We start from the raw sequence: 57,440 nt of genomic DNA on the forward strand, positions 1-57,440 counted from the left end.
CTTCGCCGGTCTGACCGCCCTGGACGCCGTGAACTTCACCGTGCGCCCCGGCACCGTCCACGCCCTCATCGGCCCCAACGGAGCCGGCAAGTCCACCTGCTTCAACGTGCTGTCCGGCGTCTACCGCGCCACCTCGGGCAGTGTCCGCTTCGGCGAGCACGAACTGACCGGTCTGCCGCCGCACCGCATCGCCGATCTGGGCGTCGCCCGGATCTTCCAGAACCTCGCCCTGCCGCCGCTCGCCACGGTCGAGGACAGCCTCCTGCTGGGCCGCCACCGGCTGACCCGCACCGGCTTCCTCGCCGCGGGACTGAAGCTGCCCGCAGCGGCCCGTGAGGAGCGCCGTCACCGTGAACGCGTCCGGGAGATCGCCGAGTTCGTCGGCATCTCGTCCTGTCTGGGCCGACCGGCGGGCTCCCTGCCGTACGGCCAGCAGAAGCTCGCCGAACTCGCCCGCGCCCTGTGCATGGAGCCCCGGCTGCTGCTCCTGGACGAGCCGGTCGCGGGCATGACCGCGGACGAGCGGATCCGCACCTCCGCCGTGATCGCGGGCGTCCGCGACAGCCTCGGCATCTCGATCGTCCTGGTCGAACACGACATGGGGGTGGTGATGCGGCTCGCCGACGCGGTGACCGTACTCGACTTCGGGCGCCGCATCGCGGACGGCGCCCCCGCCGACGTACAGAACGATCCGGCGGTCGTACGCGCCTATCTGGGGGAGCGCTCCGAGGAACCCGAAGGGGCCGGGCGCTCCGGGAAAGAGGAGACCACGTCGTGAGCACCTTCGCCGAACTCCTCCTCAACGGGCTCTCGATGGGGTCGGTCTACGCCCTCATCGCCCTCGGCTTCGTGGTCATCTTCCGGGCCACCGAGGTCGTCAACTTCGCCCACGCGTCCCTGCTGCTGGCCGGCGGGTACATCACCGCGGTCCTCCACGACGACATCGGCTTCTGGCCCGCGCTGCTGGCCGGGATCGCCGGGGCCGCGCTGGTCGGGGCGGCCGTCGAGTTCCTCGTGATGCGCCGCTACCGGGGCTCCGACCACAGCGTCCTCGCCATCGTCACCATCGGTGTGGACATCCTGCTCACCACGGAACTCACCCGCCGGATCGGCACCGACGTGCTGCCGCTCGGCGACCCGTGGGGCGACGACGTGCTCACCATCGGCTCCATCTCGCTGGCCCACACGCGCATCGCGGCCTTCGTCACGGCGGGCCTGCTCATCACGGCCTTCCTGCTCACCTTCCGGTACACCTCCTGGGGGGTGGCGATGCGGGCCGCCGCCGAGAGCACGGAGACGGCCGCGCTGATGGGCGTACGCCTCGGCAGGGTGTCGCTCGGGGCCTGGGCGGTCGCGGGAGGGCTCGCCGCCGTGGCCGCCCTGTTCCTGACCGTCTTCCCCACCCCGGGCCTGGAGCGGGCCACCTCGCTCGCCGCACTCAAGGCCTTCCCCGCCGCGATCCTCGGCGGCCTCGACTCCACCACCGGAGCACTCGTCGGCGGTCTGATCGTCGGCGTCACGGAATCCCTCGCGACCGGCTACCAGAGCGAACTGTCGTTCCTGGGGCGAGGACTGGGCGATGTCGCCCCCTACCTCGTGATGACCGTGATCCTGCTCATCCGGCCCGCCGGGCTGTTCGGCACGAAGGAGCTGGCCCGTGTCTGAGACACCCGTCTCCGAAGTACCGGTTTCCGAAGCGCCCGCCTCCGGGACCCCCGCCCGCCGGCCCCTGCGGCTCACCACCCGCAAGCGCCCGTACGTGTGGGCCGCCGGCGCCCTCCTGCTGCTCGTCCTGCCCTTGTACCTGGACCGGTTCTGGCTCCAGGCCGGCCTGTTCGCGATGGCCGCGGCGATCGGCGCGATCGGGCTCAACCTGCTCACCGGCTCCACCGGCCAGCTCTCCATGGGCCACGCCTTCTTCCTCGCGGTCGGCGCGTACGGCTACTGCGTGTTCGCCGCGGACGGCGGCGACGGGCTGACCGGCCTCGGCCTGCCGACCTGGCTCGCGGCCGTCCTCGCCGTCCTGGTCGCGGGCCTGGCAGGCGGCCTCTTCAGCCCCATCGCGGGCCGCCTGCGGGGCGCCTACCTGGGTATCGCCACGCTCGCGCTGATCTTCATCGGCCAGCACGTGCTGTTCAACGCCAAGGACCTCACCGGCGGCTTCAACGGCCGTGACGTACCGCCCCTGAGCCTGTTCGGGCTGACCTTCGACGACAGTGAGCTCCTGGTCGCCAACGTCCCGTTCGGCTCCGCGGAGAAGCTCTGGTACGTGGCACTCGTCCTGCTCCTCGGCGGCGCGCTCTTCGCCCGCGGGGTGCTGCGCGGGCGCCCCGGACGCGCCATGAACGCGATCCGCGACCACCGCATCGCGGCCGGTGTCATGGGCGTCCCCGTGGCCCGCTACCGGGCCGCCGTCTTCGTCCTGTCCTCGATGTACGCGGGCCTCGCGGGCGTGCTGCTCGCCCTGGTCTTCCAGCGGACGGTGCCGGACTACTTCGGCATCACGCTGTCGCTCGAATACCTCGCCATGATCGTCATCGGCGGGCTCGGCTCGGTCTCGGGGGCGGTGATCGGCGCGGTGTTCGTCTCCGTGCTGCCACAGCTGCTGACCCGCTACAGCGATGCGCTGCCCCTGGTCTCCGCCCCCGGTACGGGCGGGATCGCACCGGGGGAGGCATCCCGGTACCTCTACGGCGCCGCCATTGTCGTGGTGGTGCTCTTCCTTCCCGGCGGCCTGGTCAGGGTGGCCGCCGGACGACGCTTCAAGACCGATCCAGGGGAGGAACGATGAGCACGATGAACACGACCCGCACGACCAGGGTGGCCGCCGGGGCGGTCGCGGCGCTGCTGCTGCTGTCCGGCTGCAGCTCCAAGGCCAAGGACGACGACAACAAGAGCGACACCGCCGCGGGAGAGGTGAAGACCGACAAGGGCATCTCCGGCAAGACCATCGCGCTGGGCGCCCTCACCGACATGACGGGGGTCTACGCGACCCTCGGCAAGAGCGTCACCCAGGCCCAGCAGCTCTATGTGAAGCAGCTGAACGCCGACGGGGGCGTATGCGGCTACAAGGTCGAGCTGACCGTCCGCGACCACGGCTACGACCCGCAGAAGGCCGTCTCCACGTACACGGAGCTGGCGCCCAAGGTGCTCGGCTTCGCCCAGTTCATCGGCTCGCCGTTCGTCGCCGCCGTCGAGCAGCGCATCGACGGCCAGGACAAGGCCCTCGTCCTGCCGCAGGCCTGGTCGTCCGCGCTGCTCGGCAGCCCCTACATCCGGGTCATCGGGTCCACGTACGACATCGAGACGATCAACGCCGTCGACTTCCTGATGAAGGAGAAGGGCCTCAAGAAGGGCGACAAGCTCGGGCACGTCTACTTCGAGGGCGACTACGGCGAGAGCGCGCTGGCCGGCTCCAAGCACATCGCGAAGGAGGCCGGACTGACCGTCGTCGAGCAGAAGATCAAGCCGACCGACAACGACATGACCGCGCAGGTCGCCGCCCTCAAGAAGGCCGGTGTCAAGGCCGTCGTGCTCAGCGCGGGCCCCCGCCAGGCGGCCTCCCTGGTCGGTGTCGCCGCGGCCGGCGGCTTCGACGTCCCGATCATCGGCAACAACTCGGCCTTCGCCCCGCAGCTCCTGGCCACCCAGGCGGGTCCGGCCCTGGAGAAGAACTACTGGGTGGCCTCGCCCTCGCTCCCGATCGGCGCGGACACCCCGGGCGCCAAGAAGCTGGTCGCCGACTACAAGAAGGCGTACCCGAAGGACTCCCTGGACAACGGTGTGGTGGCCGGCTGGACGGCCGCCTCGGCGTTCGGCGAGGCCCTCAAGAAGGCCTGCGAGTCCAAGGACCTGACCAGGGAGGGCGTGGACAAGGCCCTGCTGACCCTCAACGCCCTGGACACGGGCTTCGGCACCCCGCAGGACTTCACCGACCCCAAGGCGTCCTCCTCCAAGGAGAGCGTCATCCTGCAGCCCGACAAGTCGGTCACAGGAGGCATGAAGGTGGTCCAGGACCCCGCGGCCTCCACGGTGGCGGAGGCATACACACCGACCGCCTGACAGCCCCCTGACGGGGCCCCTCGGGGCCCGTCAGGGGCGCGGGGATGCGGGGCCAACCCCCACGCACCCGCACGGTGAGACGTACGAGAGAGGGCCCCGAACCACATACGGTTCGGGGCCCTCTCTCATGCACACAAGGTGGGACTAGGGCAGCTGAGCCGCCCGGGCCTCCCGCCGGTTACCCCGGAAGTTGTTCACCCGCCGAGCCGTGGCGAAGAGGGGAATGACCGCCCCCATCACCAGCTGCAGCGCACACCCGGTCTGGAGCAGCAACTGCCCACCGGGCGCGTCGAACGCCCACGCGGCGAGCAGCGCCATGCTGAGCACGATCCAGGAGAGCATCGCCCCCGCGAGGCGCCCCCGCGGCTTCGGGTACTCGACCCGGCTCACCATCAGCCACGCCGTACCGATGATCGCCATGAGCGTGGCGACGAACGGCAGCTCGAGGAGCACGATCGAGACGACTGTCAGCGCACCGAACGGCGACGGCATGCCCTGGAAGGTGCCGTCCTTCACGGTGACGCACGAGAATCTCGCCAGCCGCAGCACGACCGCCAGCAGGACCACGATCCCGCCCACCGCCGCCACCCGCTGGTGCGCGTCGTCGGCGACCATGCCGTAGACGAGCACGAAGTACGCGGGCGCCAGACCGAAGCTGATCAGGTCCGAGAGGTTGTCCAGCTCCGCGCCCATCGGGGACGAGCGCAGCTTGCGGGCGACCAGACCGTCGAACAGGTCGAAGACCGCCGCGCACAGCATCAGGATCACGGCCGTGGCGGCACTGTGCCGCGCCATGCCGGTCTCCTGGCTGCCCGTGAGGTGCGGGATCAGGATCCCGGTGGTGGTGAAGTACACCGCCATGAAGCCGCACGTCGCGTTACCGAGCGTGAGCGTGTCCGCTATTGAGAGGCGGAGAGAGAGGGGCATCTCCTCCTCGTCGTCCAGCTCGTCGGCCTCCGGCACCCAGCCGGTCTGCGTCTCGGGATCAATCACGGTCAATGCGAGTCACCCCCGCCACGGTCTTCTGACCGACCTCCACGTCGACCTCCACGCCCTCGGGGAGGTAGATGTCGACGCGTGAGCCGAAGCGGATCAGCCCGATCCGCTCGCCCTGCTCGACCTTCGTGCCCTGCGGCAGGTACGGCACGATGCGCCGCGCGACCGCACCGGCGATCTGGATCATCTCGATGTCGCCGAGCTCGGTGTCGAAGTGCCAGACAACGCGCTCGTTGTTCTCGCTCTCCTTGTTGAACGCCGGAACGAAACCACCGGGGATGTGCTCGACCGAGGTGACGGTGCCGGCGAGAGGCGCGCGGTTGACATGGACGTTCAGCGGGCTCATGAAGATCGCGACGCGGGTGCGCCCGTCCTTCCACGGCATGATGCTCTGCACCACACCGTCGGCGGGCGAGATGACCCGGCCCTGGGTGATCTCGCGCTCGGGGTCGCGGAAGAACCACAGCATGCCCGCCGCGAGAGCGGTGGCGGGTACGGCCACGGCCTTGGCGGCGCCGGACTTGCGCGCGCGTACCAGGCTGAGGGCTGCGGTGGCGACGGTCGGGAGGAGCCACGGCGATGCTCCGCGCGCAAGACGTACGCCGGCCAGGCTGTCGCGTGGTGCAGAGGTTTGGCTGTGGGGCATGGATGACCTTCGTAGCGGATGATGCCGCGCTGTGACTGGGGACGGCGGCTTTCCCGGGATCGTACCGGTCGCGGGCCACAACTGGGTAAGCCAGGAAGCCGAGTCGGTGTCCGAAGAGGGCTGACGGGGTGTGATCTTCTTCTCGATGAAAACACCCCGAATCGGTATATCTAACCCTGGAGTCGATACTCTTCGAGCAGCCTGCGTCCGATGATCATTTTCTGGATCTCGGCGGTACCTTCGCCGATGAGCAGCATCGGGGCCTCGCGGTAGAGGCGCTCGATCTCGTACTCCTTTGAGAAGCCGTAGCCGCCGTGGATCCGGAAGGCATCTTCCACGACCTCCTTGCAGTACTCGGAGGCGAGGTACTTCGCCATCCCTGCTTCGAGGTCGTTTCGCTCCCCGGAGTCCTTTTTGCGCGCCGCATTGACCATCATCGCATGGGCGGCCTCGACCTTGGTAGCCATCTCGGCCAGTTTGAACTGGATCGCCTGATGCTGAGCGATCTGCTTGCCGAAGGTGTGGCGCTGCTGGGCGTAGGAAACGCCCAGCTCAAACGCACGCTGAGCGACACCGCAACCACGTGCGGCCACATTGACACGGCCCACTTCGACGCCGTCCATCATCTGATAAAAACCTCGGCCGGTGGTGCCGCCGAGCACGCGATTGGCCGGAATGCGCAGGCCATCCATGATCAGCTCAGTGGTGTCGACCCCCTTGTAGCCCATCTTGTCGATCTTCCCGGGGATGGTCAGGCCGGGGCGGACCTCACCGAAACCGGGCTCCTTCTCCACGAGGAAGGTCGTCATCGACTTGTGGGGCGCGGTCCCCTCGGGGTGGCCTTCGTCACTCTTCACGAGAACGGCCACGAGAGTCGACGTACCGCCGTTCGTGAGCCACATCTTCTGCCCGTTCAGGACATACTCGTCGCCGTCCTTAACAGCCTTCGAAGTGATGGCCGACACGTCGGAGCCGAGCGCCGGCTCGGACATGGAGAACGCGCCGCGCACCTCGCCCGCCGCCATGCGCGGCAGGAAGTACTCCTTCTGCTCCTGCGTGCCGTGCTGCTTGAGCATGTAGGCCACGATGAAGTGGGTGTTGATGATGCCGGACACCGACATCCAGCCGCGCGCGATCTCCTCCACGCACAGCGCGTAGGTGAGGAGCGACTCACCGAGACCCCCGTACTCCTCGGGGATCATCAGGCCGAAGAGGCCCAACTCCTTGAGCCCGTCGACGATCGCCTGCGGGTACTCGTCGCGGTGCTCCAGCTCGGTCGCGACCGGGATGATCTCCTTGTCGACGAAGTCCCGTACGGTCGACAGGATCTCCCGCTGGATGTCGGTCAGACCGGCGGTCTGGGCGAGTCGCGCCATGGCTACTTCTCCGTCTTCTTGTCGGCGGGAGCCTTCTCCGCGGGAGTCTTCAGCTCCGGGCGGCCGGGCTGTTCGCCGCCGCGCTCCTTGATGTACGTCTCGGTGGGGACCATCACCTTGCGGCGGAACACGCAGACCAGCGTGCCGTCCTGCTTGTAGCCCCTGGTCTCGACGTACACGATCCCGCGGTCGTTCTTGGACCGGGAGGGCGTCTTGTCGAGGACCGTGGTCTCGCCGTAGATCGTGTCGCCGTGGAAGGTCGGCGCGACGTGCTTCAGCGACTCGACCTCCAGGTTGGCGATCGCCTTGCCCGACACGTCGGGGACGGACATGCCGAGCAGCAGGGAGTAGATGTAGTTCCCCACCACGACGTTCTTCTTGAAGTCCGTCGTGTTCTCGGCGTAGTTGGCGTCCATGTGGAGCGGGTGGTGGTTCATCGTGAGCAGACAGAAGAGGTGGTCGTCGTACTCGGTGACGGTCTTCCCGGGCCAGTGCTTGTACACGTCGCCGACGGTGAACTCTTCGTAGGTACGGCCGAACTGCATGGTCTCGCCCTCCGGGCTGGTATGCCCCCAGGCCCCTGCGGGGCCCGGGGATGAGGGTTTTCTCAGTGTGTTCCGAACTGCCTGGCCCGGGTCAGGCGGAGGGCGCTTCGAACTTGGACGTGCGCTGCAGACCCGCGGCCCGGCCCTTGCCGGAGATGACCAGGGCCATCTTGCGGCTGGCCTCGTCGATCATCTCGTCGCCGATCATCGCGGAGCCCTTCTTGCCGCCCGCCTCGGACGTGTAGTAGTCATACGCGTCCAGGATCAGCTCGGCGTGGTCGAAATCTTCCTGGGACGGCGAGAAGATCTCGTTCGACGCCTCGACCTGGCCCGGGTGCAGCACCCACTTGCCGTCGAAGCCGAGGGCCGCGGCGCGTCGGGCGACCTCGCGGTAGCCGTCCACGTTGCGGATCTGCAGGTAGGGGCCGTCGATCGCCTGGAGGTTGTTGGCGCGGGCCGCCATCAGGATCTTCATCAGGATGTAGTGGTAGGCGTCCGCCGGGTAGCCGGGCGGCTGCTCGCCCACGACCAGCGACTTCATGTTGATCGACGCCATGAAGTCGGCCGGGCCGAAGATGATCGTCTCGACGCGCTGGGAGGCCGTCGCGATCTCGTTGACGTTGTTCAGACCCTTGGCGTTCTCGATCTGCGCCTCGATGCCGATCTTGCCGACCTCGAAGCCCATGGTCTTCTCGATCTGCGTCAGCAGCAGGTCGAGCGCGACCACCTGCTGGGCGTCCTGGACCTTCGGCAGCATGATGCAGTCGAGGTTGGGCCCCGCGCCCTCGACGACCGTCACGACATCGCGGTACGTCCACTCGGTCGTCCAGTCGTTCACGCGCACGACCCGCGTCTTGCCCGTCCAGTCGCCCTCGTTGAGGAACTTGACGATGGTGTGCCGCGCCTCCGGCTTGGCGAGCGGCGCGCAGGCGTCCTCCAGGTCGAGGAAGACCTGGTCGGCGGGCAGGCCCTGCGCCTTCTCCAGGAAGCGGGGGTTCGAGCCGGGCACGGCCAGGCAGGAGCGCCGCGGGCGCAAACGGTTGACCTGGGGAACAGGGCTGGTCATGCGGGGACCTCCAGAGGGTCGAGCTTGTTCGCTTTCCGGATCTCGTCGACGATACGGCCGATGATTCCCGTGATGTCGAAGTCCTTCGGGGTGAAGACCGCGGCCACTCCCGCGGCCCTCAGCACCTCGGCGTCGGCGTTCGGGATGATCCCGCCGGCGATCACCGGGATGTCGGCGGCGCCCGCCTCGCGCAGCCGTTCCAGCACGTCGGGCACCAGCTGGGCGTGCGAGCCCGACAGGATGGACAGGCCCACCCCGTGGACGTCCTCGGCGACGGCCGCCGCCACGATCTCCTCGGGGGTCAGCCGGATGCCCTGGTAGACCACCTCGAAGCCGGCGTCACGGGCCCGTACGGCGATCTGCTCGGCGCCGTTCGAGTGCCCGTCCAGGCCCGGCTTGCCCACCAGGAAGCGGAGCTTGCCGACGCCCAGGTCCCGCGCGGTCAGCTCCACCTTGCGGCGGACCACCGCCATCGCGGTGCCCTCCTCGGCGGTCACCGCGACGGGCGCGGACGACACGCCGGTGGGGGCGCGGAACTCACCGAACACCTCGCGCAGGGCACCGGCCCACTCGCCGGTCGTGACCCCGGCGCGGGCGCACTCAAGGGTGGCCTCCATGAGGTTGCCGGTGCCCTTCGCGGCCTCCTTCAGCCGGTCCAGCGCCTTGCACGGGCGCGGGTGGTTGAAGGGGGGCTGGTAGCGGGTGTCCCGCCAGTCCTGGAGGGCGGCACTCACCCGGGCCTCGACCGCCGGGTCGACCGTCATGATCGCGGCGTCCAGGTCGGCCGTGAGCGGGTTCGGCTCGGTGCCCTCGAAGATGTTGACGCCGACGATCTTCTCGTCGCCGGACTCGATACGGGCCCGGCGCTGTGCGTGCGACGCCACGAGCTGCGACTTCAGATAGCCCGACTCGACGGCGGCCATCGCGCCGCCCATCTCCTCGATCCGGTCGATCTCGGCGAACGAGTCCTCGACCAGCTGGGCGACCTTCGCCTCCACGACGTGCGAGCCCTCGAAGATGTCCGCGTACTCCAGCAGGTCGCTCTCGTAGGCGAGCACCTGCTGCATGCGCAGCGACCACTGCTGGTCCCAGGGGCGGGGGAGCCCCAACGCCTCGTTCCAGGCCGGGAGTTGCACGGCACGCGCGCGTGCGTCCTTCGAGAGGGTCACGGCCAGCATCTCCAGCACGATCCGCTGGATGTTGTTCTCCGGCTGGGCCTCGGTCAGGCCGAGGGAGTTGACCTGGACCCCGTACCGGAAGCGGCGGTGCTTGGGGTTCTCGATGCCGTACCGCTCGCGCGTGATCCTGTCCCAGATACGGCCGAACGCCCGCATCTTGCACATCTCCTCGACGAAGCGGACGCCTGCGTTCACGAAGAAGGAGATACGCGCGACCACATCACCCTTCTGGTCCTCGCGGATCTGCCCGGACGCGAACACCGCGTCCAGCACGGCGATCGCGGTGGACATCGCGTACGCGATCTCCTGGACCGGCGTGGCTCCCGCCTCCTGCAAGTGGTAACTGCAGATGTTGATCGGGTTCCACTTGGGGATGTTGTTGACCGTGTAGCAGATCATGTCCGTCGTCAGACGGAGGGAGGGCACCGGCGGGAACACATGCGTGCCCCGCGACAGGTACTCCTTCACGATGTCGTTCTGGGTCGTCCCCTGGAGCTTGGTGATGTCGGCGCCCTGCTCCTCGGCGACGACCTGGTAGAGCGCCAGCAGCCACATGGCGGTGGCGTTGATGGTCATCGAGGTGTTCATCTGCTCCAGGGGGATGTCCTGGAACAGCCGGCGCATGTCACCGAGGTGCGACACCGGCACGCCGACCCGGCCGACCTCGCCGCGGGCGAGGATGTGGTCGGGGTCGTACCCGGTCTGGGTCGGCAGGTCGAACGCGACCGACAGACCCGTCTGCCCCTTGGCGAGGTTGCGCCGGTACAGCTCGTTGGACGCCTCCGCGGTGGAGTGACCGGCGTAGGTCCGCATGAGCCACGGCCGGTCCTTCTCGGGTCGCTCCTGCGGCGTCTGGCGCTCTGTCATCTTCGGACCTCAGATGTTCCGGAAGCGGTTGATGGCGTCGACGTGCTGGGCGCGCTTGTCCTCGTCGCGCACACCGAGGCCCTCGGTGGGCGCCAGCGCCAGGACTCCGACCTTGCCCTGGTGGAGGTTGCGGTGCACGTCGTACGCGGCCTGCCCGGTCTCCTCCAGCGAGTACACCTTGGACAGCGTCGGGTGGATCTTGCCCTTCGCGATGAGCCGGTTGGCCTCCCAGGCCTCGCGGTAGTTGGCGAAGTGCGAGCCGATGATCCGCTTCAGGGACATCCACAGGTAGCGGTTGTCGTACTCGTGGTTGTAGCCCGAGGTGGACGCGCAGGTGACGATCGTGCCGCCCTTGCGGGTGACGTACACGGAGGCGCCGAAGGTCTCGCGGCCCGGGTGCTCGAAGACGATGTCCACGTCCTCGCCGCCGGTCAGCTCGCGGATGCGCTTGCCGAAGCGCTTCCACTCCTTCGGGTCCTGGTTGTGGTCGTCCTTCCAGAACTTGTAGTCCTCGGCGTTGCGGTCGATGATCGCCTCGGCGCCCATCGCCCGGCAGATGTCCGCCTTCTGCGCGCTGCTCACCACGCAGATGGGGTTGGCGCCGCCGGCCAGCGCGAACTGGGTGGCGTACGAGCCGAGGCCGCCGCTCGCGCCCCAGATGAGGACGTTGTCGCCCTGCTTCATGCCGGCGCCGTTGCGGGAGACCAGCTGCCGGTACGCGGTGGAGTTGACCAGCCCGGGTGCGGCGGCCTCCTCCCACGACAGGTGGTCGGGCTTGGGCATCAGCTGGTTGGACTTCACGAGCGCGATCTCGGCGAGGCCGCCGAAGTTGGTCTCGAAGCCCCAGATGCGCTGCTCGGGGTCGAGCATGGTGTCGTTGTGCCCGTCGCTGGACTCCAGCTCGACGGACAGGCAGTGCGCGACGACCTCGTCACCGGGGTGCCAGGCGTTCACGCCCGGGCCGGTACGCAGCACGACGCCCGCGAGGTCCGAACCGATGATGTGGTACGGCAGGTCGTGGCGCTTGGTCAGCTCGCTGAGCCTGCCGTAGCGCTCCAGGAAGCTGAAGGTGGACACCGGCTCGAAGATCGAGGTCCACACGGAGTTGTAGTTGACCGAGGAGGCCATCACGGCCACCAGGGCCTCGCCGGGGCCCAGCTCCGGCACCGGCACGTCGTCCAGGTGGATCGACTTGCGCGGGTCCTTGTCGCGGGTGGTGAGCCCGGCGAACATCTCTGTCTCGTCCTTGTGCACGGTGATCGCGCGGTAGGACTCGGGGAGCGGTAGCGCGGCGAAGTCGGCGGACGTGGCGGTCTGCGACTGGATCGCGTCCAGGATTTCCTTCACGGTGTTGCCTCCGGCGATGAGCGTCCGAGAGCGTCCGAGGGAGAACGCTGAGGGGTACGTCGGGGTGGGTAGCTGCTGGTGAGACGTGCCGTCGGTTCGGCGGAGGGTGGTGCTCGGCAGCGCTTTGTGGCGCGGAAGGTTGCCTGTGACGCAGGCGCCCGGGCTCGCAAACCATGGCTTGCGGGGACAGCCGGCGTACGAAGGATCTCTGCACGCCGGCCGCCCGGACAACTTCAACGTATGACACTGCGTGTCATCTAGCAAGGCACCGAGTGCCAACAATTTCTCTCACTTGTCATCTGCCGGTAACAGATGAGCGATGATCGATCAGAAAAGGGCGCCCCCTCCTGGAAGGGGGCGCCCTTTTCCTGGATCCGCGGTCTCTACGACCGCTCTTTGAGAGCCTGCTCGATGGTCCGCATCACCTGGTGCAGGGGCGCGTCGACGCGGGCGACGGTCACCAGCACCTCGCCCTCCACCGACGCGGTGGACGCGGGCGCCTGGTGCGAGGCGGTGTCCCGCCCGGCGCCTATCCCCGTGCCGAAGGTCTTCCTGACGATCGAGAAGGCGTGGTCCAGCTGGGCCTCGACATCGCCCTGGGCGCCCGCCCGCAGCCATCTGCGCAGCACGTGGTTGTGCGCGGTGACCACGGCCGACGCGGCGACCTCCGCGAGCAGCGGGTCGTCGTTGGCGTCGTCGTCGTGGGCGTGCTCGTCGAAGTGCCCGAGCAGATAGCGGGTGAACAGCCGCTCGTACCGGGCCACGGACGCGATCTCCGCCTCCCGCAGGGTCGGCACCTCGCGTGTGAGCTTGTAGCGCGAGACCGAGATCTCCGGGCGGGCCGCGTACATCTGCATGACTTCCTTGATCCCGCGGCACACCGTGTCCAGCGGATGCTCGTGCGCCGGAGCGGCGTTGAGCACCGCCTCGGCGCGGATCAGGGTGTCGTCGTGGTCCGGGAAGATCGCCTCTTCCTTGGACCGGAAGTGCCGGAAGAAGGTGCGCCGGGCCACCCCGGCCGCGGCCGCGATCTCGTCGACCGTCGTCGCCTCGTACCCCTTCGTCGCGAAGAGCTCCATCGCGGCGGCCGCCAGCTCTCGGCGCATCTTGAGCCGCTGCGCCGCGGCGCGACCGCCCGCGGCGCTCTCCGGCGCGTCGGTCGTGGCTGGTGTACGGGAGGACTTGGCGGGCTGGGACATGCCCCGAACGTACTGCATGTACATACCGGAGCGCTCCCGACCGGGTCTTTCTCCACCCGGGGCCGGCACCGGGGCGGCTCCGGCGACGCCCTCCAGTAGCCCGCCCCATCCGTCCCGCTCCCCGGGCCACCCACGCCCCGGGCCCCCGGCCCCGGCTGCCGCCGGGCCGGGGCCGGGTGTCGTTCCAGGAGGGGGTTCGAGGTCGGGGACGGGCCCGCCTCCGGGCCGGTCCCCGGGTCCGGAGGCGGGCACGCCGGGCCTGTCCCCGGGCCCGTCGTCGCGCGGCGGCTCAGCGCCGCGCATATTCGCGGAAGCCGCGGCCCGTCTTGCGGCCGAGGCAGCCCGCGGCCACCAGGTGCTCCAGGAGCGGCGCCGGGGCCAGCCCCGGGTCGCGGAACTCGCGGTGCAGCACCTTCTCGATGGCCAGCGAGACATCCAGACCGACCACGTCGAGGAGCTCGAACGGGCCCATCGGGTAGCCCCCGCCGAGCTTCATCGCGGCGTCGATGTCGTCGAGCGTCGCGTAGTGCTCCTGAACCATCTTGATCGCGTTGTTCAGGTAGGGGAAAAGGAGCGCGTTGACGATGAAGCCCGCCCGGTCGCCGCAGTCCACCGGGTGCTTGCGGACCTTCGCGCACAGCTCGCGGACCGTGGCGTGCACGTCGTCCGCCGTCAGGACCGTCCGCACGACCTCGACCAGCTTCATCGCGGGCGCGGGGTTGAAGAAGTGCATGCCGATCACGTCCTGCGGCCGCGAGGTGGCCCGGGCACAGGCGACGACCGGCAGCGAGGAGGTCGTCGTGGCCAGGATCGCGCCCGGCTTGCAGACCTTGTCGAACACCGCGAAGAGCTGCTGCTTGATCTCCAGGTCCTCGGCGACGGCCTCCAGCGCCAGGTCGACGTCGGCGAAGGCCTCGTACGAGCCTGCCGGGGTGATGCGTGCCAGGGTCGCGGCGGCGGCGTCGGCCGTCATGCGCCCCTTGTCGACGGAGCGCGAGAGCGACTTGCCGATACGGGCCTTCGCGGTCTCGGCCTTCTCCTCGGTGCGGGCGGCGAGGACGACGTCGTACCCGGCCTTCGCGAAGACCTCGGCGATACCGGACGCCATCGTCCCGGATCCGGCGACGCCCACCGAGCGGACGGTCCGCCCGGCGACCCCGGACCCCGCCTCGGACGGAGTCAGCGCGTCCGGGACGACGGTCGCGCTGCCCGGGGCGTCGTACGTGTAGAAGCCGCGCCCCGACTTGCGGCCGGTCAGACCCGCCTGGCTGAGCTGCTTGAGGATCGGCGCCGGCGCGTGCAGCCGGTCGTGCGACTCCGCGTACATGGCCTCCAGGACCGTACGCGCGGTGTCCACGCCGATCAGGTCGAGCAGGGCGAGCGGGCCCATCGGCAGGCCGCAGCCCAGCCGCATCGCGGCGTCGATGTCCTCGCGGCTGGCGTACTTGGCCTCGTACATCGCGGCGGCCTGGTTGAGGTAGCCGAAGAGCAGGCCGTCGGCGACGAAACCGGGGCGGTCGCCGACCGCGACGGGCTCCTTGCCGAGTTCGAGGGCGAGGTCGGTGACGGCGGCGACGGCGCCCGGCGCGGTCAGCACGGACGAGACGACCTCGACGAGCTTCATCGCGGGCGCCGGGTTGAAGAAGTGCAGGCCCAGGACCCGTTCGGGGTGCGCCGAGTCGGCGGCCAGCCGCGTGACGGACAGGGCGTTCGTGCCGGTCGCCAGGATCGTCCCCGGACGCACGACACCGTCCAGCTCCCGGAAGATCTGGTGCTTGATCTCGTACGACTCCGGGGCCACCTCGATCACCAGGTCGGCGTCGGCCGCGGCCCGCAGATCGGTGAAGGTACGGAAGCGGGCGAGGGTGTCGTCGCGTTCCTGCTCGGTGATGCGCCCGCGCCGCACGGCACGGGCGGTCGAGGACTCCAGCGCGCCGACGGCCTGCGCGGCGGCGGCCTCGCTGATGTCGATGCCGACGACCTCGCGGCCGGCCCGGGCGAGGATCTCGGCGATACCGGTGCCCATCGTGCCGAGGCCGACGACGGCGACGGTCCTGAAAGGTGACACGGAGGACAACGAGGGGTCGGACAGGGGAGTGGCCATCGCGGGACTCCAGGAATGAGTGACGACTGAGGGACGCACGCGGATACGCCGACGGGCGCACGGAGTGCGGAGGGTGCGCGTGATGTCTGCGCGTCATGCCTGCGGGTGATGCCGGGCTGCCAAGCGCACACGCCCGGTACCGGTCGCGGGTGGGGTGCACGAACCCGCGAAACGGTGAGGAGAACCGACAGGCCCTGTCCCGGAGCCGTGCCGTCATGTCGAACTGAGGTACCTGAAGTACCGAACCGACCAGCTCCCTCGCGACCACGGGGGTTCGAGGGTGTTCCCGCGGCGGCTGCGTCACCAGGCCACCACGGGCAGATCCACGAGTGGGTAACTCGCTCGATTGAGCTTAACCGGTGGGTAACGAGCGCGCCAGCCCGCATTCCTGACCGGTCCATGTGACCTATGTCGCCGATAGTCTCTGCATCATGGACGAAGAGTTGCGATCGCTCACCCAGCGCTTACGGCAGGAGGCGGGCACGATGGCGTCCATCACGTACGAACGACTGGCCGCGACCGGTGATCTCGACGAGCTGGCCGCCGTACTCATCGCTCCCGAACAGCCGCTCTGGGCGCGGGAACTGGCCGCCTTCCGGCTCGGGGTCGCCGGGGACCGGCGGGCCTTCGAGGCGCTCGTCCTGCTGCTCAACCACCGGGATCCGCAGCGGTGCGCGTCCGCGGCCTATGCCATGGCGCGGCTGGGTGATCCGCGTACCGCCCGGGCGGCGGCGGCGCTCGCCACCAACGAGCTGCGGGTGGCCTACGCCCTGCATCCGGTGCGGCTGCTGGTCGAGTTGAGGGCGCCCGAGTCCGTGCCCGCGCTGATCACCACGCTGGCCCGTCGGTTCCGGCCGCACGATCCGTACCGGCGGGTCGCGCTCGCGTGTGTGGAGGGGCTGGGGGTGCTGGGGGACGAGCGGGCCCGGCCGGTGCTGAACGAGGCGCTGGTTCATCCTGAGTTGGCCGGGGCGGCGGCCGATGCTTTGCGGCGGCTGCCGGCTCAGCGGGTTCCGCGGGTTCCGCGGGTCCCGCCGGGGCGGAGTTGAGGGCCTTGTGTGTGAGGGGGGTAGGGATGTGCGGGCCGGCTGGGGTTGAGCGCGCGGTTCCCCGCGCCCCTTTGAGGTGCGGCCGGTCGGAGTGGGCCGCGCAGTTCCCCGCGCCCCTGGCGGGGTGTGGGTGGGGGTGAGTGTGTGGTTCGCTGCGTCCCTGATGGGGCGGTGGGGGCGAGGGCGGGTGTGCGTCTGTGGGGGCGGTTGGGGTGGGCCGCGCGGTTCCTCGCGCCCCTTGGGGCGGGGTGGGGCGCCGGGGGTTCGCCCGGCGGGAGACGGGCGGCCGGCAGGCGGACGAACGTCGCGGGATCCGAACTGCCGTCATCTCCGCGCACATGGCCCGGGTCCTGCTCCCCGGCGGCCCCGTCGTACGACCGCCCGGCTGGGTGCGACGTCGGATTCGGGAAGTCGCTCGGCACCGGCTCGGACCGATGTCGGGGGAGGTCGCACATTTCGCACCATAAGTGACGGACGTCCCGCCGGACATCCCCCAGACGGGGCGAACGGCCCCCTCAGATGGGCTGATTCACCGTGCTACGGCATCTCGCGCGGCAGGATCCCCAGCCGCGTGGCTGTCACCACCGCCTCCAGCTGACTGTGCGCACGCAGTTTCGCGAGGACGCTCTTCACATGTCCGCGTACCGTGTGCCGGCTGAGGACGAGCCGGTCCGCGATCGTCTTGAGACCGTGCCCCTGGGCGAGCAGCACCAGCACCTCGTGCTCGCGGCGAGTCAGCCCGCCCCCGCCCCGCTGCCGCGGCGGCAGCCGGGCCGCCAGCGTCGACTCCTCCACGAGGAGCTTGCCGGTGGCCGTCGTCCGGATCGCGGTGAGGATGTCCCCGAACGGGCTGTGCTTGGCGAGGAACGCCGAGGCGCCCGCCGTCACCGCCCGCGCCAGCTGGTCGGGTGTCGCGTCCGCCGTCAGGACCACCACCCGGGCCGAGGGATGGGCCTTCTTCAGCAGCCGGGTGCCCTCGATACCGTCCGTGCCCGGCAGATGGATGTCCATCAGCACCACGGAGGGGGGCCGACGGGCCGCCTCCCGCAACGCCTCGTCGACCGTACCCACCGCTTCGCCGCAGTCCAGATCCGGCTGTGCCCCGATGGCGATGGCCAGGGCGTCGGCCAGCGCGCGCTGGTCCTCGACCACGAGCACGCGGATCATCCCGGATCCTCCCCCTCCGGATGGCCGGCTCTCCCCGGGCCGGTGGTGGCGATGCGCTTCGAGCGTAGTGCTCCGCACCCTCGGCGGGCCCCGGCCGGACCCGGGAATATGCCTCCGGTGTCTGGCCCAACACCCCGTACACGGTACAGAGTTGAAGGGAAACGCCGGGGGTGGCCGATCCTTGGCCGGTCAGCGGCAGGTGGCAGGGGGCGCCGGAGGACAGCCCGTGCGTTCCTCGTACCGCACGGGTCCGGCCCTACGGGGGCGATGCCCGCCGCGTCGGCCGACACGCGCCTGATGTGCTCTGCGTACCGGCTGTCCGACCGTTTGCGGACAGGGGGCGTCGACGCCGTGGGGAAGCCGCGGCGGGCGCCCGGTGCGGGTGCTCCCGCGGACGCACCGCAACGTGCCCGGCGGGAGGAAGCTGGGGGGACATGAGGGGTACCGGTTCGCTGGACGGACCACTGGACGGACCGCTGGGTCGGCGAAGGGGGCGCGGGGACGCACACCATGGCTGACGACGGGCGTCAGGAGCTGTACGCGGCGATGACGCTGGCCGCGCCCGACGGCATCGTCGCGGTCGACGCCGACGGACGCGTGGGGGCGTGCAACCCGGCCGCGGCGGCGCTGCTGGAGCGGCCGGCCGACGAGCTGATCGGCTCCGTTTTCGGCTTTCCGCTCGACGACGGAGAGTCCACCGAGGTCACGCTGGTGCTGCCGAGCGGCCGCAACGAGGTCGTCGGGATGACGGTCGCCCTCGTCCGGTTCCACGGCCGGCGGCTGTACGTGGCCACTCTGCGCGACGGGACCCGCCGGCAGCAGGCCGACCAGGTGCTGCAGGCCGCCCTGGAGCACCAGAGCGTGGTGGTCGCGGTCGCCGCGCACCAGTTGCACAACCCACTCGCGGCCCTGGCCGCCCTGGTGCACGTGCTCAGGGACCCGGCGCCCGGACTGGCCGACGAGCGACGCGCGGAGGTGGTCGAGCGAATCGCCGAACGCACGGCCCGCCTACAGGCCCTGGTCCGCAAACTCCTCACCGCCGCACGAATCGACGGCGCCGCCCAACAGGGCACACCGGAACCGGTACGGGTACGCGATTTCCTACTGGCCCAGTTCACGGGGGGCGGGTCCGAGCCCGGGGCTGAGCCCGAGCCGGAGACCGGGGCTGAGCCCGAGCCCGAGTCCAGGGCCGAGTCCGAGTCCAGGGCTGAGCCCGAGCCCGGGGCCGCTCCCGATCCCGAGTCCGAGGCCAGCTCCAGATCCGAGCCCGGGTCTGGGTCTGGGTCCAGGCCCGAGCCCGAGCCCAGGCCCGAGCCCAGGCCCGAGCCCGAGCCCGGGGCCGATCCCGAGCCCGGGTCTGAGGCCGGATCCGAGTCCGGGGCCGGGTCTGGGACCGGAGCCGGGTCGAGATTGGAGCCCGAGCCCGGGGCCGAGGTCGGGGCCGGATCCGGGGCCTGGCTCGGAAATCGGGCTCTTGGGGACGGGCTGATGATCGCGGTGCCGGGGCATCTGGTGGCCCGTGTCGACCCCGTGGGGTTCGCCGAGATCTTCGGTAACTACCTGGAGAACGCGCTCGCCTACGGCCGGGATCCCGTCGAGATCACCGCGCGCGAAGCCGGCGGACGTATCGAGGTCCGGGTCGCGGACCACGGCTCCGGTGTGCCGGAGTCCTTCGTTCCGCACCTCTTCGAGCGCTACCGCCGCGACCCCGCCACCGCGGCGGCCACCGAGGGCACCGGCCTCGGCCTGTGGATCGCCCGCAATTTGGCCCGGGCCAACGGCGGCGACGCCTGGTACGAACCGGGCCGGCCGAACGGCGCGGTCTTCTGCGTCAGCCTCCCCAAGGGGTGACTCAGCGCTCCAGCGGCCGTGCGTACCGCACCTCCGGCACCTTGACACCCTCGACCTCGTAGGGCTCCTCGGCGCCGTCCGCGGTGAAACCGGCCCGCTCGTAGAAACGGCGCGCGCCCGCGTTCTCCCGAAGGACCCGGAGCAGCATCCTGTCGTGCCCCGCGGCGGCGCACCGCCCGACCGACTCCCGCAACAAGGTGCGGCCCACGCCGCGCCCCGTCCGTCCGGGGTCGACGTAGATCGCGTACAACTCGGCGTCCCCGGCACCCCCATCACGCCCGGCATCCACGGCAGGCGGTTCTTCGCCGCGGTAGGGCCCGTGGCAGGCCCAGCCGACGACTTCGCCGGCCCACTCCGCGACGAGGTTCACCACGCCCGGAGCCGCCTGCTCGAAGTGGGCCCGCCGACGCGGGAGTTCGGCCGACACGTCGAGCCCGTCGAGGTACGACTGCGGCATCAGCCCTCTGTACGCGCTCTGCCAGCCGCGAACCCGGATCTCCGCCACGCGCGGGCAGTCGGCCAGGGTCATCTCGCGGACGCGCAGCGGGACACGGGAGAGCGGCACACGGGCCAGCGGGGTACGGGAATCGCTCATGCGGGCAGTATCGCGAACGCCTCTATCTCCATCAGGAACTCCGGGCGGACGAGCCCCGCGACCTGCACGGCCGAGGCGGCCGGCAGGCGGTCCGAAGGGATGTGTTCGGCCCGGGCCGTGCGGATGGCCGGCATGTGGGCCATGTCCGTGACGAAGTAGGTCAGTTTGACCACGTCGTCGAAGCCGGCGCCGGCCGCGGCGAGGCAGCGGCGCAGGTTCTCGAAGACCTGACGGGCCTGCGCCGCCGGGTCACCCTCACCGACCACCTTGCCGTCCTCGTCCAGCGGCAACTGGCCCGAGACCGCCACGAAGCGGCCCGTGCCCATGACGACGTGCGCGTACGCGGCGGCGGGGGCGACGCCGTCGGGGGCGGTGATGCGGATCGGTCCGGTCATGGATCAATCCTGCATCACGGCACTGACAACGCCCCCCGGTCGGCCCCGCCCAGCGCCGATCAGCCCCGACGCCCTAGCCCCGGAAACCGATCAGGCCGTGCAGGGTCGCGCCCCGCGAGGCCGTGCCGGTGCCCGAGCCCGCTTTCGCCTTTGCCTTCGCGGTCAGCGGCTTGGGGTCGGGCAGCTTCGCGCACACCGCGTCGGCCTCGCCGTTCCCGCGCGGCACCTGGCCGTCGGTCAGATAGGCGGCCAGATGCTTGTCCAGGCAGGTGTTCCCGCTGAGGGTGACGCCGTGGTTGCCGCCGCCCTGCTCGACCACCAGGCTGGAGCCGCCCAGCAGGCGATGGACCATGGCGCCACCCTCGTACGGGGTGGCCGCGTCGTCCGTCGCCTGGAACAGCAGCACCGGCGGCACCGAGTCGTTCGAGACGTCCACGGGCTCGGCCGAGTCGGTGGGCCAGAACGCGCACGGGGCGTTGTACCAGGCGTTGCTCCAGGTCATGAAGGGTGCCTTCTCGTACACCGCCCAGTTGTCCTCGCGCCACTCGTCCCAGTCGCGCGGCCAGTGCGCGTCACGGCACTGCACCGAGGTGTAGACGCTGTAGCCGTTGTCGTCCGCGGTGTCGACGGCCCCGAAGTTCTCGTACGCCTCGACCAGCGGATCGTCGTTCCCGGTCTTCACGAAGGCCGCGAACGCGTCGGCGAGGTAGGGCCAGTAGCCGTTGAAGTAGGCGCCGGGGGAGAAGGTGTCCTCCAGCTCCGAGGCGCCCACCGTGCCGTCCGCCGGCTTCTTCGCCAGCGCCGCCCGCATCGCGTACCAGGCCGCCTCGATCCTCTCCGGATCGGTGCCCAGCCTGTACGTCGTATCGTGCCGGGCGACCCAGGCCATGAAGGCCCGGTGACGGGAGTTGAAGGCGTGGTCCTGCGCGATGTTGTCGTCGTACCAGACACCGGTGGGATCGACGACGGAGTCCAGCACCATGCGCCGTACGCGGTCCGGGTGGAGCTTCGCGTAGACGGCGCCCAGGTAGGTGCCGTACGAGTACCCGAAGTAGTTGATGCTCCTGGCGCCGAGGGCGCTCCGGATGGCGTCCATGTCCTGGACCGCGCTCACCGTGTCGATGTACGGCAGCAGGTCCCCGTGCTTGGCCGCGCAGGCTTGCGCGAAGGCCTGGACGCGGTCGAGGTTGGCCTGTTCGAGAGCGGGGGTCGTCGGCAGCGAGTCGGGGCGCACCGGCTTGAAGTGCCCCGGCCGGCAGTTCAGGGCGGGCCTGCTCGCGCCGACCCCGCGCGGGTCGAAGCCGATGACGTCGTACTGGGCCGCCACGTTCTTCGGCAGCGAGGCCGCGACGAATCCGGCGAGGGTCAGACCGCTGCCGCCGGGGCCGCCCGGGTTCACCAGCAGCGGGCCCTGGTAGGTCTTCTTCGAGGTGTGCGGGACCCGTGACAGCGCGAGCGTGATCTTCCGGCCGTGCGGGTTCGCGTGGTCGAGGGGCACCTTCAGGGACGCGCACTGGAGCGTCGGATAGTTCTTGGTGCCGCACTTCTTCCAGGTGGGCTTCGCCGTGTCGGCGGAGGGGACGGTGTGCCGGGCGGTCGCGGAGGCCGGGCTCGCGTCGGCCGGGACCGCGGTGATCGTTCCGGCAACCACGGCGGCGGCGCCGCACAGGGCGGCTGCGCGTCGGTTCACAATGAATCGCCTCACATCGATGTACCGGACAGGGGGCCGTGCGCCTCACGGCCCTGGCCGTATCGTCCCGGGGCGGGCACCCGGAAGGACCGCTTCTGCCGAGAGTTGACCCCATTGGGCCGCGGTGTGCGGCCGGATGCAGGGCAGTCGGTGCCCACCGGTGTGTGAGGGGTGCCGGTCACAGAAGGGTCAGCTGGGTGGGCTCCGGTGCGACCGGCTCGGGCACCGGGATCCTGCGGGGCATCCCCGCGCGCGTGGGGCCTATCCCGTACTCCTCGGCCAGCTCGTGCACCTGCCGGGTGATCCGGCGCTGGTACCACTTCGGGGCGTACGCGCCCTCCGCGTACAGCCGCTCGTACCGGCGGACCAGATGCGGGTGGTGATGTCCCAGCCAGCTCATGAACCACTCGCGTGCCCCGGGCCGCAGATGCAGCACGAGCGGGGTCACCGAGGTCGCGCCGGACGCGGCGATCGCCCGTACCGTCGCGCGCAGTTGGGAGGGGTCGTCGCCGAGGAAGGGGATCACGGGCGCCATCAGGACCCCGCAGTCGATGCCGTGCGCGCTCAGCGTGCGGACGACGTCGAGGCGGCGCTCCGGGGCGGGCGTGCCCGGCTCCACGGTCCGCCACAGGTCGAGGTCGGTGAAGCCCACGGAGACGGAGATCCCCACCTCGGTGACGGCCGCAGCCTGCTTCAGCAGGTCCAGGTCGCGCAGGATCAGCGTGCCCTTGGTGAGGATGGAGAAGGGGTTCGCGTGGTCGCGCAGGGCCGCGATGATGCCGGGCATCAGCCGGTAGCGGCCCTCGGCGCGCTGGTAGCAGTCCACGTTGGTGCCCATCGCGATGTGGTCACCGAGCCAGCGCCGTGAACCGAGCTGGCGCCGCAGCAGCTCAGGGGCGTTCACCTTCACCACGATCTGGCTGTCGAAGCCGAGGCCGGTGTCGAGGTCCAGATAGCTGTGGGTCTTGCGGGCGAAACAGTAGACGCACGCGTGCGTGCACCCCCGGTAGGGGTTGACCGTCCACTCGAAGGGCATGCGCGAGGCCCCCGGGACGCGGTTGACGATCGACCGGGCCCGGATCTCGTGGAAGGTGATTCCGCGGAACTCGGGCGTGTCGAACGTCCGGGTGGTCACCGTCTCCGCGCCGAACAGAGCGGGGTTTGTGGGGCCGGCCGACGGATTCCCGTCGGACTCCACTGCGAGGTTCTCCCACCGCATGACGCCTCCTCGATAGCACTGACCACAGAATAGAACACATGTTCCCTTGATCGTGCGACCCCATAGTTGTGGACCCCGATTTGGGCGGCTCGGGCGCCTGATGGTTGGCTGAGCGCTGACGCCCGAGATCCCGAGTGCTGGAGGAACGCAATGGCGCAGGTCGAGGCCACCACCGAGCGAGTCGTGACGGGTCAGCCGGACGACGTGTTCGACGCGCTGGCCGACTACAACGGCACGCGTTCGAAGATCCTGAGCGAGCACTTCAGTGAGTACGAGGTCCGGGAGGGCGGTGACGGCGAGGGGACTGTCGTCCACTGGAAGCTCCAGGCCACCAGCAAGCGGATCCGTGACTGCCTGCTCGATGTGAGCGAGCCCACCGACGGCGAGCTGGTCGAGAAGGACCGCAACAGCTCGATGGTGACCACCTGGCGTGTCACCCCGGCCGGCGATGGCAGGTCCCGGGTCGTCGTCACCACCGTCTGGGACGGCGCGGGCGGCATCGGCGGTTTCTTCGAGCGGACCTTCGCGCCCAAGGGCCTCGGCCGCATCTACGACGAGGTGCTGGCGAAGCTCGCCACCGAGGTGCAGAAGTAGCCGTCCGCTCCGACCCGCTCCGCGGGATTCCCGCGCTCACCGTTTCGAGTGGTTCTCAGTACGGCCCAGTTGTACGCCGTAGGGCTCCTACCGGCGGATACGTCTGCTGAGGCCCATCTCAGGGCGACTCGTCGCGCTTGCTCCCAGATGTCGCGTAATGCGAGAAATGGGCCCCGCAGGCGCGACGAGGGGAGCAGCACGTGGGTGGCACGGCTCTGGCGGAGAGCGGACGAGACGTTTCCTCTCCGGCCCCCGACACACCCCAAGCGCCGCCGGAGCTGCCCCAGTTGGAGGCGCTGAGCCCGCGCCGTGTGCGCCTGGTGTTCTTCGCGCTCATGCTCGCGCTGCTGCTCGCGGCCCTGGAGCAGATGATCGTCGCCACCGCGCTCCCGAAGATCGTCGGAGAGCTGCACGGCCTGGACAAGATGTCCTGGGCGATCACCGCGTATCTGCTCACGTCGACCGTAGGGCTGCCCGTCTACGGCAAGTTCGGCGATCTGTACGGCCGCAAGGGCGTCTTCCAGTTCGCGATCGTCGTCTTCGTGATCGGCTCCGCGCTGGCCGGATGGTCGCGCACCATGGACCAGTTGATCGCCTTCCGCGCCCTCCAGGGCGTCGGCGCCGGCGGCCTCATGATCGGCGTACAGGCCATCATCGCGGACGTCGTGCCGGCCCGGGAGCGGGCCCGCTTCATGGGGATGATCGGCGCCGCGTTCGGACTCGCCTCGGTCGCGGGCCCGTTGCTCGGCGGCTACTTCACCGACCATCTCTCCTGGCGCTGGTGCTTCTACGTCAACGTCCCCTTCGGCCTGATCACGCTGGCCGTCGTGGCCGTCGTCCTCGAACTGCCGAAGCCCACCGCCAGGCCGCGTCTGGACGTCCTGGGCGCCCTGCTGCTCGCCGCCGCCTCCACCTGCCTTGTGCTGCTGACCAGTTGGGGCGGCACGGAGTACGCGTGGGACTCGCGCGTCGTCCTCGGACTCGCCGCGGGAGCCGTCGCCTCGACCGCGCTCTTCCTCGTCGCCGAGCACCGCGCGGCCGAACCCCTCATCCCGCTACGGCTGTTCCGCGACGGCGTCTTCAACGTCACCGCCGTCGTGGGGGTGATCGTCGGCGTCGCCCTCTTCGGCGCGGCCAGCTATCTGCCCACGTACCTGCAGATGGTCGACGGCGCCACCGCCACCGAGTCGGGCCTGCTCATGCTCCCCATGATGGGTGGCATCGTCGGCGCCTCGGTCGTCTCGGGCCATCTCATCAGCCGCAACGGCCACTACAAGGTCTATCCGATCCTCGGCAGCGCCCTGTCCGTCCTCGGCATGTGGCTGCTCTCCCGGCTCGAAGCCGATACGCCCCGGCTGCACTACAGCGTCTGGATGGCCCTGCTCGGCGCCGGGATCGGCCTGGTCATGCCGGTGCTGATCCTCGCCGTGCAGAACTCCGTGCACCCGCACGACCTCGGCACCGCGACCAGTGCCAACAACTACTTCCGGCAGATCGGCGGCAGCGTCGGCGCGGCGGTCTTCGGCACGCTCCTCGCCGACCGGCTCGCCGACTCCCTCGCCGACCGGCTGCCCGCCGGGGCCGGTGTGCCCGACCCCGAGTCCATCACCCCGCAGCTCGTCCACGCACTGCCCGCCGCACTGCGGGACGGCTACATCGCGGCGTACACCGACGCGATGCCGCGGATCTTCCTCTACCTCGTGCCGGTGCTCGTCCTGGGCCTGCTCGTCGCCTTCTTCCTCAAGGAGAAACCGCTGGTGTCCCACCACACCCCCACCGCAGTCCCCGAGACCGCCGCCGCACCGCTGAACGCCACCGTTCCGGGGGCCCGTTCGACGTACGCCGCCGGGATCCCCGTCTGCGGCACCGTGCAGCACCCCGACGGCACGGTCGTGCCCCGCGCCGCGCTCACCCTCATCGATGTCGCGGGGCAGCAGATCGGGCGGGGCGCGAGCGGCGAGGACGGACGGTACGCGCTGTCGACGCCCGGCTCGGGGGCGTACGTCCTGATCGCCGCGGCCGGCGGGCACCAGCCGCAGGCGGTCAGCGTCACCGTCGGGGAACGGCCCGTGGAACTGGACGTGGTCCTCGGCGGGGCGGGGCGTCTCGCCGGGAGCGTCGTCACGGCGGACGGGACGCCCGTGCGGGACGCGACCGTCACGCTCACCAACGTGCACGGGGAGGTGGTCGCCTCGACGCGCAGTGGGCGGGAGGGCGGCTATGTCATCACGGAGCTGGTGGCGGGGGAGTACACCCTGGCCGGGAGCGCGCCCGCCTTCCGGCCGGCCGCGCTGCCGGTGAGCGTGCAGGCCGCGCGCGAGACCCGGCAGGACGTCGAGCTCGCGGGCGGGGCGGTGCTGCGGGGGACCGTGCGGGCGAGTGGGGGGCGGCCGGTGGAGGACGCGCGGGTCACGCTGCTCGACGCGGCGGGGAACGTGGTGGACACGCTGACCACCGGGGGTGACGGGGCGTTCCGCTTCATCGACCTCTCGTCGGGCGAGTACACGGTGATCGCGGCGGGATACCCGCCGGTGGCCACGGTTCTGCAGGTGGCGGGAGGCGGCCGAACGGAACGAGACCTCCAACTGGGCCACGAGGACGACTGAGGGTGCTCAGCCTTTTGCCTTTGGGGGCGCGGGGAACGGCGCAGTCTTTCGTCTTTCAGGGGCGCGGGGAACGGCGCAATCCTTTGCATGTAGGGGCGCGGGGAACTGCGCGGCCGGCCCCCACCGGCCCGCAGGTAAGAGACTGCGCCGTTCCCCGCGCCCTTGGGGGTGAGGGCGAGGCAGGTCGTCGGGTGCAGGCCCGTGGGGGCCGAGCGCGCAGTTCCTCGCACCCCTGGCGTGGCTCGGTGTGCGCCGGGGCAATTCGGGGATTGGCACACATGGCCACCGAGCCCGGACGTACCGTGGTTGATGTGGTGGCGCAGATCTTGCGGACCGTGGGAGAGAGGGCCTGAGCCATGGACCGTGGCACCGAGAGGGGCGCACCTTCCCAGCGTGCGGCCGGTGACGGGGCCGCCGCGGCGGGACGCATTCCGCTGGCCGTGGTCGTGGTGGACCGGGACGGACTGGTCTCGCACTGGAGCCGCGGTGCCCGGCGCCTCTTCGGTACCGCGCGGGAAGAAGCCGTCGGCCGTCCCGTCGTCGATCTGCTGCCCGTCTCCGGCGCCCTGCCCGAGGACGACGAGAGCGCGCCCTACGGGGCGTACGCCGCGTACGACGGCCTCGGCCCCGACCTCGAGTCCTCCCTCGACGGGCGGCTGTTCTACCCCGCGGCCGGCCGCGCGCGGCTGACCGCGGCGGACAGCGACCGGATCGACGTCCTGTGGTGGGCGTACCCCCTGGTGGGACCGGGGGCGGAACGCCTGCTGGTACTCGCCGCCGACGCGGGCGCGCTGCGTCCCGAGGACACCGGCGCGGGTGTGGGCGCGGGCGACGGCGCCGCCGTGGAGCGCATCGCGCCCGGCTTCGCGCTGCACACCGACTTCCCCGGCGCCGAGGACCTGGCCCGCAGGCTGCCCGAGATCCTGCCGAGCATGAGCGTCGGCGAGGGCGCCCGCATCGTCGCCCAGGTCCTCGAACTGGGCTATCCCGTCCTGGAGTTCAGCCAGAACGACCGGGTCCCCGTCACCCCCGACTGGGGTGTCCCGCGGCGCGCCGAACGCAAGGCACGCCAGGAACGGGCCGCCGCGGCGGCCCTGTCCGGCGAACCGCTGCCGCAGGACGCCGGGGACGAGGGCGAGGACCTCGAATACGCGGCCGTACGGGAGCGGCTGGAGTTCCTGAACGAGGTCAGCGGACGCATCGGCACCTCGCTCGACCTCTCCCGCACCATCGTCGAGGTCAGCCGGGCCGTCGTCCCGCGCTTCACCGACGTGGCCGGGACCTATCTGCGCGAACAGGTCGTCGCGGGCGAGGGCTTCCCCGACGGCGTGCCCGACACGACCACCATGTGGCACCGGGTCGCGGTGGAGCACACGGACGAACCGGGCCGCTGGGACGACGTCGTACCGGTCGGCGAGGCCATGCCGTTCCCGGCGCACACCCCGTTCTTCCAGTGCATGACCACCGGCGACCCCGTCCTCGTGCCCCGCATCAGCGAGCAGATGGGCCACATGATCGCCGCGCAGTTCGAGAAGCGCGACATCCGGCCCCTCATCACCGGCCGCTCCATGCTGGTCGTGCCCCTCAAGGCCCGCAACGTGGTCCTCGGCTTCATGATCCTGCTGCGCCACCCGGAGCGCGTCGAGTTCAACGACATGGACCGCGTCACCGGCGCCGAACTCGCCGCGCGCGCCGGGCTCGTGCTCGACAACGCCCGCATGTACACGTACCAGGAGAGCGTCGCCGAGACCCTCCAGGACAGCATGCTGCCCCACATCGCCCCGCGGATGTCCGGCTGCGACATCGCGACCCGCTATCTGCCGGGCACGCTGCTCGGGCGGGTCGGCGGCGACTGGTTCGACTCCGTGAAACTGCCCGGCTCACGCACCGCCCTCGTCGTCGGTGACGTCATGGGTCACGGCCTCAACTCGGCAGCGATGATGGGGCAGTTACGGACCGCCGTCCAGACCATGGCGGCCCTCGACCTGCCACCCGCACAACTCCTGCGCAACCTCGACGACCTGGCGCAGCGACTCGGCGAGCACTACCTCGCGACCTGCCTGTACGCGATCTACGACCCCATCGCGAGCGAGCTGGAGATCGCCAACGCGGGCCACATCCCGCCCGTGCTGGTCCGCGCCGAGGACGGCCGCAGCGATCTGCTCGACCTGCCGACCGGCGCGCCCATCGGAGTCGGCGGAGTGCCCTTCGAGTCCGTACGCGTGCGGGTGGCACCCGGCGACCGGCTCGTGATGTGCACCGACGGCCTCGTCGAGGTGCGCGGCGAGGACATCGGCGTCGGCCTCGCCACGCTCTGCGAGTCCGCGGCCCACCCGGCCGCCTCCATGGACGACGCCTGCGACACGATCATCCGGGCCCTCAACACCCGAGGCGGACGCAAGGACGACGTGGCGCTCCTGATGGCCCGGCTCAACGGCATCGAGCCCGAGGACGTCGCCGAGTGGCGGATCGGGCACGACCCCCGGGAGGCCGGCAGGGCGCGCGCGGCGGTCCGTGAACAGCTCCACACGTGGGGCCTCGGCTCCGTCGCCGACACCGCCGAGCTGCTGGTGAGCGAGCTCGTCACCAACGCCGTACGGCACTCCCACAGCCGGCCCATCGCCCTCAGGCTGGTCCGGGGCGAGACCCTGCTGTGCGAGGTGGACGACGACGACCACACCCTGCCCACGCTGCTCAGCGCGGGGCGGCTCGACGAGTTCGGGCGAGGGATGCGGGTCGTGAGCACGCTGGCGCGGGAGTGGGGGACCAGTCGGACGGGGTCCGGCAAGACGGTGTGGTTCGAACTGACCCTGCCGCATCGCTGAGCGCGAAGCGCTGCGCTTCGCCAGCGTGGAGATGACTCTGCGGGCGGTGAGGGCTGGTCGCGCAGTCCCCCGCGCCCCTTTCGGGGCGTAAAGGTGTGCGCCGTGTTCTTGTCGTTGTGAGCCGGGCGCGATAAACCGGACTGCCCGTCACTTTTCCTGGGGAGCCGGCATGAGCGTGACCACTCGGTACAGAGAGGCCTGGGAGGGCTTCTGGCGGGAGGCTCCCGCCGAGCCCGGAGCCGTCTTCTGGGACGCCGAACCGGCGCTCACCGCGGGCATCCATCTCGCCCTGTTCGAACCGCATCTGACCGCCCCCGGACTGCCCTTCGTGGACCTCGGCTGCGGCAACGGCACCCAGACCCGGTTCCTCGCCGACCGCTATCCCCGGGTCATCGGCGCCGATCTGTCGGCCGCGGCCCTCGACCACGCCCGGCTCGCCGACCCGGCGGGCCAGGCCCACTACCGGATGGTCGACGCGGCGGAGAAGATCGAGGCCGAGACGCTGCACGCCGAGATCGGCGACGCCAACGTCTACATGCGCGGCGTTCTGCACCAGTGCGAGCCGGCCGACCGGCAGGCGCTCGTCGACGGTCTGGCCATCCTCGTCGGCGACCGGGGCCGCGCGATTCTCGTCGAACTCGCCGAGGCGGCCGGCGCCGTACTGCGCGGCCTCGCCCGGAGCCCGGAGGGACCGCCGGCGAAACTCGCGCCGGTCTTCCGGCACGGCATCGCGCCCGGTGAGGTGGCCGACGCCGCCGTACCGGAGTATCTGCGGGCGGCCGGGCTCGTGGTGGTCGCGAACGGGGAGCTGCCGCTGGTCACCACGGAGCGCCGCGCCGACGGTTCACGGATCGAGCTGCCCTCCCTGTGGATGGTCGTGGGACGCAGCTGAGACCCGGGGATCCGGGGATGCGCCAAGGAACTCCAGGGTTCCGGGGGTGCGTGGGGCTGGGGGGCGAGGCGGGATCCGTGGGTGTTCGAAGTCCTGGGTGCGTCCGGTCGTAGCCAGCGTTTGACATGGGCACGATCTGAAGGGCGGTCGCCCTTGCCGGACGGTCGCCGCTGCCCTTCCGTGCACGGCTTCTCCAGAGAGGCGATACGTCATGGCGGCACGCCCCCACCCCCTCCTCGGCGGACTCCTGGCCCTGTTCCTGGCCCTCACCGGCCTGATCGCCCTTCCCCCCACCCCCTCCCACGCCGCGACACCGGTCTGCGCCCTGGTGTGCGACACCCACGACCCCTCGAAGGCGCGGCAGGACACGTTCCCGGTGCCGGACAGAACCGTCAACGGCAGAATCCTGCGACTGCACGTCTCCGACCCGGACAACACGGCCTGGGCGAGCATCGACAACGGCGCGGCCGGTGACTCCGTCTGGCTGGACCGCTCCTGGGACCGGGGCGCCACCTGGGAGGGTCTGCTCGGCAAGGCGAGCGTCCCCGGCTCATGGACCGGCACCCGCACCCTCATGTACAACATCACCGACCCCGTCGGGCACCGGCGCGGCTGGATCCGCGCCTGCGGCGACGCCGCCGGAGTGACCTGTACCGACTGGGTGTACCCGAAGGTGTGCGACGGCACGTCCTGCGACGGCGCCGACCCCGCCACGGCGGCCGGTGACGACACCCCGGTCCCCGCCACCACGCTCTTCGGGCGCACCATCAGCCTGCACGTCGACCAGCGCGGCGGTACGGCCTGGGGTGTCATCGCCGGAGGCGGCGCGGGCGACGAGATCTGGCTGGACCGCTCCTGGGACAGCGGCGCGAGCCACCCCGAGGGTTCCTCCCTCGGCCGTACGAGCGTGCCCGCCGGAGCCACCTCCACCCGGACCGCCCTGTACGCCACCCGGGACCCGCGCGGCCTGCTGTACGGCGGGGCGGTGCGCGCCTGCGGCCGTGAGGCCGCGCACCAGGAGGGCAGCTGCACGGCCTGGGCCAGGCCCGCACCGACCCGGGCGCGCGGGGCGGCGGACGCGCTGATGGCCTCGTACCACACCGACGAGGGCTGGTGGCGCAGCAGTTGGTGGAACTCCGCCGTCGCGCTCACCTCGGTCGTCGACTTCGCCGCGCAGAGCGGCCGGCACGACTACGACTGGGTGATCGCCCGCACCTACGAACAGAACCGGGGTGTCTTCCCGGCGGGCGGGCGCGGCTCCGACCCGATCGAGGGCCACTTCATCAGCCGGGCCATAGACGACGCGGCCTGGTGGGCGGTGGCCTGGCTGACGGCGTACGACCACACAGGTGACCGGCGCTATCTGGCGGAAGCGGTGACCATCACCGACTATGTCCACCGGTACTGGGACACCGGTACCTGTGGCGGCGGTGTGTGGTGGGACCGGGAGCGCACCTACAAGAACGCCGTCACCAACGGGCTGTATCTGTGGCTCACCACCGCACTGCACCAGCGGATCGACGGCGACACCGTGTGGGGCGCCCGCGCGACCACGGCGGCGGACTGGTACCTCGCCAGCGGGATGATCAACTCCGCGGGCCTGGTCAACGACGGGATCACCTCGGGCTGCGCCAACAACGGCCAGACCGTGTGGAGTTACAACCAGGGGCTCGCCATCGGCGCCTTCACGCAGCTGTGGCGGTCGACGGGGAGCACCCGGTACCTGGACACGGCGAAGCGGCTGGCCGACACCGCGATCTCCTCACCGGCGCTGACCCGGGGCGGCGTACTGACCGAGTCCTGCGACCTCGGCACCGCTTCCTGCGACGACAACCAGAAACAGTTCAAGGGCATCTTCGTACGGCACCTCGCCGACCTCGCGGATGCCACGGACTCGGCCACGTACACGGCGTACGTCACGAAGCAGGCCGACTCCATCTGGGCGACCGACCGGGACGCGCTCAACCGCCTCGGCCAGCGCTGGTCCGGCGCCGTTCCCAACGTGTCGGACTGGCGCACCCAGGCGAGCGCTCTGGAGGCACTGACGGCTGCCGGACGGCTGACGGGCTGAGTACGTGGGTGCCGGTGTGTGGCGGAGGGGGGTGTGCATCCACAGGGGTATGTGACATATTACTGACGTGAGCAACTCGCTGACCTGCGATGTCGTGGTCGTCGGGGCCGGAATGGTAGGGGCGGCGACCGCCCTGTACGCGGCCCGGGCGGGACTGAGTGCCGTCCTGGTGGACCGCGGCCCGGTGGCGGGCGGCACGACCGGCTCCGGCGAGGGCAACCTCCTCGTCTCCGACAAGGAACCCGGCCCCGAACTCGAACTCGCCCTGCTCTCGGGACGGTTGTGGGCCGACCTCGCCGCCGAACCCGGCGTGGGCGGCTCCGTCGAGTACGAGGCCAAGGGCGGACTCGTCGTCGCCTCCACGCCCGAAGGGCTGGCGGCGCTGGAGGGACTCGCCGCCGCACAGCGCTCGGCCGGGGTCCGGGCCGCTTCCGTCGGCCCGGACCAACTGCACGACCTCGAACCGTACTTGGCGCACGGCCTCGCGGGTGGCGTGCTTTACCCGCAGGACGCCCAGGTGATGCCCACGCTCGCCGCCGCCCGTCTCGTCCGGCTGGCCCGCACGGCGGGTGCCTCGCTGCACACCGGCCGGACGGTCACGGACGTGCTGCGCACGGCGTCGGGGGCGGTGCGCGGTGTCCGTACCCCGCACGGGGACATCCACGCGCCCGCGGTCGTCAACGCGGCCGGGACCTGGGGCGGGGAACTGGCCGCGCTGGCCGGGGTGTCCCTGCCCGTGCTGCCCCGGCGCGGCTTCGTCCTCGTCACCGAACCCCTGCCGCGCCGGGTACGCCACAAGGTGTACGCGGCGGACTACGTGGCCGACGTGGCCAGTGACTCGGCGGCGCTGCAGACCTCCCCGGTGGTCGAGGGAACGGCGGCGGGTCCCGTACTGATCGGGGCCAGCCGGGAACGGGTCGGCTTCGACCGCTCCTTCTCGCTGCCCGTCACGCGGGAGCTCGCGGCCGGTGCGACCCGGCTGTTCCCCTTCCTGGCGGAGGTGCGGGCCATGCGCGCCTACCTCGGCTTCCGTCCGTACATGCCGGACCACCTGCCCGCCGTCGGGCCCGACGCCCGGGTGCCCGGCCTCTTCCACGCGTGCGGGCACGAGGGCGCGGGGATCGGACTCGCCACCGGTACCGGCCACGTGATCGCACAGGTCCTTGCGGGCAAGACGCCCGACCTGGATCTCGCACCGTTCCGCCCCGACCGTTTTCCCCGCGCCGACGCCGGCGCCGATCCCGATTCCGCTCCCGCTCCTGTGGAGGGCCCGTGATGCCCCGTACTCCTCTGAGGCTGGTCCGGGCTCGGCCGGAACCGTCCTTCACGGTCACGTTCGACGACCGGGAACTGGCCGTTCTGCCCGGTCAGACCATCGCGGCCGCCCTGTGGTCCGCGGGTGTCGTGTCCTGGCGCACGACCCGGGGCAGCGGTGAGCCACGCGGAGTCTTCTGCGGTATCGGGGTGTGCTTCGACTGTCTGCTGACCGTCAACGGGCGCCCCAACCAACGGGCTTGCCTGGTACGGGCGGAGCCGGGTGACGTGATCCGCACCCAGGAAGGAACCGGGCACCATGAGTGAACGACCCCGCCTCGCGGTGATCGGCGCCGGACCCGCCGGGCTCGTCGCCGCCCTCGCCGCCGCCGCGCGCGGTGTGTCGGTGACCCTCGTGGACGCCGCCCCGGAGGCCGGCGGCCAGTTCTACCGTCAGCCCGCCGCCGGGCTCGGTGCCCGCCGCCCCAGCGCCCTGCACCACCAGTGGCGTACCTGGGAACGGCTCCGTGACGGACTCGCGGCACATGTCCGGGCGGGGCGGATCACACACCTGACGGAACATCATGTGTGGTGCGTGGAGCGGGAAGCGGCCTCCTTCGCCGTGCACGCGCTGCTCGGGCCCGAGCAGGAGGAGTCCGTCGCGGTCCGCGCCGACGCCGTGCTCCTGGCGACCGGCGGCTACGAGAAGGTGCTGCCGTTCCCCGGCTGGACCCTCCCCGGAGTCGTCACCGCGGGCGGGGCGCAGGCCATGCTGAAGAGCGGACTCGTGCTGCCGGGCCGTACCGCCGTGGTCGCCGGGACCGGGCCGTTGCTGATGCCCGTGGCCGTCGGACTGGCCGCGGCGGGGGCGAAGGTGGCCGCCCTCGTGGAATCCGCCGACCCCCGGGCGTTCGCACGGCATGCGCGGGTCCTCGCCGCCCATCCGGACAAGCTCGCCGAAGGCGCCCGGTACGCCGCCGAGTTGGCGCGGTACGGGGTCCGGGTCCATGTCCGTCACACCGTCGTCGCGGCACACGGGAGCGACCGCCTCGAAGCCGTGACCGTGGCCGCGCTCGACACCGACGGACGGGTCAGGGAGGGCAGCGAGTGGCGCGTTCCCTGCGACAGCCTCGCCGTCGGACACGGCATGCTTCCGCACACCGACCTCGCCGAGACGCTCGGCTGCCGCCTCGACGGGGTGAACGTGGCCGTGGACGACGAACAGCGCACCGACGTCCCGGGCGTCTGGGCCGCCGGTGAGGCCACCGGGATCGGCGGCGCCGCGCTCTCGCTGGCGGAGGGCCGGATCGCGGGCCTGTCCATCGCGGCGCGGCTCGACTCGCGGGTGCCCGAGCGGAGTTCCTACGCGGTGGCCGCGAAGGCGCGTGGTGGGCTGCGGGAGTTCTTCGCCGTCGTCGACAAGGTCTGTACGCCGCCCGACCGTTGGGTGGAGCGGGTCGGCGACGACACCCTCGTGTGCCGTTGCGAGGAGGTGCCCGCCGCCGCGATCCGGGAAGCCGTCGACGAACTCGGCGCCGGGGACGTGCGTACCGTGAAACTGCTGACCCGGGCCGGGATGGGCTGGTGCCAGGGCCGGATGTGCGCTCCCGCGGTGGCGGGGCTCGCGGGGTGCCCGCCGACGGCGTCACGGCGGCCGTTCGCCCGGCCGGTACCTCTTGGTGTGCTCGCGCGAGAGCCCGACGGCCCGGCGAGTCGCCCTGACCTTCTCTGACAGGTCGCGTGCGGTCGCGTGTTGTCGCGCGCCACGTGTCACGGACCGCGTTGTGTATCGCCCTACGGATCGGATGGGAAACCTCATGACCGACAACACCGCCAGCGCCGCCGGCACCGGCAACCGACCCTGGCACGGCGTCCTTGTCGCCACCGCCCTCCCGCTCAGGGACGACCTCTCCGTCGACCACGACGCGTACGCCGACCACTGCGCGTGGCTCGTCGCGAACGGCTGTGACGGTGTCGTACCGAACGGCTCGCTCGGTGAGTACCAGGTGCTGACCCCCGACGAGCGCGCCAAGGTCGTGGAGACGGCCGTGGCGGCGATCGGCGGCTCGCGCGTCATGCCCGGCGTCGCCGCGTACGGCTCCGCCGAGGCCCGGCGCTGGGCCGAGCAGGCACGCGACGCCGGCTGCGCCTCCGTGATGCTGCTGCCCCCGAACGCCTACCGGGCCGACGAGCGCTCGGTGCTCGCCCACTACGCGGCGGTCGCGAAGGCGGGCCTGCCGATCGTGGCGTACAACAACCCCATCGACACCAAGGTCGACCTGGTGCCCGAACTGCTCGCCAAGCTGCACGGCGAGGGGTACATCCACGGTGTCAAGGAGTTCTCCGGCGATGTGCGGCGCGCCTACCGCATCGCCGAACTCGCGCCAGAACTGGACCTGTTGATCGGCGCGGACGACGTCCTGCTGGAGTTGGCCGTCGCCGGCGCCAAGGGCTGGGTCGCCGGTTACCCGAACGCGCTGCCCGCCGCGTCCGTCGAGCTGTACCGGGCCGCCGTCCGGGGCGACCTCGACACCGCGCTGCCTCTCTACCGGCAACTGCATCCGCTGCTGCGGTGGGACTCCCAGGTGGAGTTCGTACAGGCGATCAAGCTGTCGATGGACATCGTCGGCCGGCACGGCGGGCTTGTGCGTCCGCCGCGCGTGCCGTTGCGGGCCGACCAGGAGGCCGCCGTCCGGGCCGCCACGGAGAAGGCCGTCGCGGCCGGGCTCGGCTGAGAGGGAGACAGTCCATGCGGAGCAAACTCGTCCTGCACGCCGTCGACTCGCACACCGAGGGCATGCCGACCCGTGTGATCACCGGCGGTATCGGCACGATTCCCGGCGCGACGATGAACGAGCGGCGGCTGTACTTCCGTGAACACCGCGACGACATCAAGCAGTTGTTGATGAACGAGCCACGTGGTCACTCGGCGATGAGCGGTGCGATCCTGCAGCCGCCCACCCGGCCCGACTGCGACTTCGGCGTCATCTACATCGAGGTGTCGGGCTACCTCCCGATGTGCGGACACGGGACGATCGGGGTCGCGACCGTCCTCGTGGAGACCGGCATGGTCGAGGTCGTCGAACCGGTGACGACCATCCGGCTCGACACACCGGCCGGGCTCGTCGTCGCGGAGGTCGCGGTGCGGGACGGGGCGGCGGGGGCGGTCACGCTCTGGAACGTGCCGTCCTTCTCCGTCGCCCTCGACCGCAAGATCGAGCTCGCCGACGGGCGGACGGTGACGTACGACCTCGCGTACGGCGGGAACTTCTACGCGATTCTGCCGCTCGACCAGTTCGGGCTGCCTTTCGACCGGGCTCGTAAGGACGACATCCTTGCGGCCGGGCTTTCGCTGATGGACGCGATCAACGCGGAAGGGGAGCCGGTTCATCCGGAGGACTCCTCCATCCGGGGCTGCCATCATGTGCACCTTGTCGCGCCCGGGTCCACGGCTCGGCACTCGCGGCATGCGATGGCCATTTATCCGGGGTGGTTCGATCGGTCGCCGTGCGGGACGGGGACCAGTGCGCGGATGGCGCAGTTGTTTGCGCGGGGGGAGTTGGGGCTGGAGATCGAGTTCTTGAACGAGTCGTTCATCGGGACACGGTTTTCAGGGCGGCTTCATGGGACCACGGAGGTGGGTGGGGTGCCGGCTGTTCTGCCCAGTTTTACCGGGCGGGCGTGGGTGACCGGGACCGCGCAGTATCTGCTCGATCCCGGGGATCCGTTCCCGGCGGGGTTTGTTCTGTAGTGCGGCGGGGGGCGGTGCGGTGCGGTTTGAAGATTGCGCCGTTCCCCGCGCCCCTAAAGGCAAAAGATTGCGCCGTTCCCCGCGCCCCGAAAAAAGCGAAGGACTGCGCCGTTCCCCGCGTCCCCCAAAAAGCGTGTCCCTGGAAGGAGATCGTTTCGTGGATGTCCAGCGTGTCGGTGAGAGCGTTCTGCCCTTGTTGGGGGGTAGGAAGCCCAGTTATCGGGAGCGGGTTGGGGATGCTCTGCGGGCCGCGCTCATCGCGGGGGAGTTGCGGCCCGGGGAGGTGCATTCCGCGCCCGCTCTCGCCGCTCGGTTCGGGGTGTCCGCCACCCCGGTGCGTGAGGCCCTGCTCGACCTCGCCAAGGAGGGACTCGTCGACACCGTGCCCAACAAGGGGTTCCGGGTCACCGCCGTGTCCGAGAAGCAGCTGGACGAGTACACGCACATCCGCTCGCTGATCGAGATCCCCACCACCGTGGGTCTCGCCGCGTCCGCCGGGGCCGCCGACCTGGCGGCGCTGCGGCCCGTCGCGCAGGAGATCGTCACGGCCGCCGCGGCCGGTGACCTCATCGCGTACGTCGAGGCCGACATCCGCTTCCACCTCGGTCTGCTCGCCCTCGCGGGCAACGAGCACCTCGTCGAGGTCGTCGGTGACCTCCGTAAGCGCTCCCGGCTGTACGGACTGCACGCGCTCGTCGAGGCGGGTCGTCTGGAGGTCTCCGCCGAGGAGCACCTGGAGATCCTCGACGCGCTGGTCGCCCGCGACGAGGGGGCGGTACGTGCCGTCATGACGCGTCATCTCGGGCATGTACGGGGGTTGTGGGCGGCCGAGTGACCGGGGCGGCGACACGCTGCCCGGCAGCGTGGCCCGTGCGTCCTGCCGTGCTCTCCTGGGGGCGCCCCTGGAGCGCGAGGAGGACGCACGGTGAGCGAGTGGATCCGCGGAGCGGTGGTGGCCGCGGCCTTGGCCGTGGCCGCCCCGGCCCCCGACGCCGCGGCACAGGCATGGGGGCTCCGCCCCCGAACCCCCGTCGCGCAGTTCCCCGCGCCCCTGAAAGAGGGGCGCGGGGAACTGCGCGATCTTCTGGGGGCGCGGGGAACTGCGCGGCCAGCCGCGGCGGACCCGCACCCGGCGACGCGCGTGCGTGAGTGGCCCCGTACGCCAACCCCGGCCGTACGTGGCGAGGACAAGGTCTTCGTGTTGCCCGTGGAGTTCGCTGATTACGTGCACAATCGGATTCCGGAGCCCGATCGGGCCGTCGACAACTCCACCGTGTGGAACGTGGATTACAGCCGTGACTACTACCAGCGGCAGATCTTCGGCACGGCCGGTGGCGGGAGTGGGGACTCCCTGAAGGCGTACCTTGTGCGGCAGTCCAGTGGGGCCTACACCATCAGCGGGGCCGTTCACGACTGGACGCGCGTGGGGCGCCCCCTCGCCCACTACGGCACCGACGCCTGCGAGAAGCAGGGCAAGCCGATCTCGACGTACTACTGCAATCAGCAACTCGTCAGCGACGGGCTCGACCAGTGGTACAAGGATCAGCGTGCCGGCGGGCGGACCGTCGCCTCGCTGCGCAAGTACCTTGCCACGTATGACACTTGGGACCGGCACGATCACGACCGGGACGGGGTCCTCGGCGAACCGGACGGGTATCTCGACCGCGTGATGCTGATGTTCGCGGGGGAGTCACAGGTCAACGGCGGTGGGGTCAACGGCTCCGACGCCATCGGTTCCCACCGCGGGACCGTCAGCCATCTGCAGACCGGCGCCGGGAAGCTGGGCCCGGCCGGCGGGAGCAAGAACGGCGGCAGTGAGATCGGTGACTCCGGGATCTGGGTCGACGACTACACCATGACCAACGAGAACCGCGGACTCGGCACCCTGGCCCACGAGTACGGCCACGACCTCGGCCTGCCCGATCTGTACGACACCTCGGGCGCCGAGAACTCCGCCGGCTTCTGGTCGGTCATGGCGCAGGGGTCCCTGCTCTCGGGGGACGATGAACTGGCCGCGTATCCGGCCGACTTGGGTGCTTGGGCCCGGCTCCGGCTCGGCTGGCTCGACCATGTGACCGTCGAGGCCGGTACCTCCTCCACCGTCACGCTCAACCCGCTGTCCGTGCCCTCCTCGACCGCGGGCCCGGAAGCCCTGCTGGTGAAGCTGCCGGCCGACGCGGACGGCAACGCCCGCTACTACGTCGTCGAGAACAGGCAGTACGTCGGGGACGACCGGTTCCTCAAGACCGGCCCCTTCCAGCTGGGTCGGGCATCGGGGCGGCCCAGGCTCAAGGAGCGGCTGCACTACGAGAGCGGTGTCCTGATCTGGTACTGGAACACCAAGTACCGCGACAACAGGACCAGGGCGAACGGCGGTCACGGCCGCATCCTGCCGGTCGACGCCCATGCCGAACCCGCCCGGGCCGCCTCCGGAGCGGTGATCCGCAATCGCCTCCAGTCGTACGACGCGCCCTTCGGCCTGCGGCCCACCACACCGCTCGTCTTCCACCTGGACGGCGTACGGACGGTGATCCCGGCCCGGCCCGCGGTTCCGGTCTTCGACGACCTCAAGGGGATCCACCACCACGAGGCCGCGCCCTACGGATCCAGCCACGACGCCGACTCCGGCACCACCATCACCGTGGCTGAGGAACACGCCGACGGCCGAGTGAAGGTTTCGGTCGGTTCGACCGGCTGACCGCCCGGCCCTGTGGGGCGCATCGCGACTGCGATACAACTGGTGCATGGTAAAGATCCTCATCAGTGCCGACATGGAGGGCGCCACCGGGGTGACCTGGCCGGCCGACGTGCAGCCCGGCGCACCGGAGTGGGAGCGCTGCCGGTCGATGTTCACCTCCGACGTGAACGCCGCGGTCCTCGGCTTCTTCGACGGCGGCGCCGACGAGGTCCTCATCAACGAGGCCCACTCGACCATGCGCAACCTGCTCCTGGAGCAGCTGGACGACCGGGCGCAGATGCTCACCGGGCGGCACAAATCGCTCTCCATGGTCGAGGGCGTGCAGCACGGTGACGTCGACGGCATCGCCTTCGTCGGCTACCACGGGGGAGCGGGCATGGAGGGCGTCCTCGCCCACACCTACCTCGCCAACTCGATCACCGGCGTGTGGGTCGACGGCGAGCGCGCCAGCGAGGGCCTGCTCAACGCGCGCGTCGTCGCCGAGTACGGAGTCCCCGTCGTGCTGGTCACCGGGGACGACGTGACCTGCGAGGACGCGCTCGGTTACGCGCCCGAGGCACTGAAGGTCGCCGTCAAGGACCATGTCTCCCGGTACGCGGCCGTGTGCCGCACCCCGGCCCGTACGGCGGCGGACATCCGCGCGGCGGCCGAGGAAGCGGCACGGCTCGCGGTGCGGCACGAGCCGCACCGGGCGGGCCCCTTCACCGTGGCCCTGGAGTTCGACGCCGAGCACCTGGCCATGTCGGCGACCGTCGTCCCGGGCGTCGAGCAGACCGGGGAACGCAAGGTGGCGTACACCAGCGCCACCATGTACGAAGGCATCCGGACCTTCAAGGCGGTCACCACGATCGTCTCGGCCGCCGTGGAGGAGAACTATGGCTGACATGAGCGTGCTGGAGCAGGCGGCCGTCGACGGGCAGGCCCTGGACGAGGTCGTCCGGTTCACCTCCGACCTGATCCGCATCGACACCACCAACCGGGGCGGCGGCGACTGCCGGGAGCGGCCGGCCGCCGAGTACGCGGCGGCCCGGCTCGCCGAGGCGGGGCTGGAGCCGACCCTCCTGGAGCGCACCAAGGGGCGTACGAACGTCGTCGTGCGCCTGGAGGGCACCGACCCGTCCGCGGACGCGCTGCTCGTCCACGGTCACCTGGACGTCGTACCCGCGCAGGCGGAGGACTGGAGCGTCCATCCGTTCTCCGGCGAGGTCCGCGACGGGGTCGTCTGGGGGCGCGGCGCGGTCGACATGAAGAACATGGACGCGATGATCCTCGCGGTGGTCCGGCAGTGGGCGCGCGCCGGAGTGCGCCCCCGGCGGGACATAGTGATCGCGTTCACCGCCGACGAGGAGGCGAGCGCCGAGGACGGCTCGGGCTTCCTCGCCGACCGGCACGCGGGGCTCTTCGCCGGGTGCACCGAGGGCATCAGCGAGTCCGGGGCGTTCACCTTCCACGACGGCGGCGGGCGTCAGCTGTACCCCCTCGCCGCCGGTGAGCGCGGCACCGGCTGGCTGAAGCTCACCGCCCGCGGCCGGGCGGGCCACGGCTCCAAGGTGAACCGGTCCAACGCGGTGACCCGGCTGGCCGCCGCCGTCGCGCGGATCGGCGCCCACGAGTGGCCCGTACGGCTCACCCCGACGGTCCGCGCGGCCCTCACCGAACTCGCCGTGCTCTACGGAGTCGAGCCCGATCTCGACGGCCCCGACGGCGTCGACCGGCTGATGGAGAAGCTCGGCCCCGCCGCCTCCCTCGTCGAGGCGACCGTCCGCAACAGCGCCAACCCGACCATGCTGGACGCCGGTTACAAGGTCAACGTGATCCCCGGGGAGGCCGTCGCCCACGTCGACGGACGCTTCCTGGCCGGGACCGAGGACGAGTTCCGGGCAACCCTCGACCAGCTCACCGGGCCGGACGTGGAGTGGGAGTTCCTCCACCGCGAGGTCGCCCTCCAGGCGCCGCTGGACTCGCCGACGTACGCCCGGATGCGGGCCGCCGTCGAGGAGTTCGCGCCCGAGGGGAACGTCGTGCCGTACTGCATGTCGGGTGGCACGGACGCCAAGCAGTTCTCCCGCCTCGGCATCACCGGCTACGGTTTCGCACCGCTGAAGCTCCCGCCGGGCTTCGACTACCAGGCCCTCTTCCACGGGGTCGACGAACGGGTGCCCGTCGAGGCACTGCATTTCGGAGTCCGGGTACTCGACCGCTTCCTGCGCACGGCCTAGAGGAAAAATGGGGGACACAGTGCAGACGTTGGCCTACGGTTCCTGGCCCTCGCCCATCGACGCGGCGCTCGCCGCCGCGCACGACGGGCATCCCGACTACGTCGGCTTCGTCGGCGACGAGGCCTGGTGGACCGAGCCACGGCCCGCCGAGGGCGGTCGCCGCACCCTGGTGCGCCGCCTCGCCGACGGCACGGAGGAGTCGGTGCTGCCCGCCCCGTGGAACGTCCGCAGCCGCGTCATGGAGTACGGCGGACAGCCCTGGGCCGGCACGGTCCGCGAGGACGGCCCGCTGGTCGTGTTCGTGAACTTCGCCGACCAGCGGCTGTACGCGTACGAGCCCGCCGACCCCGGCAGCGCCCCGCGCCCCCTCACCCCCGTGTCCTCCGTCGGCGGCGGACTGCGGTGGGTGGACCCGCAGGTGCGCCTCGAACCGGGCGAGGTCTGGTGCGTACTGGAGGAGTTCACCGGTGACGGGCCCAGCGATGTGCGGCGGCTCGTCGCCGCGGTGCCGCTGGACGGCTCGGCCGCCGAGGACCGGGGCGCGGTGCGCGAACTCACCGACGACCGGCACCGGTTCGTCACCGGGCCGCGGATCTCGCCCGACGGACGGCGCGCTGCCTGGCTGGCCTGGGACCACCCGCGGATGCCGTGGGACGGGACCGAGCTGCTGGTCGCCGAGGTGACCCCCGACGGCACGCTGGGGGAGCCCCGGACGGTCGCGGGCGGCCCCGACGAGGCGATCGCCCAGGCCGACTGGGGCCGCGACGGCTCCCTCCTGTACTCCGGCGACCGCACCGGCTGGTGGAACCTCTACCGGACCTCCGGCGACGACGACGGTGAGCCGCCCTTTCTGCTGTGCACCCGCGAGCAGGAGTTCGGCGGGCCGCTCTGGACGGTCGGCCGCCGCTGGTTCGCGCCGCTGGACAGCGGCCTGATCGCCGTCGTGCACGGCCGGGGCGCCACCGCGCTCGGCATCCTCGACCCGGAGAGCGGCGAGGTCGTCGACGCGGCCGGGCCCTGGAGCGAGTACGAGCCGACCCTCGCCGTCGACGGCAGCCGCGTCGTCACCGTCGCCGCCAGCCCGCGCAGCGCGTACGAGGTCGTCGAACTGGACGCCCGCACCGGACGGGCCCGCGTCGTGGGGGCCCGGCACGACGACCCGGTGGACCCCGCCTACTACCCGGAACCGCAGATCCGTACGTTCACCGGGCCCGCCGGGCGGGAGATCCACGCGCACATCTACCCGCCCCACCACCCGGGCCATGTGGCCCCCGGCGACGTGCTCCCGCCGTACGTGGTCTGGGCGCACGGCGGGCCCACCGGGCGTGCCCCGCTCGTCCTCGACCTGCAGATCGCCTACTTCACCTCGCGCGGCATCGGCGTCGCCGAGGTCAACTACGGCGGCTCCACCGGGTACGGGCGCGAGTACCGCAACCGGCTGCGCGAGCAGTGGGGTGTCGTGGACGTCGAGGACTGCGCGGCCGTCGCCCTCGCCCTCGCCGAGGAGGGCACCGCCGACCGTGACCGGCTGGCCGTCCGGGGCGGCAGCGCGGGCGGCTGGACCGCCGCCGCCTCGCTGGTCGGCACCGACGTGTACGCGTGCGGGACGATCCTCTACCCCGTCCTCGACCTGGTGGGCTGGGGTGTGGGCGAGACCCACGACTTCGAGTCCCAGTACCTGGAGAGCCTGATCGGACCGCGCGCCGATGTCCCCGCACGGTACGCGGAGCGCTCGCCCACCGAGCACGCCGACAAGGTCACCGCGCCCTTCCTGCTCCTCCAGGGCCTCGACGACGTCATCTGCCCGCCGGCCCAGTGCGAGCGGTTCCTGGCCCGCCTGGAGGACCGGGCGCGGCCCGTGCCGCACGCGTACATCACCTTCGAGGGCGAGGGCCACGGCTTCCGCCGCACCGACACGATGGTGCGCGCACTGGAAGCCGAACTCTCCCTGTACGCGCAGGTGTTCGGCCTCAATCCGCCCGGTGTCCCGGCGTTGGAGCTCGTCAAGTGACCGGCCGTTGAAGGAACTTGTCAGGCCGCCGCGGCTTGCCGCCGGAGCCCGGGTCGCCGTCGTCGCGCCGAGCGGGCCCGTGCCCGAGGAACGGCTCCAGGCGGGACTCGACATCCTGCGCGGCTGGGACCTGGACCCCGTCGTGGGGGCCCATGTCCTGGACCGCCACGGGCGGTTCGGCTATCTGGCGGGCACGGACGCCGACCGGGCGGCCGACTTCCAGGCCGCCTGGTGCGATCCGTCGGTGGACGCGGTGTTCTGCGCCCGCGGCGGCTACGGCGTGCAGCGTATGGCCGACCTGCTCGACTGGGACGCGCTGCGGGCCGCGCGGCCCAAGGCGCTGGTCGGGTTCAGTGACATCACGGCACTTCATGAAGCCTTCGCTGCGCGGCTGGGGCTCGTGACCCTGCACGGTCCGATGGCCGCGGGCATCGACTTCGTCAAGAACGCCCGCGCGCAGGACCACCTCCGGGCGACCCTCTTCGAGCCGGAGTCCGTGCGGACCATCAGGTCGGCGGGCGGGCAGGCCTTGGTCCCGGGGCGGGCCGGCGGGGTCCTGCTCGGCGGCTGTCTGTGCCTGCTCGCCTCCGAACTGGGCACGCCGCACGCCCGGCCCTCCGCGGCGGGCGGGCTGCTGTGTCTGGAGGACGTGGGCGAGGAGACGTACCGCCTGGACCGGTACCTCACGCAGCTCCTGCGGGCCGGGTGGTTCGACGGCGTCGCGGGGATCCTGCTCGGGTCCTGGGAGGGGTGCGGGCCGTACGAACGGGTGCGGGACCTGGTCCTCGACCGGCTCGGCGGGCTCGGGGTGCCGATCGCCGAGGAGTTCGGGTTCGGGCACGGGGAGGGGGCGCTGACGGTTCCGTTCGGGGTGCGGGCGGAGTTGGATGCGGGGGCGGGGGTTCTGACGCTGGGTGTGCCGGCGCTGGTCTGAGGCCCTGCGCCGAGCGCGCCCCTGAAGACGAAGGACTGCGCCGTTCCCGGCGCCCCTGGAAGCGACAAGATTGCGCCGTTCCCCGCGCCCCTCAAAGACGACAAGATTGCGCCGTTCCCCGCGCCCCTGGAAGCGACGAGACTGCGCCGTTCCCCGCGCCCCTAAATGGCTGCGCCGTTCGCCGCGGGCGGGTGTGGTGCAGGCGTACCGTGGCGGGATGTCTGGGCGTACCGTGTACCTTGCCGAAGGGCCCCACGTGGGGATACGTCCCTTCACCCTTGAGGACGGGTCCGAGTTCACCGCGCGTGTGCGGGAGAGCAAGGACCTGCATCAGCCGTGGCTCTTCCCGCCCGGCACCCCCGCCGCCTACACCTCGTACGCGCGGCGGCTCATCGACGATCCGACCAAGGCCGGGTTCTTCGTCTGTGAGAAGGACGGCGGCGGGATCGCCGGGTTCATCAACATCAACAACATCGTCGAGGGCGCCTTCCTCTGCGGCGCGCTCGGCTACGGCGCCTTCGCGCACGCGGCCGGGCGCGGGCTGATGAGCGAGGGGCTCGACCTGGTCGTGCGGTACGCGTTCGACACGCTCGGACTGCACCGGCTGGAGATCAACGTCCAGCCCGGCAACGCCGCTTCGATCGCCCTGGCCCGCCGCTGCGGATTCCGTCTTGAGGGCTTCTCACCGGACTTCCTCTTCATCGACGGGGCCTGGCGGGACCACGAACGATGGGCCATCACCGCGGATATGATTCGAACATGAGTGCCTTGAGGAATCTCGTCGTTCTGGACGCACCCTCCAATCTCGGGCTCCGCCCACCCGCCCCCGGCACGGTGCCCGGCTGCTACAAGCTCGCCGGGGCCCTGCGCGAGCAGCGGATCGTGCAGCGGCTGAACGCCCTGGAGGGCGGCGTGGTCGTACCGCCGCGTTACGACCTGGGCGACTGGCAGGAGGGCGACGGCGTCTTCAACGCCACCGCCCTCGCCGCCTACACGCGGACTCTCGCCGACCGCGTGGAGCGGCACGTACGGGCCGGGGAACTGCCCGTCGTCCTCGGCGGCGACTGCTCCATCCAGCTCGGCGCCTCCCTCGCGCTGCGCCGCATCGGCCGCTACGGCCTCGCGGCGGTGGACGCCTCGCACGACTTCCGCCACCCGGGCAACTCCGACCGGATCGGCGCGGCGGGCGGCGAGGAGGTCGCCCTGGCCACCGGGCGCGGCCAGGACGACCTGACGGATCTGGAGGGGCTGAAGCCCTATCTGCGCGACGAGGACATCCGGTTCTTCGGGATCCGGGACGCCTTCGAGGAGGACCGGGCCGAGCTGGCCGCGCTGAAGATCCCCACGGTGACCGTCGGCGACATCCGGGAGTGGGGCGCCGACGCCCTCGCACGAGCCACCGCCGAGGCCTTCGACGTGCCGGACCTGGACGGCTTCTGGGTGCACCTCGACGCCGATGTGCTCGACCCGTCCGTGATGCCGGCCGTCGACAGCCCCGACCCCGGCGGACTGCTGCCCGACGAACTGACCGCGCTGCTGCGGCCGTTGGTCACCTCCTCGCACTGCGCCGGTTTCAACGTCACCATCTACGACCCCGACCTGGACCCCGACGGAACCGCCGGCGCCCTCCTGGCCGACGTCGTCGTCGCGGCCTTCGCGCCGTCCTGACCGGATCCTGACCGGGAGAGCCTCTGGCCGGTACGTCGTCCACCCTGTTCCATGGTCACGTGACGACCATCCGACGTGACGTACTGACGCTTCCGGTCGCCGAACCCGGCCCCGCCAACCCCCTGCCCCCACTGCGCCCGCTCGCCGGGACGCACCACGTGGACGAGCGGGAACGCGCCGGTCTGCCCCGCGACATGGCCCGGCAGATCGCGTACGAGCCGCTGCGCAGCCTCCTGCCCGAGCGCGTCCGGGACGGGTACGGCAGAAGCCGTACACCCCGCGAGGTCGCGACGATCGTCCTGGAGAACGACCGGCTGCGCGCCACCGTGCTGCCCGGCTTCGGCGGCCGGGTCGTCTCCCTCTTCCACAAGCCGTCCGACCGCGAACTCCTCTACCGCAACCCGGTGTTGCAGCCCGCGGACTTCGCGCTCAACGGCGCCTGGTTCTCCGGCGGCATCGAGTGGAACATCGGCGCCACCGGCCACTCCACCCTCGCCTGCGCACCCCTGCACGCGGCCCGTGTCACCGCCCCCGACGGCACACCGATGCTGCGCCTGTGGGAGTGGGAGCGGCTGCGCGACCTGCCCTTCCAGGTCGACCTGTGGCTGCCGGAGGGCTCCGACTTCCTGCACGTCGGCGTTCGCGTCCGCAATCCGCACGAGAAGGCCGCGCCGCTTTACTGGTGGTCCAACACCGCCGTCCCGGAGGCGCGCAGGGTGCTCGCGCCGGCGGAGGAGGCCTGGCACTTCGGGTACGAGCGACGGCTGCGCCGGGTGCCTGTCCCGGTGCACGAGGGCGTCGACCGGACGTATCCGCGGCGCGGCGAGTATCCGGCCGACTTCTTCTACGAGGTGCCCGACGGGCAGCGGCGCTGGATCGCCGCCCTGGACGAGGCCGGGCGCGGGCTGGTGCAGACATCCACCGACATCCTGCGCGGACGCAAACTCTTCGTGTGGGGCACCGGCGCCGGCGGGCGCCGCTGGCAGGAATGGCTCACCGAACCCGGCACCGAGGGCTACTGCGAGATCCAGGCGGGGCTCGCCCGCACCCAGTTGGAGCACGTACGCCTCGACGCGGAGAGCGAGGTGAGCTGGCTGGAGGCGTACGGGCCGCTGAACGCCGAGCCGGGCCCCGTGCACGGCGGCGACTGGGCCGCCGCCCGCTCCGAGGTCGAGGCCGGGCTCGAACAAGCCCTGCCGCGCGGGGAGTTCGAGACGGCGTACGAGCACTGGCTGACGTCCGCCGACACCGAACCCGGCGAGGTGCTCGCCGTCGGCTCCGGCTGGGGCGCCCTCGAAGTCCTGCGCGCCGCCCACAAGTTGCCCGGCACGCCCTTCGACGAGTCCACGCTCGGCAACGCCCAGCGGCCCTGGGCGGAGCTGCTCGGCTCCGGTTCCTTCCCGGAGCCCCGCCGGGTCGGACCGCCCGGCGAGACACTGGTCGCCCCGCACTGGCGGGACATGCTGGAGACGGCCCCCGCCGAACCGCTCGCCGAGTACCACCTGGGGATCGCCCAGTGGCACGCGGGCGACCGGGCCCAGGCCGTGCGCAGCTGGGAACGCGGCCTCGAACTCGCCCCGTCCGTCTGGCCGTTGCTGCGCTGCCTCGCCGTCGCCGACCAGGAGGCCGGCAACCGGGAACGGGCCGCCGACCGGTACGCGGACGCCTTCGACGACCTGTGCCAGGAGCGGCGCGACGACGGCGAGACCTGGACCACGGCCACCGCCGCGCTCGGCCGCGAGGCGATCGGCGCGCTGCTCGCGGCAGGGCGTGCCGCGGACGCGCGGTCCGTGTGGGAACGGCTGCTCCCGGCGACCCGCGAACGCGGCCGGTTCCGGCTGATCGAGGCCCAGTTGCTGCTCGCCGAGGGCCACAGGGACGCGGCGCGTGCCGTCTTCGACGCCGGGTTCGAGGTGGCCGACCTGCGCGAGGGGGCCGAGGCGATCGGGGAGTTGTGGTCCCGGATCACCGACGAACCCCTGCCGGAGCGCTACGACTTCCGGATGCGCCCGCCCGGCACCGACAGCACCGAAGACACCGGCAGCACCGACAGCACCGGCTGACCTACGGTGCCGTGCGGCGGTCCGCGTACTCGTACACGTAACCGTCCGGGTGCATCGCGATCAGGTTGCGTCCCGCGGGTGTCGCCACCGGGCCCGCGACGACGTGTGCGCCCGACTCGCTGAGCACCCGGTGGGCCTCGTCGACGTCCTTGACCGCGATGGTCGCCGAGACCTTGCGGAGCACTTCCAGCTCCGACTCCGGCCCGCTCATCAACAGGAAGCAGCCGACGGCGGCGACGGAGACCCCGCCGCGCTCGAAGCGTTGCGCCGGTCCGCCGGCCAGTCTCTCGTAGAAGGGGACCGCAGCCTCCAGGTCATCGACGCAGATGCGCAGCGTGGCTCCCAGAATGTCCATGCGAACGAGCCTAGTTGGGGTCGGCCGGGAAGGAGATCGTTTCGTACGGATCCCGTGTCCCGGCGCGTCCGGTCCGGTCCGGCGGGCGTTACGCACCGGGGGCCGCGGGTACCCGGAGCGCATGGACCGCATCGATCACATGGAACATCTGGACAAGCATCTGGCCGACGAGCTGGCGCAGGTGGCCCGCGACGCGATACGCGAGGAGCTGCGGGAACAGACCCGCAAGCAGCGCCGCACGGCCGCGCTGTACGCCGCGTCCGGCGCCGTGGCCCTGTACGCGGGCGCGGCCCTCGCGCTCACGGTCGGTCTCGCCCTCGCGATCGGCCTGCCCGACTGGGCCGCCGCGCTGATCACCGCCGCCGTGCTCGGCGCGCTGGCGTACGTCCTGCGCAACGCGGCGCGGCCGTCGGCGTCCCGGCCCGCGACGGGCGGCGCCGCCCAGGCGCCCGGCGACGGCGTCACCACCGGTACGGTTCCGGGCGCGCCGGCCGACGGGCCCGCCGTGCCCCCGATGCCGCCGGTCGCCCCCAGCAACGCGGCACCGCACACCCGGGCCCGGTGACCCGCGGCGCGGCCCGCACCCCCGAGCCGACCGGGGCCACAACGACGTGGCCCCGGTCTTCGCTGCCCGCCTCCGTGCCCGCCCCGTACGGCGCGAAGTCCTCTTCCGGGGCTGCGGAGGAAGCCGTCCTGCGGTAGAAGTCGAGGGAGCCGCGCTCGTCCTCCAAGGCCGTCGGAACCCCGGGAGTCCGACGTTTGGGCACCCCGGCCAGGGGGACGCGGAAAGCCCCGTTCGAGTGATTCCGCCGGAGGCGACCCATGAGCCGACCGATGCGCCGAGGCACGAACCGCCCCCGCGTCGTGATCGTCGGGGCGGGTTTCGCCGGGTACCGGGCGGCGCAGGCCCTGTCCCGGTCGGCCCGGGGCAAGGCCGGCCCGCTGGACATCGTGCTGCTGAACCCGACGGACTACTTCCTCTATCTGCCCCTGCTGCCCCAGGTGGCCGCGGGTGTCCTGGAACCGCGCCGCGTCACCGTCTCGCTGACCGGCACCCTGCCCCGGGTGCGCCTGGTGCTCGGCGAGGCGGACGGCATCGACCTCGACGCGCGCACCGTCCGCTACACCGGCCCCGAGGGCGACGAGGGCACGCTCTCCTACGACCGGCTCGTCCTCGCCGCAGGCAGCGTCAACAAACTGCTGCCGGTCCCCGGTGTGACCGAGCACGCGCACGGCTTCCGGGGACTGCCCGAGGCGCTGTACCTGCGCGACCACGTGACCCGCCAGGTGGAACTCGCGTCCGCCGAGGACGACCCGGCGATCAGCGCCGCCCGGTGCACGTTCGTCGTCGTCGGCGCCGGTTACACCGGTACCGAAGTGGCCGCCCACGGCCAGCTGTTCACCGACGCCCTGGTGCGCAGGCAGCCGCACCGGACCGGTCTGTGGCCCCGCTGGACCCTGATCGACATCGCGCCCCGCGTGCTGCCGGAGATGGACGAGCGCCTGTCCCGTACCGCCGACCGCGTGCTGCGGCAACGGGGCGTCGAGATCCGTACCGGCACATCCGTGAAGGAGGTCACCCGGCACGGGGTCCTGCTCAGCGACGGCGACTTCCTCAGCACCCGGACCCTGGTCTGGTGCGTCGGTGTACGGCCCGATCCGCTGGCCGCCGGACTCGGACTGGCCATGGAGCAGGGCCGGCTGCTCGTCGAACCGACCCTCCAGGTGCCCGGCCGCCCCGAGGTGTTCGCCTGCGGTGACGCGGCGGCCGTACCCGACCTGGAGAAACCGGGCCGGTACACGCCGATGACCGCCCAGCACGCCTGGCGGCAGGGCAAGGCGGCGGGACGCAACGTCGCGGCCTCTCTCGGCATCGGCGAGCCCCGTGCCTACCGCCACCGCGACCTGGGCTTCGTCGTCGACCTCGGCGGGGTGAAGGCCGCCGCCAACCCGCTCGGCGTCCCGCTCTCCGGACCGGCCGCCGGCGCCGTCACCCGCGGCTACCACCTGGCCGCGATGCCGGGCAACCGTGTCCGGGTCGCCGCCGACTGGCTCCTGGACGCCGTGCTGCCACGCCAGGGCGTACAGCTCGGCCTCGTCCGGTCCTGGTCGGTCCCGCTGGACACGGCCTCGCCCGAGGTGGCCCGGGTGCCGGGCCGGCCCGAGCGCCCGAAGACCGGGGAGCCCGCCCCGGAAGCACCCGCACGCCCCGACAAGCCGGCCGATCCCGGACCCGGACCCTCTGTGGAAGGAACGACATGAACACCCCCCACCTCACCGAACTGGGGCAGCAGCTGCGCGTGGACAGCGTGCGCGCCGCCGCCGCGGCGGGCTCCGGGCACCCCACCTCCTCGATGTCCGCCGCCGACCTCATGGCGGTCCTGCTCGCCCGGCAGCTGCGCTACGACTTCGAGCGGCCCTCCCATCCGGGCAACGACCGGTTCGTCCTGTCCAAGGGGCACGCCTCGCCGCTGCTGTACGCCGCGTACAAGGCCGCCGGGGCCATCGACGACAGCGAACTGCTGACGTTCCGCACGCTGGGCAGCCGTCTCGAAGGGCATCCGACACCGCGCCGGCTGCCGTGGGTGGAGACCGCCACCGGTTCGCTGGGCCAGGGACTGCCCGTCGGCGTGGGCATCGCCCTGTCGGGCAAGCGGCTCGACCGGGTGGGCTACCGCGTATGGGTGCTGTGCGGCGACAGCGAGCTGGCCGAGGGCTCCGTGTGGGAGGCCGCCGAGCACGCCGCGTACGAGAACCTCGACAACCTCACCGTGATCGTCGACGTCAACCGGCTCGGCCAGCGCGGCCCCACCCGGCACGGCCACGACCTCGACGCGTACGCCCGCCGCTTCCAGGCCTTCGGCTGGCACACCGTCGAGGTCGACGGACACGACGTCGAGGACATCGAGCGGGCGTACGGCGAGGCCGTGTCCACGGCCGGACAGCCGACCGTGGTCCTGGCCCGCACCCTCAAGGGCAAGGGCGTCGCGTCGGTGCAGGACCGCGAGGGCCTGCACGGCAAGCCGCTGCCCGACGCCGACGAGGCGATCGAGGAGCTGGGCGGGGTGCGCGACCTGCGCGTCGAGATCCAGCAGCCGCCCGCGGCCCGGATGCTGCACGCCGTACGGGCCGGACATCTGGACCTGCCGCGCTGGGAGACGGGCGACGAGGTCGCCACCCGGGACGCCTACGGCCAGGCGCTCGCAGCGCTCGGCTCCTCGCGCGCGGACGTCGTCGCCCTCGACGGCGAGGTGAGCGACTCCACCCGCGCCGAGTTCTTCGCGAAGGAGCACCCCGAGCGGTTCTTCGAGTGCTACATCGCCGAACAGCAGCTCGTCGCGGCCGCCGTCGGGCTCGCCACCCGCGGCTGGGTGCCGTTCGCCTCCAGCTTCGCCGCGTTCCTCACCCGCGCCCACGACTTCGTCCGGATGGCGGCGGTCAGCGGTACGGGCATCAACCTCGTCGGCTCGCACGCGGGTGTCTCGATCGGCGAGGACGGGCCCTCGCAGATGGGCGTCGAGGACCTGGCCATGTTCCGGGCGGTGCACGGCTCGACCGTGCTCTACCCGTGCGACGCCCCCCAGACGGCCGCGCTCGTCGCCACCATGGCGGGCCTCGACGGCATCCGCTACCTGCGGACCTCACGCGGCGCGATGCCCGTCCTGTACGGCCCCGACGAGGAGTTCCCCGTCGGCGGCAGCAAGGTGCTCAGGCGCTCCACGGACGACCGGCTGACCGTCGTCGCCGCCGGTGTGACCGTGCACGAGGCGCTGAAGGCCGCGGACGCGCTCGCCGCCGACGGCATCGCCGTACGGGTCGTCGACCTGTACTCCGTCAAGCCCGTCGACCGCGAGACCCTGCGCGAGGCCGCCGAGCAGACCGGCTGCCTGCTCACCGTCGAGGACCACCACCCGGAGGGCGGCATCGGCGACGCGGTCCTGGACGCCTTCCTCGACGGCCGCCCCACCCCGCGCCTGGTCCGCCTCGCCGTGCGCGACATGCCCGGGTCGGCCACCCCCGCCGAGCAGCTGCACGCGGCGGGCATCGACGCCGAGTCCATCGTGGCCTCGGTGAAACTGCTGGTGGAGAACGCGGTGGTGCGATGACCTCCGTACGCGCGGGCCGGCGCACCGTCGAGGTGCACCGCCCGGACAAGGTGATGTTCCCCGGCACGGGAGGGGCGAAGGAGTACACGAAGGCGGACGTCGTCGCGTACTACCGGGAGATCGCCCCGTTCATGCTGCCGCACCTGCGGGGGCGGCCCCTGATGCTGGAGCGGCACCCGGACGGGCTCGACGGGCCGAAGTTCATGCAGAAGAACGTCCAGGACCACTATCCGGACTGGATCAGCCGGATCGAGGTGCCCAAGGAGGGCGGCACGGTCCTGCACCCCGTCTGCGAGGACACCGCCACCCTCGTCTACCTCGCCGACCAGGCCGCCCTGACCCTGCACCGGTGGCTCGCCCGGATCGCGTCCGACGGCACGGTCGACCGGCCCGACCGGCTGGTCTTCGACCTCGACCCCGCCACCGACGACTTCGAGCCGGTACGCGACACCGCCCGGCTCCTCGGTGAACTCCTCGACGAACTGCGGCTGCCGTCGGCACTGATGACCACCGGCTCACGCGGACTGCACGTCGTCGTCCCCCTCGACGGGCGGCACGGCTTCGACGAGGTGCACACCTTCGCCAAGGACGTCGCCGACACGCTCGCCGAGGCACACCCCGACCGGCTCACCACCGAGGCCCGCAAGAAGGACCGCGGCGACCGGCTCTATCTGGACATCCAGCGCAACGCCTACGCCCAGACCACCGTCGCCCCCTTCACCGTCCGCGCCAGGCCGGGCGCCCCGGTCGCCATGCCCGTGCGGTGGGACCAGCTCGAAGACGCCGAACTCGGCCCGCGCCGCTGGACGATCGCCGACGCGGCCGACCAGGCCCGCACGAACCCCTGGTCAGGGCTGCTGCGCAGCGGGCGCGCGCTCGGGCCCGCCAGGCGGCGGCTGAACGCCCTGCGCGGCTGAGCGCCGACACTCGCAGGTTTGGTCAACGATCGGCCGGTCACTCGGTGTTCGAGGTGGCCATGTCGAACACATCCAACACATCAGATTCACAGAGTTCATCGAACTCATCCAAGGGCAGGCGGAAGGAAGCGGCGGACGACGAAGAGCTGGGTCCCATGGACGTGCTGCGCCAGGCACGCGCCCAGCTCGCCGAACTGACCGGCATGGAGGCCGAGTCGGTGTCGTCGTTCGAACGCACCGAGGACGGCTGGTCGTTGGAGATCGAGGTCCTGGAGCTGGTCCGGGTCCCCGACACGATGAGTCTGCTCGCGAGCTACGAGGTGACCCTCGACCCGCGCGGCGAACTCACCGGATACCGACGCGTCCGTCGTTACGAACGCGGCAGGGCCGACAACCGGAAATCCGGCGGCCGCTAGCCCGTCCACCTGCCCACACACCCCAACAGACAAGGAGGGCCGGTCGGTATGACCGTTGTCCCGGCACAGCAATCCGGTGGTGGAGGCGGCTCCAGCGGCCTCTACGACGTCCTGGAGCTCGTTCTCGACAGGGGGCTCGTCATCGATGCCTTCATCCGGGTCTCCCTCGTCGGTATCGAGATCCTCAAGATCGATATCCGTGTCGTCATAGCCAGCGTCGACACCTACCTGCGCTTCGCCGAGGCGTGCAACCGCCTCGACCTGGAAGCCGGACCCAAGCGCAGCCCCGGACTGCCCGACCTGGTCGGCTCGATCACCGAGTCCGGCGCGAAGGGCAAGTCCAAGGGAGCCCTGTCGGGCGCCGCCGAGACCATCTCCGACGCGTTCAAGCAGTCCCGCGAGGAGAGCCAGTCCGAGTCGCGCCCGCGCGCCCGCAAGGCCGCCGCCTCGCGCCGTAAGGAGGAGCAGGAGTGAGCACGTACGTCTACGGCATCACGTCCAGTTCGCTGCCCACGCTCCCGGACGGCACGGAAGGTGTCGGCGAGCCGGCGATGCCGGTGCGCGTCATCAAGGAGGGCGACCTCGCCGCGGTCGTCAGCGACGCGCCCGAGGGGCTGCGGCCCAAGCGCAGGGACCTGCTCGCCCACCAGAACGTACTGGCCGAGGCGGGTGCGGGCGGCCCGGTGCTGCCCATGCGCTTCGGCAGTGTCTCCACCGACGACGCGGCCGTGGCCGGGGTGCTCGCCGAGCGCGCCGACCACTTCAAGGAGCGCCTCGACGCGCTCGCGGGCAAGGTCGAGTACAACGTCAAGGCCACGCATGACGAAGAGGCCGTACTGCACCGCGTGATGTCCGAGAACCCTGAGGTCAGGGCGCTCACCGAGGCCAACCGCAGCGCGGGCGGCGGCAACTACGACGACAAGCTGCGGCTCGGCGAGATGGTGGTCGCCGCGGTGAAGAACCGCGAGGTCGAGGACGCCGCCGAGATCCAGCGGGCGCTGGAGCCCGCCGCCGCCTCCGTGAGTGTGGGACCCGAGTCCACCGGCTGGCTGGCGAACCTCTCGTTCCTGGTGGCCCGCGACTCGGCCGAGACGTTCATCGAGGCCGTCGAAGAGGTCCGCAAGGCACACCCGCACCTCGATCTGCGGGTCCACGGGCCGCTGCCCCCCTACAGCTTCGTCGAGCCGGGCCCCTCCCAGCCCGCCGAGGCGAGCAAGTGAACGCCTGAGCACAGGAGTTGATGACATGGGGCTGATCGGAGAGGTCCTGATGCTGCCGTTCGCCCCCGTGCGCGGCAGCCTCTGGGCCATGAAGCAGGTGGTGAACGAGGCCGAGCGCCAGTACTACGACCCGGCGGTCGTCCGTGCCGAACTCGGCCGGCTTGAGGAGCGTCTCAACGCCGGCGAGATCGACGAGGCGGAGTTCGACCGCATGGAGGACGAGCTCCTCGACCGGCTGGAGACAGCCATGGCCAGGGGCACCGGAACAGGCGACAACGGGACTACACAATGAACCGACTAGGGCTTGGCCTCGCCGTAGGGGCCGGATACGTCCTCGGACGTACGAAGAAGATGAAGCTGGCGTTCGCCGTCGGCACCATGGTGGCCGGCAAGCGGATGCACCTCAGCCCGCGGGCCATCGGGGACCTGCTCTCCCAGCAACTGGCGAACAACCCCCAGTTCAAGGAGATCGGCGACCAGCTGCGCGGGGACCTGCGTGGTGTGGGCAAGGCCGCCACCGGCGCTCTCGTCGAGCGCCAGATCACCGGTCTCGCCGACCGGCTGCACGGCCGCACCACCCAGGTGCAGGACCAGCTCGCGGGCGTCGTCCCGGACGCGGTCCCCGACGTGCCCGGGGTCGGCAAGAAGCGCCGCAAGCGGGACGAGGAACCGGAGGACGAGTACGACGACGTCGAGTACGACGACGACGAGTACGAGCACGACGACGAAGCGGACGACTCCGCCGGTGGCAGCCGCGACGCTGACGGCGAGGCGGCCGAGGACGACGAGAAGCCGCGGCCCCGCAAGCGGGCTCCCGCGAAGAAGTCCGCGAAGGCTCCCGCGAAGAAGTCCGCCGAGAGGCGGAGCCCCGGCAACGAGGCACCGGCGAAGAAGACGGCGGCCAGGGCCGCGAAGAAGGCACCGGGCAGGAAGACGGCCGCGGCGAAGACCGCCACGCGCCGCACCACCCGGGCCCGTACGACGAGGGGAGGCGGCGACGATGACTGACACCCTCGGGTCCGCGACCAAGCAGGCCAAGAGCAACCCGTTGACCTCCGTCGCCCAGAGCGAGGCGGTCGACCGGCTCAAGGAGGAGGCCCAGGCCTATCTCGCTGCCCAGGTCCAGCGGATGCTGGTCGGCGTCGGGACCAAGCTCGGCCAGACGACGGGCAAGCTCAACGACATCGCCTCCGGCGACAGCCCCGGCTTCGCCAAGCTCGCCCTCGACGGCGGCCGCAAGATCGCCGAGGGCAAGGGTCCGATGCGCACCGCGCTGGAACTCGGCGCGGGCAAGGCCAAGGACAGCGTGGTCGGCGCCTTCAAGAACCTGACCGGCGGCAAGGGAAGGCGCAAGGGCGGCGCGGGCAAGAAGCCGACCGTCATCATCGAGTTCATCGACGTCGGCGTGCCGCTGCGCACCGCCTACGACCAGTGGACCCAGTACCAGGACTTCAGCACCTTCGCCAAGGGCGTCAAGAGCGCGAACCG

At 71.3% G+C, this 57,440-nt stretch carries 50 protein-coding genes (2 of these 50 cut by a window edge); 35 read left to right on the forward strand and 15 right to left on the reverse strand.

The window, feature by feature from the left end; genetic code table 11:
• The 4 genes in view from IE278_RS23605 to IE278_RS23620 are tightly spaced (each overlapping or abutting the next) and all read left to right on the forward strand, a layout consistent with a single transcriptional unit that may run on beyond the window.
• Positions 1–778: the 3' portion of an ABC transporter ATP-binding protein gene (locus tag IE278_RS23605; RefSeq protein WP_246570550.1), read on the forward strand. Its footprint begins 92 nt before the window's first position; only the last 778 of its 870 coding nucleotides appear in the window; the start codon falls outside the window, past its left edge; it ends in the stop codon at positions 776–778.
• Positions 775–1,665, forward strand: coding sequence for a branched-chain amino acid ABC transporter permease (locus tag IE278_RS23610; RefSeq protein ID WP_189775248.1), 891 nt, complete (start codon positions 775–777; stop codon positions 1,663–1,665). Before IE278_RS23605 ends, IE278_RS23610 begins: the two co-directional genes overlap by 4 nt.
• Positions 1,658–2,791 (forward strand): branched-chain amino acid ABC transporter permease, encoded by a 1,134-nt coding sequence (locus IE278_RS23615; protein ID WP_189775249.1) that lies wholly within the window; start codon positions 1,658–1,660, stop codon positions 2,789–2,791. Before IE278_RS23610 ends, IE278_RS23615 begins: the two co-directional genes overlap by 8 nt.
• Positions 2,788–4,062, forward strand: a complete 1,275-nt coding sequence (locus IE278_RS23620; RefSeq protein ID WP_246570551.1) for an ABC transporter substrate-binding protein — start codon at positions 2,788–2,790, stop codon at positions 4,060–4,062. Before IE278_RS23615 ends, IE278_RS23620 begins: the two co-directional genes overlap by 4 nt.
• 144 nt (positions 4,063–4,206) lie before the next feature.
• Here the strand turns inward: IE278_RS23620 and pssA are convergent, their stop codons facing one another.
• The 9 genes from pssA to IE278_RS23665 all read right to left on the reverse strand — a co-directional run bounded on the left by pssA (position 4,207) and on the right by IE278_RS23665 (position 15,386).
• Positions 4,207–5,025, reverse strand: coding sequence for a CDP-diacylglycerol--serine O-phosphatidyltransferase (gene pssA, locus IE278_RS23625; protein ID WP_189775345.1), 819 nt, complete (start codon positions 5,023–5,025; stop codon positions 4,207–4,209).
• Between the two features lie 22 nt (positions 5,026–5,047).
• Positions 5,048–5,704: a phosphatidylserine decarboxylase gene (locus IE278_RS23630; RefSeq protein ID WP_189775250.1), complete on the reverse strand. Its 657-nt coding sequence runs from the start codon at positions 5,702–5,704 to the stop codon at positions 5,048–5,050.
• A 170-nt stretch (positions 5,705–5,874) separates the two neighbouring features.
• The gene (locus tag IE278_RS23635) at positions 5,875–7,080 is read right to left on the reverse strand and encodes an acyl-CoA dehydrogenase family protein (protein WP_189775251.1); all 1,206 of its coding nucleotides are present in this window, start codon (positions 7,078–7,080) and stop codon (positions 5,875–5,877) included.
• A gap of 2 nt (positions 7,081–7,082) precedes the next feature.
• Positions 7,083–7,625: a MaoC family dehydratase gene (locus tag IE278_RS23640; protein ID WP_189775252.1), complete on the reverse strand. Its 543-nt coding sequence runs from the start codon at positions 7,623–7,625 to the stop codon at positions 7,083–7,085.
• 91 nt (positions 7,626–7,716) lie between these two features.
• A complete protein-coding gene (locus IE278_RS23645) occupies positions 7,717–8,691 on the reverse strand; it encodes an HpcH/HpaI aldolase/citrate lyase family protein (protein WP_189775253.1) in 975 nt (324 codons plus the stop codon).
• Positions 8,688–10,736: an ethylmalonyl-CoA mutase gene (locus IE278_RS23650; RefSeq protein ID WP_189775254.1), complete on the reverse strand. Its 2,049-nt coding sequence runs from the start codon at positions 10,734–10,736 to the stop codon at positions 8,688–8,690. Before IE278_RS23650 ends, IE278_RS23645 begins: the two co-directional genes overlap by 4 nt.
• A gap of 9 nt (positions 10,737–10,745) precedes the next feature.
• A complete protein-coding gene (gene ccrA / locus IE278_RS23655) occupies positions 10,746–12,083 on the reverse strand; it encodes a crotonyl-CoA carboxylase/reductase (protein ID WP_189775255.1) in 1,338 nt (445 codons plus the stop codon).
• 383 nt (positions 12,084–12,466) lie between these two features.
• On the reverse strand, positions 12,467–13,282 hold the full coding sequence (locus IE278_RS23660; protein ID WP_189775256.1) for a TetR family transcriptional regulator: 816 nt from the start codon (positions 13,280–13,282) through the stop codon (positions 12,467–12,469).
• Between the two features lie 289 nt (positions 13,283–13,571).
• Positions 13,572–15,386: a 3-hydroxyacyl-CoA dehydrogenase family protein gene (locus IE278_RS23665; protein WP_189775257.1), complete on the reverse strand. Its 1,815-nt coding sequence runs from the start codon at positions 15,384–15,386 to the stop codon at positions 13,572–13,574.
• A gap of 431 nt (positions 15,387–15,817) precedes the next feature.
• On the opposite strand from IE278_RS23665, the gene IE278_RS23670 reads away from it, so the two are divergent.
• Positions 15,818–16,435 carry an adenylosuccinate lyase gene (locus IE278_RS23670; protein WP_189775258.1) on the forward strand — a complete coding sequence of 206 codons (618 nt, stop codon included), beginning with the start codon at positions 15,818–15,820 and terminating at the stop codon, positions 16,433–16,435.
• Between the two features lie 537 nt (positions 16,436–16,972).
• Here IE278_RS23670 and IE278_RS23675 read toward each other — a convergent pair.
• Positions 16,973–17,602 (reverse strand): response regulator, encoded by a 630-nt coding sequence (locus IE278_RS23675; protein ID WP_189775259.1) that lies wholly within the window; start codon positions 17,600–17,602, stop codon positions 16,973–16,975.
• Positions 17,603–18,112: 510 nt separating this feature from the next.
• Here IE278_RS23675 and IE278_RS42970 point away from each other — a divergent pair.
• Entirely contained in the window at positions 18,113–19,453 is a 1,341-nt protein-coding gene (locus tag IE278_RS42970) for an ATP-binding protein (protein ID WP_189775260.1), read from the forward strand.
• 1 nt (position 19,454) lies between these two features.
• On the opposite strand, the gene IE278_RS23685 is transcribed toward IE278_RS42970, so the two are convergent.
• The 4 genes from IE278_RS23685 to IE278_RS23700 form a co-directional block, all read right to left on the reverse strand.
• A complete protein-coding gene (locus IE278_RS23685; protein WP_246570552.1) occupies positions 19,455–20,048 on the reverse strand; it encodes a GNAT family N-acetyltransferase in 594 nt (197 codons plus the stop codon).
• Positions 20,045–20,443: a RidA family protein gene (locus tag IE278_RS23690; RefSeq protein WP_189775261.1), complete on the reverse strand. Its 399-nt coding sequence runs from the start codon at positions 20,441–20,443 to the stop codon at positions 20,045–20,047. The genes IE278_RS23685 and IE278_RS23690 overlap by 4 nt, the downstream gene beginning before the upstream one ends.
• A gap of 73 nt (positions 20,444–20,516) precedes the next feature.
• Positions 20,517–22,133: an alpha/beta hydrolase gene (locus tag IE278_RS23695; protein ID WP_189775262.1), complete on the reverse strand. Its 1,617-nt coding sequence runs from the start codon at positions 22,131–22,133 to the stop codon at positions 20,517–20,519.
• Between the two features lie 178 nt (positions 22,134–22,311).
• Positions 22,312–23,352 (reverse strand): Rv2578c family radical SAM protein, encoded by a 1,041-nt coding sequence (locus tag IE278_RS23700; protein ID WP_189775263.1) that lies wholly within the window; start codon positions 23,350–23,352, stop codon positions 22,312–22,314.
• 150 nt (positions 23,353–23,502) lie between these two features.
• On the opposite strand from IE278_RS23700, the gene IE278_RS23705 reads away from it, so the two are divergent.
• From IE278_RS23705 to IE278_RS23795, 19 genes are all read left to right on the forward strand, one after another.
• Positions 23,503–23,946, forward strand: coding sequence for an SRPBCC family protein (locus tag IE278_RS23705; protein ID WP_189775264.1), 444 nt, complete (start codon positions 23,503–23,505; stop codon positions 23,944–23,946).
• Positions 23,947–24,146: 200 nt separating this feature from the next.
• Entirely contained in the window at positions 24,147–26,552 is a 2,406-nt protein-coding gene (locus IE278_RS23710; protein ID WP_189775265.1) for an MFS transporter, read from the forward strand.
• A 356-nt stretch (positions 26,553–26,908) separates the two neighbouring features.
• A complete protein-coding gene (locus IE278_RS23715; RefSeq protein WP_189775266.1) occupies positions 26,909–29,377 on the forward strand; it encodes an ATP-binding SpoIIE family protein phosphatase in 2,469 nt (822 codons plus the stop codon).
• A 169-nt stretch (positions 29,378–29,546) separates the two neighbouring features.
• The gene (locus IE278_RS23720) at positions 29,547–30,269 is read left to right on the forward strand and encodes a class I SAM-dependent methyltransferase (RefSeq protein WP_189775267.1); all 723 of its coding nucleotides are present in this window, start codon (positions 29,547–29,549) and stop codon (positions 30,267–30,269) included.
• Positions 30,270–30,480: 211 nt separating this feature from the next.
• Positions 30,481–32,340 (forward strand): glycoside hydrolase family 76 protein, encoded by a 1,860-nt coding sequence (locus tag IE278_RS23725; RefSeq protein ID WP_189775268.1) that lies wholly within the window; start codon positions 30,481–30,483, stop codon positions 32,338–32,340.
• A 67-nt stretch (positions 32,341–32,407) separates the two neighbouring features.
• On the forward strand, positions 32,408–33,616 hold the full coding sequence (locus IE278_RS23730) for an NAD(P)/FAD-dependent oxidoreductase (protein WP_189775269.1): 1,209 nt from the start codon (positions 32,408–32,410) through the stop codon (positions 33,614–33,616).
• Positions 33,616–33,921: a (2Fe-2S)-binding protein gene (locus tag IE278_RS23735; RefSeq protein ID WP_189775270.1), complete on the forward strand. Its 306-nt coding sequence runs from the start codon at positions 33,616–33,618 to the stop codon at positions 33,919–33,921. The genes IE278_RS23730 and IE278_RS23735 overlap by 1 nt, the downstream gene beginning before the upstream one ends.
• Entirely contained in the window at positions 33,914–35,326 is a 1,413-nt protein-coding gene (locus tag IE278_RS23740; protein WP_189775271.1) for an FAD/NAD(P)-dependent oxidoreductase, read from the forward strand. The genes IE278_RS23735 and IE278_RS23740 overlap by 8 nt, the downstream gene beginning before the upstream one ends.
• An 85-nt stretch (positions 35,327–35,411) precedes the next feature.
• Positions 35,412–36,329, forward strand: a complete 918-nt coding sequence (locus IE278_RS23745) for a dihydrodipicolinate synthase family protein (RefSeq protein WP_189775272.1) — start codon at positions 35,412–35,414, stop codon at positions 36,327–36,329.
• Between the two features lie 14 nt (positions 36,330–36,343).
• Positions 36,344–37,345 carry a proline racemase family protein gene (locus IE278_RS23750; protein ID WP_189775273.1) on the forward strand — a complete coding sequence of 334 codons (1,002 nt, stop codon included), beginning with the start codon at positions 36,344–36,346 and terminating at the stop codon, positions 37,343–37,345.
• Positions 37,346–37,502: 157 nt separating this feature from the next.
• The gene (locus IE278_RS23755; RefSeq protein WP_189775274.1) at positions 37,503–38,180 is read left to right on the forward strand and encodes a GntR family transcriptional regulator; all 678 of its coding nucleotides are present in this window, start codon (positions 37,503–37,505) and stop codon (positions 38,178–38,180) included.
• 90 nt (positions 38,181–38,270) lie between these two features.
• A complete protein-coding gene (locus IE278_RS23760) occupies positions 38,271–40,043 on the forward strand; it encodes an immune inhibitor A domain-containing protein (protein WP_189775275.1) in 1,773 nt (590 codons plus the stop codon).
• A 46-nt stretch (positions 40,044–40,089) separates the two neighbouring features.
• Positions 40,090–40,926, forward strand: a complete 837-nt coding sequence (locus tag IE278_RS23765) for a M55 family metallopeptidase (protein ID WP_189775276.1) — start codon at positions 40,090–40,092, stop codon at positions 40,924–40,926.
• A 1-nt stretch (position 40,927) separates the two neighbouring features.
• Positions 40,928–42,262 (forward strand): M20/M25/M40 family metallo-hydrolase, encoded by a 1,335-nt coding sequence (locus IE278_RS23770; protein WP_373312069.1) that lies wholly within the window; start codon positions 40,928–40,930, stop codon positions 42,260–42,262.
• Between the two features lie 7 nt (positions 42,263–42,269).
• Positions 42,270–44,273 (forward strand): prolyl oligopeptidase family serine peptidase, encoded by a 2,004-nt coding sequence (locus IE278_RS23775; protein WP_189775278.1) that lies wholly within the window; start codon positions 42,270–42,272, stop codon positions 44,271–44,273.
• Between the two features lie 7 nt (positions 44,274–44,280).
• Positions 44,281–45,207 (forward strand): S66 peptidase family protein, encoded by a 927-nt coding sequence (locus IE278_RS23780; RefSeq protein ID WP_189775279.1) that lies wholly within the window; start codon positions 44,281–44,283, stop codon positions 45,205–45,207.
• Between the two features lie 217 nt (positions 45,208–45,424).
• Positions 45,425–45,970: a GNAT family N-acetyltransferase gene (locus IE278_RS23785; protein WP_189775280.1), complete on the forward strand. Its 546-nt coding sequence runs from the start codon at positions 45,425–45,427 to the stop codon at positions 45,968–45,970.
• Positions 45,971–45,975: 5 nt separating this feature from the next.
• Complete coding sequence (locus tag IE278_RS23790; protein WP_308434934.1) at positions 45,976–46,875, forward strand: arginase family protein; 900 nt, start codon at positions 45,976–45,978, stop codon at positions 46,873–46,875.
• A 59-nt stretch (positions 46,876–46,934) separates the two neighbouring features.
• Positions 46,935–48,938, forward strand: coding sequence for a DUF5107 domain-containing protein (locus IE278_RS23795; RefSeq protein ID WP_189775282.1), 2,004 nt, complete (start codon positions 46,935–46,937; stop codon positions 48,936–48,938).
• Between the two features lies 1 nt (position 48,939).
• Here IE278_RS23795 and IE278_RS23800 read toward each other — a convergent pair whose 3' ends face one another.
• Positions 48,940–49,293: a VOC family protein gene (locus tag IE278_RS23800; protein WP_189775283.1), complete on the reverse strand. Its 354-nt coding sequence runs from the start codon at positions 49,291–49,293 to the stop codon at positions 48,940–48,942.
• A 121-nt stretch (positions 49,294–49,414) separates the two neighbouring features.
• On the opposite strand from IE278_RS23800, the gene IE278_RS23805 reads away from it, so the two are divergent.
• From IE278_RS23805 to IE278_RS23850, 10 genes are all read left to right on the forward strand, one after another.
• Positions 49,415–49,858 (forward strand): phage holin family protein, encoded by a 444-nt coding sequence (locus IE278_RS23805; protein ID WP_189775284.1) that lies wholly within the window; start codon positions 49,415–49,417, stop codon positions 49,856–49,858.
• A gap of 257 nt (positions 49,859–50,115) precedes the next feature.
• Positions 50,116–51,555 (forward strand): NAD(P)/FAD-dependent oxidoreductase, encoded by a 1,440-nt coding sequence (locus tag IE278_RS23810; protein ID WP_189775285.1) that lies wholly within the window; start codon positions 50,116–50,118, stop codon positions 51,553–51,555.
• Positions 51,552–53,399 (forward strand): transketolase, encoded by a 1,848-nt coding sequence (locus IE278_RS23815; RefSeq protein WP_189775286.1) that lies wholly within the window; start codon positions 51,552–51,554, stop codon positions 53,397–53,399. Before IE278_RS23810 ends, IE278_RS23815 begins: the two co-directional genes overlap by 4 nt.
• The gene (gene ligD, locus IE278_RS23820) at positions 53,396–54,316 is read left to right on the forward strand and encodes a non-homologous end-joining DNA ligase (RefSeq protein ID WP_189775287.1); all 921 of its coding nucleotides are present in this window, start codon (positions 53,396–53,398) and stop codon (positions 54,314–54,316) included. Before IE278_RS23815 ends, ligD begins: the two co-directional genes overlap by 4 nt.
• A gap of 59 nt (positions 54,317–54,375) precedes the next feature.
• Positions 54,376–54,732: a gas vesicle protein GvpO gene (locus tag IE278_RS23825; RefSeq protein ID WP_189775288.1), complete on the forward strand. Its 357-nt coding sequence runs from the start codon at positions 54,376–54,378 to the stop codon at positions 54,730–54,732.
• A 48-nt stretch (positions 54,733–54,780) separates the two neighbouring features.
• Positions 54,781–55,206 carry a gas vesicle structural protein GvpA gene (locus IE278_RS23830; protein WP_189775289.1) on the forward strand — a complete coding sequence of 142 codons (426 nt, stop codon included), beginning with the start codon at positions 54,781–54,783 and terminating at the stop codon, positions 55,204–55,206.
• Positions 55,203–55,952: a GvpL/GvpF family gas vesicle protein gene (locus IE278_RS23835; RefSeq protein ID WP_189775290.1), complete on the forward strand. Its 750-nt coding sequence runs from the start codon at positions 55,203–55,205 to the stop codon at positions 55,950–55,952. The genes IE278_RS23830 and IE278_RS23835 overlap by 4 nt, the downstream gene beginning before the upstream one ends.
• A 25-nt stretch (positions 55,953–55,977) precedes the next feature.
• Entirely contained in the window at positions 55,978–56,244 is a 267-nt protein-coding gene (locus IE278_RS23840) for a gas vesicle protein GvpG (protein WP_189775291.1), read from the forward strand.
• Positions 56,241–56,960, forward strand: coding sequence for a DNA primase (locus IE278_RS23845; protein ID WP_189775292.1), 720 nt, complete (start codon positions 56,241–56,243; stop codon positions 56,958–56,960). Before IE278_RS23840 ends, IE278_RS23845 begins: the two co-directional genes overlap by 4 nt.
• Positions 56,953–57,440: the beginning of an SRPBCC family protein gene (locus IE278_RS23850; protein ID WP_189775293.1), read on the forward strand. 688 nt of this gene lie beyond the right edge of the window; 488 of the gene's 1,176 nt are visible here — the first part of the coding sequence; its start codon is at positions 56,953–56,955; the stop codon falls past the right edge of the window. Before IE278_RS23845 ends, IE278_RS23850 begins: the two co-directional genes overlap by 8 nt.

The sequence above is a fragment of the Streptomyces tauricus genome (assembly GCF_014650955.1).
Lineage (GTDB): Bacteria > Actinomycetota > Actinomycetes > Streptomycetales > Streptomycetaceae > Streptomyces > Streptomyces tauricus.

What these genes read in the sequence shown, in the direction of transcription:
- IE278_RS23620 (WP_246570551.1), top strand. Translation starts at nt 2,788, where the DNA reads ATGAGCACGATGAACACGACCCGCACGACCAGGGTGGCCGCCGGGGCG.
- IE278_RS23630 (WP_189775250.1), bottom strand. Translation starts at nt 5,704, where the DNA reads ATGCCCCACAGCCAAACCTCTGCACCACGCGACAGCCTGGCCGGCGTA.
- IE278_RS23635 (WP_189775251.1), bottom strand. Translation starts at nt 7,080, where the DNA reads ATGGCGCGACTCGCCCAGACCGCCGGTCTGACCGACATCCAGCGGGAG.
- IE278_RS23640 (WP_189775252.1), bottom strand. Translation starts at nt 7,625, where the DNA reads ATGCAGTTCGGCCGTACCTACGAAGAGTTCACCGTCGGCGACGTGTAC.
- IE278_RS23645 (WP_189775253.1), bottom strand. Translation starts at nt 8,691, where the DNA reads ATGACCAGCCCTGTTCCCCAGGTCAACCGTTTGCGCCCGCGGCGCTCC.
- IE278_RS23650 (WP_189775254.1), bottom strand. Translation starts at nt 10,736, where the DNA reads ATGACAGAGCGCCAGACGCCGCAGGAGCGACCCGAGAAGGACCGGCCG.
- IE278_RS23660 (WP_189775256.1), bottom strand. Translation starts at nt 13,282, where the DNA reads ATGTCCCAGCCCGCCAAGTCCTCCCGTACACCAGCCACGACCGACGCG.
- IE278_RS23665 (WP_189775257.1), bottom strand. Translation starts at nt 15,386, where the DNA reads ATGGCCACTCCCCTGTCCGACCCCTCGTTGTCCTCCGTGTCACCTTTC.
- IE278_RS23670 (WP_189775258.1), top strand. Translation starts at nt 15,818, where the DNA reads ATGGACGAAGAGTTGCGATCGCTCACCCAGCGCTTACGGCAGGAGGCG.
- IE278_RS23675 (WP_189775259.1), bottom strand. Translation starts at nt 17,602, where the DNA reads ATGATCCGCGTGCTCGTGGTCGAGGACCAGCGCGCGCTGGCCGACGCC.
- IE278_RS42970 (WP_189775260.1), top strand. Translation starts at nt 18,113, where the DNA reads ATGGCTGACGACGGGCGTCAGGAGCTGTACGCGGCGATGACGCTGGCC.
- IE278_RS23685 (WP_246570552.1), bottom strand. Translation starts at nt 20,048, where the DNA reads ATGAGCGATTCCCGTACCCCGCTGGCCCGTGTGCCGCTCTCCCGTGTC.
- IE278_RS23690 (WP_189775261.1), bottom strand. Translation starts at nt 20,443, where the DNA reads ATGACCGGACCGATCCGCATCACCGCCCCCGACGGCGTCGCCCCCGCC.
- IE278_RS23700 (WP_189775263.1), bottom strand. Translation starts at nt 23,352, where the DNA reads ATGCGGTGGGAGAACCTCGCAGTGGAGTCCGACGGGAATCCGTCGGCC.
- IE278_RS23705 (WP_189775264.1), top strand. Translation starts at nt 23,503, where the DNA reads ATGGCGCAGGTCGAGGCCACCACCGAGCGAGTCGTGACGGGTCAGCCG.
- IE278_RS23715 (WP_189775266.1), top strand. Translation starts at nt 26,909, where the DNA reads ATGGACCGTGGCACCGAGAGGGGCGCACCTTCCCAGCGTGCGGCCGGT.
- IE278_RS23720 (WP_189775267.1), top strand. Translation starts at nt 29,547, where the DNA reads ATGAGCGTGACCACTCGGTACAGAGAGGCCTGGGAGGGCTTCTGGCGG.
- IE278_RS23725 (WP_189775268.1), top strand. Translation starts at nt 30,481, where the DNA reads ATGGCGGCACGCCCCCACCCCCTCCTCGGCGGACTCCTGGCCCTGTTC.
- IE278_RS23735 (WP_189775270.1), top strand. Translation starts at nt 33,616, where the DNA reads ATGCCCCGTACTCCTCTGAGGCTGGTCCGGGCTCGGCCGGAACCGTCC.
- IE278_RS23740 (WP_189775271.1), top strand. Translation starts at nt 33,914, where the DNA reads ATGAGTGAACGACCCCGCCTCGCGGTGATCGGCGCCGGACCCGCCGGG.
- IE278_RS23745 (WP_189775272.1), top strand. Translation starts at nt 35,412, where the DNA reads ATGACCGACAACACCGCCAGCGCCGCCGGCACCGGCAACCGACCCTGG.
- IE278_RS23750 (WP_189775273.1), top strand. Translation starts at nt 36,344, where the DNA reads ATGCGGAGCAAACTCGTCCTGCACGCCGTCGACTCGCACACCGAGGGC.
- IE278_RS23765 (WP_189775276.1), top strand. Translation starts at nt 40,090, where the DNA reads ATGGTAAAGATCCTCATCAGTGCCGACATGGAGGGCGCCACCGGGGTG.
- IE278_RS23770 (WP_373312069.1), top strand. Translation starts at nt 40,928, where the DNA reads ATGAGCGTGCTGGAGCAGGCGGCCGTCGACGGGCAGGCCCTGGACGAG.
- IE278_RS23775 (WP_189775278.1), top strand. Translation starts at nt 42,270, where the DNA reads ATGGGGGACACAGTGCAGACGTTGGCCTACGGTTCCTGGCCCTCGCCC.
- IE278_RS23785 (WP_189775280.1), top strand. Translation starts at nt 45,425, where the DNA reads ATGTCTGGGCGTACCGTGTACCTTGCCGAAGGGCCCCACGTGGGGATA.
- IE278_RS23800 (WP_189775283.1), bottom strand. Translation starts at nt 49,293, where the DNA reads ATGGACATTCTGGGAGCCACGCTGCGCATCTGCGTCGATGACCTGGAG.
- IE278_RS23805 (WP_189775284.1), top strand. Translation starts at nt 49,415, where the DNA reads ATGGACCGCATCGATCACATGGAACATCTGGACAAGCATCTGGCCGAC.
- IE278_RS23810 (WP_189775285.1), top strand. Translation starts at nt 50,116, where the DNA reads ATGAGCCGACCGATGCGCCGAGGCACGAACCGCCCCCGCGTCGTGATC.
- IE278_RS23815 (WP_189775286.1), top strand. Translation starts at nt 51,552, where the DNA reads ATGAACACCCCCCACCTCACCGAACTGGGGCAGCAGCTGCGCGTGGAC.
- ligD (WP_189775287.1), top strand. Translation starts at nt 53,396, where the DNA reads ATGACCTCCGTACGCGCGGGCCGGCGCACCGTCGAGGTGCACCGCCCG.
- IE278_RS23825 (WP_189775288.1), top strand. Translation starts at nt 54,376, where the DNA reads ATGTCGAACACATCCAACACATCAGATTCACAGAGTTCATCGAACTCA.
- IE278_RS23830 (WP_189775289.1), top strand. Translation starts at nt 54,781, where the DNA reads ATGACCGTTGTCCCGGCACAGCAATCCGGTGGTGGAGGCGGCTCCAGC.
- IE278_RS23840 (WP_189775291.1), top strand. Translation starts at nt 55,978, where the DNA reads ATGGGGCTGATCGGAGAGGTCCTGATGCTGCCGTTCGCCCCCGTGCGC.
- IE278_RS23845 (WP_189775292.1), top strand. Translation starts at nt 56,241, where the DNA reads ATGAACCGACTAGGGCTTGGCCTCGCCGTAGGGGCCGGATACGTCCTC.